The organism is Pleomorphovibrio marinus, from assembly GCF_003347495.1.
Classification (GTDB): Bacteria; Bacteroidota; Bacteroidia; order Cytophagales; family Cyclobacteriaceae; genus Pleomorphovibrio; species Pleomorphovibrio marinus.
Map to the genome: position 1 here is coordinate 1 of NZ_QCXY01000008.1, position 57671 is coordinate 57671.

Genomic DNA, 57671 nt, shown 5'->3' on the forward strand with positions numbered 1-57671 from the left:
AATCAAATGCTTTCTATACACGCCGTTCTCGTCGGAGATCTGGAGGATGTACTGCCCGTTGGGCAGGTGGCCTGTGGGCACGCTTATTTTTGGGCCTTGGGCTTTTAGGGAAAGTACCGATTCGAAGGCCTGGCTGATGATCTGTATTTCCACCTCTGGGCCCGGCTCCCCGTCCTTGGCGGCCAGGTTGGTGACGGTGACCTCCTCGTCCGCGGGGTTAGGGCTGAGGGTATAGCTGCTCAGGGGGCAGTTGGGGCCGCTGATAAAGCAGAAGGTGAAGGGCGTGCTGCCGCAGGGGTTGGTGGCCGTGCCGTTAAAGGAAAAGGGGAATGGGGTCATGGGCTGCACCTCAAAGGTGATGCGGCTGGTGAAAGGATCCCATGACCAGCTTACCGGCCCGCCGCTAAGCTGCCAGTTCACGTCCGGTGGCACGGCATCCGGGATGCCCCCTATGGTGACCTCCGCCTGGTGAAATCCCGGGCATACCCCGTGGCAGGAGCCTGTGATATAGGGGTCGCCGTTTACGGTGGGGTTGGTAAAGGAGGGGGTGCCCACCCATACCGTTTTGGGTATTTCGACCTCCCCGCAGTCGGTTTCGACATGGAAGGTAATGGTGCCGAAGCCCCTGTTGTGTACACTGGCCGGGCTGAGGTTCGCCGTGGTGCCTGAGCCGGAGGAGGAACTGAACAGGTTGGCTGGGGTTGCGGTCCAAGAGACGCTGGCCCCTTGGGGAGGGTCTTGCAGGGTAAATGACGTGGTGGAACAGAGGTAGTCGGGGCCGGAGATGGTCAAGGTTTCGATGACGGCGCATACTGCAGAAAAAGCATTAGCCCTTCCAAATCCAAATTCATTACTTCGTCCATTTACATAATTGAATCCACCAACTTGGTCAGCTGCATTGGTAATAATATCAAATACCTGAAGATATGTAAGATCAGGGTTGATTGAGAGTACAAGAGCAGCAATCCCTGCAATTTGTGGGGCGGCAGCAGAAGTTCCACCGAACCTTCCTGTATATGCCAGAAAATTTGGGCCTGCATTTGGCAACTCCTCTCCCCAGGGTGGTGGATTAAAAGTTTGCGTTTGTGGTACCCCGGGTACAGTAAATTGAGGCCAGGGATTATCACCGGTATTTCCGGGAATATCAATCGTCCATATTTCAAACGTCTCACCTACTATTCCACCTGGTGTACCCGGGGGGTATGCACCTGGAGGATAAGCCCTATGAGAGGGGGCAACAATATCAATAATCTGATTATTAGGGCTTTGAGGGTTACTTGTAGGACTATAATCTGCTTGAAGATCATCTCGATCAGATGCCCCAACCGTAAAAACCCCTGGTATATTGACATTTGCAGGAAAAGCAATAACCCCGTCAAAATTTTCAGTATGTCTGGCAGTATTACCCGCTGAAAAAACAAATACAGAGCCACGACCATTTCTACCTTGATTTACAGCTTGTTGGATAGCATTTACGATACAAGGGATGAGATTTGGGCTTGGGGCTTCATTTGGATTTTGGGGTAAATATCCCCAACTGTTGGAAATAATATCTGCCCCATTATCAGCGGCAGATGTTATAGCATCGGCCACCAAGTTTGGCATGATTCCTTCTCCAAAACTATCAAAAATTCTTATAGGCATAATTATTGACTCAGGGGCGATGCCAGTTATTCCTTCATTGTTGTTTCTTGTGGCACCAATTATCCCTGCGCAACTATTACCATGATTTAAGTTGTTTGCAGGAGAAGGATCATCGGCATCACCATCTGCATAATTACTATCCAGTAACCGTAATTGTCTCGCATTTGGCAAATCCGGATGGTTAGGGGTAAGTCCATCATCTAAAACAGCTATAATTATATCTGCACTTCCCTGGGTAATTTCCCAAGCTTCCGGGGCATCAATATCTGCATCTGGGGTACCTACACTTCCTTGGACAGGGTTAAAAACCTGACCGGTATTATGTAAATAAAACTGATTTTGGAAATAGGTGTCATTGGGAATTGCCTGAAATTGTTTCGGACTTACTACAAAATTCGGATGAGAAAAGGTGGTAAGCCCACTTTCCTGTATTATGTTTGCCATCCTTAAGGCATCAGTGCCTCTTGGCACCCTGTATAGATCATAAATGAGTGTTGATTTGATAAATATCAAGCCTAAGTCATTAATAAGGGAATCTAGTTTATCTGTATTAGCCTCTTCTCTTTTTTGGAGGACAATTTCATCACCTATTCCCATTTCGAGCCCCGAAGGCTCCTTGTAAACGGGCTGTAATACATAAACTCCGGGAATAGCATTTATTTGGTCAAGAAGTTGCTGTCTGGCCTGAGAGCTGGGAAGAGTAATGAAAAAATTTCTCTCATCAAACCGGTCAATTACAACCTGATTCTCATTGACCCCTAAAGCATCCAAAATGCTAGAAGTATCAATTGCTTTATCAAAACTCACCAAAAATTTACTTTCAGATTTTTCTAAGCTAATCTTTTCGTCAAAAGCATAATAAAACTCAACTTCACTTTGGATGAACCCCATAAATATAATTGTGATTGGAAAAAAAATTATTCCCAGTAAAATTATTATTTTTTTTATGATAGGTCCGTTTTATGTTAATTAATCGATTTTTTCTGCAAATAATATTAATATTTGATATTGGTATTTAAAACCCGGAGCGAAAATTGAACCATGACAAAGAGGGTAAATCATTTCTTCTTCATTAGCATGGCGATATCTAAACCTCACTTTGAAATCAGGGTTACCTTTAGTAGCCTGCAGATCAAAAACATATTGCCACTGCCAATTATCAAAAATGCCTGGCGGAAATTCCACAACATTTTCAGGAAAATTATAGGTTAACAAGGTATCGGCAGGAGTGGCAATTAAAAGACCTTCACCAATTTCATAAGGTTCTCTTGTCAGGCAGGGGTCAAAACCGAAAATATACCCAGTGGTTGTATAAACAATTTGATCATTATCCGTCTCCCCCATTTCCTGACAAGCCCCAATAAATGTCATTTTACCGATGAGTAGCATCAAACAGCTAAGCCTACACAACCTTGAACTTACCTTTTCCATCATTTTTATCCATTTTATTTGAGGGTTCATAATTGGAATCCATTAACTCCTACCTTAATCCCCATACGTAATAAAGAAAGATAATGCTACAATAAATAAAAAAAATTTAATTAAACAAATTTTAGTTTGAATTTGTTTTATGAACTGAAAAATGTCAAAAAATAAGGCAATTAATATATCACAAGTCTCAAATACCTCCCAAGTGCTTTTGCAATTAGAAACTTCTTTATATTCTATCACTAAAGTATAAGTATCCTTAAAAATAGAAAATTTCCCATCCGATGATCGATTTGAATTTTGAAAAAAAAATATTAGTTAATATAACTTTAAATAACAAATACAATTTTTTTCATGTGTTTATATTTTCTTTTCAGCGGCCATATAGCTTGCCCCGAACTCGATTCGGGGGAATCTCGCAACCATAATCATCCCGGTGTGTGACGTGCTCGTCATGCTCGATTTCATATGTTTATAATTGTCTTTTCAGCGGTCATATGGAATGCCCTAGATAATCATCCCCCTGTGTGAGAATTCTTTCTCATGGGCATTTCATATGATTATAAATTGTTTTTTAAAGGCCATATAGCCTGCCCCAGACTCGCTTCGGGGGAATCTCGCATCTCCCCGTATCGGGGCATCCCAGTGTGTGACGTGCTCGTCATGCCCTGACTGCCGTCAGGACAGGCTCGATTTCATAAGCATTCATTTTTGGAAATATTGATTAAATTATAGGGAGGTGCGGTCGCATATGCATCCTGACATATATAATATTTTTAACTGGAATTTCACTTATTTGAAAATATAATTTGTCCCCTGTTTGCCAATCATTTGTATCCGGCAGTTCAAGACTCATTATTACATTGAAATATGTTTTATCGGCAAATGCTACCGAACCTACTTCAATTTCTTTGCCTTTTAGGTCAAAAACTTCAATCAAATATCCCTCATTAGTACATCCATGTCCGATTATAACCCCTGATAGACAATTGCTGCTTTCAGGAGAAGCACTTTCTGCACAACTCCAACCCAAAATCAACGGCGACAATAATAATATCAACAAATTTTTCATGATCACTGAAGTTTAATTCCGCAAGAATAAGTGAGCCAAATACTGCTTCTCCGGGTTTTATTGAAGAGAATTGAACCAATTCGATCCTCTCCCCCTCCAGTTTTAGGAGGGGGACGCAAGGGGGTGGTCAAGACAGGGTGGAGTTACAGATTAGTTTTCCGAAGTCAAGGGTTTTTTTCCAAGTAGCCCGCCAGAAACTGGGGTGGGGATGTCCAAATATTCTCATACCATGGATGGGGTTCCGTTGAGTTTAATCCCTCGGGTTTGAGGGATTGGTGTTTTTCCACTAACCTATGTTTCGGACAAAATCAAAAACTTGGATTTGTAGAAGGTTTACCATTTCCGCTAGTGGCTGGCTGTCAGAAAATAGGCCTGCCCTGAATTAGTCAGGGTCGTGCGGCTGGTTTGTGGTAGAGGCAGGATTTTTCTGATCCCGATTATCGGGAACAAAAAGAACGTAAAGTAAATGGAGAAAATAGTTTTTAATAGTCTCATGTAAGGTTAATGTTGCAAAAAAAACACTGCTTACCTGAGGTATGTAATTGAGAAAAAAAGAAAACTCTGATTAGCCCTGGTTTTGGAAGCGTTTTCAAGATCAGTGTGCCGGTAAAACCCATACAATCCTTTAACCTACTTTATTTTATCTAGGAAGTTTGCGAAGTTGAGTTGAACCCATCCCGAGGTTCCTGGGGCGTGGTGAGTTTCCAGGCCCCGGGTTTTCACTCCAATAGCTCGGGGTTAATGGGGTTTGTCCACTATCGTGGTCTTTGTGACCTCCCAAAGGGTTATGTACTCCACCCCATTATAGATTAGTTCAGTCCCTAAGTGACTGGATTTATTTAACAGACAATCAATCTACCATCATCCGTAAATTCTTCTACAAGCTTGGTGGCCTGAACAATATCACATAAAAATTTCTTTTCTCTTTCCGTCATAGATCAGGACTTTGGAACGATCGATGTTGGCTTTTAAATATGGGTTTTTGAGCGAGGAACCGGTCAATAAATCCACTTTCCTTCCAAAAAAAAGTTCAAGTTTATCCCATAAATCAATTAGCGTCTCCCCACGGGTCAATGGGTCGGTCGCATCGACCTCTACATAAAAATCAATATCACTGTTGGTTTCGTCAAAGCCTTGTATAGTAGATGAACCAAAGGCATAAAGAAACTTGACCTGGTGATTTTTGCACAAGCTCATAAATTCCTCCGACCTTGGTTTAATCTCTTCTTTAACCCTCATAGTAACAAATATAGTAAAATACGAACTTATTCCACCCACGACAACTCCCATCAAAAGGGATAGCCTATCCCAATATTAAATACATGCTGTCCCCTTTCCCCCAAGGGCCGGTTAAAGGAAAGGTTGTCCAGGATAAACCGCTCCCCCTCCGGCCTGGCGGGATCATAGGCCTTTATCCCCATGTCCAATCTTAGGACCAAAAAGTCAAAATCCATCCTTAGGCCCACGCCTGTTCCGACTGCTAATTCTTTGTAGAACCGATCCACCCTAAAGTCTGTTCCTTCCCGGGTAGGATCTTCCTCAAAGGTCCAACTATTGCCCGCATCAATAAAGAAGGCCCCGTCAAAATACCCGAACAACTTGCGCCTATATTCAAACATGGCCTCAAAAAGGATTTCCCCAGGTTGCTCAAAGCGATAGTCAAAGGTGCCGTCTTCCCTCCTCTCAGGGGTAAAGGATCCCGGTCCTAATCGTCTGGGCTGCCAAGCCCGGATACTTGTACTTCCCCCTGCAAAAAAGTATTTTTCGTAAGGCAGAATGCCGTCACTCACCCCATATGGTTTTGCTAATCCCAAGTTTAACCTGTAGGCAAAGGTACTTCTGTTGTCGATTGGCAGGTATCTCCTAAAATCCGTCTGGAATTTCAAAAATTGAAAATATTGAAGAGACCGGTCCTCGACCAGTTCCCTGTTCACAAAATTAAGAGAAGTGCCCCCGCTTTCGAAAAAGATCCTGAGCATGGAGGCCTGGGAGCGGTTATAAAGCCCGTATTGGTTGAAATTTACGATAACCTGCCCAGAAATACTGCTGACATAGGAGGGAAGGAAGGAATTGATCAAGTTATTTCCTTGGTTCTGCAATTCCACCAGGCGCTCCTCAAAAAGGGGATTAAGGGCAGACCGGATAAGGTTTGCATCCAATAAGCTGACAGAAAATTGTTGCCTAAGGTCCCGGGTGGCCCAGTTATAGGCAAAAATGGTATTGAGGGCATCCCTTACATATTCAGGCCTATTTACATAGCTATACCCTAGGAGTACCCTTGTCCTGGGATTATATCGGCCAAACCGCTCCAAAGTTCCAAAATCGAAAGGCACCAGAAACTGAGGGAAAATTACGGATCCTGAGGCACTGAGCTCCCTACTTCTATAGACACCCCCTTCTGTGGTAGCAGAGGCTACCCCCTCCAATCCTGCCCTGAAATTAAACTCAAAGATTTCTAATCCCCTAAATAAGTTCCTATTCCTCAAGGAATGGCTAAAGAATGGCCCGGGTAGCTGTTCGGTTACACTTGCTCCTAGCTGGTTTGTAATTTGGTATTTTTGATTAGGTCGGGTATAAATTCTTGTAGTCAGGGAGTTCCCCAAGGTATCAAAGGATATATTGACAAACCTGAACATGTCCAGGTTAGCTAATTGTCTTTGGGTCTCTATTACATCACTACGGTTGTATTTCCCTCCCTTTCTTAAAAAAATCCTGGAGTTAATCACTTTTTCAGAATACCTGTCCCTATAGAGCTCATAGCGTATGCCTTCATACTCCTTGGAAATGTTTTCGTCGGAAATCACATCTGTAGGACTAGCTATCGAGAACAAAACGGAATCAATACTATACACCGTGTGCTTTTCCGCAGGTCTTGGCACTCGGATTATCTGTTCTATGGTTACTTTTTTTTCTAAGGAATCCTTGTACACATTGTACTCCAAAAAAGACTTTGAAAAGGTATAATACCCATTGTCCTTCAGCAAATCCTCTACCCTTTGCCGTTCTCTGCTTAGGTCACTTTGTATGTATCGGTTGCCAACTTTGATGTGGGATCTTCTCCTGTTTTCAGAAAGCAACTCCAGTAAATCCTTGTCCTGGGTTCTGGTGAATGTACTATCTATTACGTATGGGGAGTTTTCCTTTATCCTGTACCTGATGAATGCCCTCCTTTTTTTCTTGTCTACGTCGGTTTCCACTTTGGCATCAAAAAAACCATGATTAACCAAATAGGCCAGGATTTGCCGTTTTGATTCTTCTGTCTTTGAACTGTCAAATAAAACCAAGGGATTCCCGGTACGCATAAACCAATTGCCGTATTCAAGTTTACGTTCTAACCTGGAAATTTGCGAGACTACTTTGCCTAGCCTCCTATTAAGCTTTCCGCTTTCACCACGTGTTTCTATTTGATTTTCTATGGTTTGCTTTTCACTTTCCCAGCTTTCCATCCTCTCCGCCAGCCGGGTACTGTCGTAGGAAATTTCCCCTATCTTGTATAGGATTACCCCTGGGGAGATATTCAGCAAGGGGATACGGGTATTGGGTTTTTGTTGGATATTGCTTCTTATGACTTCGGCATCACTTTCTTGAATGCCCTGGGTGTCTACATCATATACCAGATATTGCCCCTCCCTGAGACTTCTGGTCATGGAGCAACTTCCAAGAAAGAGGATGAAAATGATAAAGTTTATATATTTGATGCGAATCACTACTACATTCCCTGCTAAATGGTAAGCAAAAATACGGTTAAGTTTATTAAATCCTTGCACCGGAAAAAATTCCGCAAGCAAGAACAAAGTTTTTTTGTGGAAGGGGCTAAAAATGTAACGGAATTGTTGCGGGCTAATTTCACAGTTACCAAGCTTCTTTGTACAGAAAAATTTAAAAATCAGCATCATGAGCTTATGGATAGTATTGAGGGGGAAGCCATTTTAGTGGGTCAGCATGAACTAAGTCAAATAGGAACCTTTCAAACCAACGACGCCGCATTGGCCGTAGCCACAATACCGAAAGCAGAAGATTTTGAAATTGGGAAAGGGGATTTGGTGTTGGCATTGGACGATGTGAGAGACCCGGGAAACCTAGGAACTATCATCCGCATAGCAGATTGGTACGGCATTGAAAAGTTGATTTTATCCCCAGAAACAGCCGACTTCTACAACCCAAAAGTATTAAACGCCAGTATGGGGTCATTTTGCAGAGTTCGCTTTATGTATAAGGCTCTGGATACGGTGTTGGGCGAAATAAAAATACCGGTTTTTGGGGCTTTTGTAGATGGGGACAACCTGCATAAACATGATTTGGGTAGGGAAGGGGTCATCCTTGTGGGAAATGAATCAAGAGGCATTTCTGCGGACTTAGCACCTTATATCCATCATAAGATCAGCATCCCCCAGTTCGGGGCTGCCGAATCCCTCAATGTGGCTATTGCCACGGCTGTGATATGTGACAACTTTATGCGTAAAAAAAATCAAAAATCTTTTGATCAATGAAGAAACTTAAATCCACCTTGGCAAAGGCAGGGTTCAACACCTTTTTTTTCTTGTTGTTGTTTAGTCTATTGTTGGCCTATTTATTTCCAGCATGGGGAGATGAAAGAAGCTTTTTGCCCTTAGAGGATATCACCTATTATGGGGTCGCCTTGATCTTCTTCTTTTATGGGGTAAAAATAAGTCCTAAAAGCCTGCTGGATGGCCTGGTGAATTGGAGGCTGCACCTTTTGGTGCAAAGTAGTACCTTCCTATTGTTTCCCTTGTTGATTCTGCTGGTTCACATGGTTTTTGGCAAAGAGGGAGATTATTTTTGGACAGGGACTTTCTATTTGGCAGCCTTGCCTTCCACGGTTTCTTCTTCGGTAGTCATGGTATCTATCGCAAAAGGGAACTTACCCGCTGCTATTTTTAACGCCAGTTTTTCCAGTATACTTGGCATATTTGTTACCCCGTTATGGATGGGGCTATTTCTGAGCACTGCATCAGCGGATTTTGAGTTGATGGAAACCTTTGTCAAACTGATCAAGCAAATCCTCGTTCCGGTAATCCTTGGTTTGTTTTTTCATAAATACTGGGGCGAATGGACCAGTAGGTATTCGGCTTGGCTTAAGCGGTTCGACCAGACCATCATCTTATTGATTGTCTTCACTGCATTTGCCAGTTCTTTTGGAAGCGGGATGTTTGAAGGGCAAGCATTAGGACAGTATTTAATGCTTGGCCTTTGGATGAGCCTGCTTTTCTTTTTGATGCTTGGGATAATGCATGTGTTTGGAAAGAAGCTGGGATTAGACCGTGCAGATCGCGTTACTGTTCTCTTTTGCGGATCAAAAAAATCCTTGGTTCAGGGTGCTGTAATGGGCAAGATTCTTTTTCCGAACCCGACGGTGTTTGGAGTGGTCCTTCTTCCCTTGATGATCTATCACACCCTTCAGCTGATCTATGGAAGTGCACTAGCCGAAAAGATGGGGGAAAACACCAAGGATCATTAGGGGGATTTCAGTTGTCGATAATACAATTTGGCCATTTAACCCCTCTGCCTACTTCCTCAAAACTCCTTCCTGATAAAGAGCCCATAATTTCCGGCATATTCAAAAAGGGACCCTGATTGACCAAGGGTGGCGCCCAATCCAAATTGCGTTTTTCCTGGACTTTGAAACCCCTACTCATTACTCCGCCAAACTCAAAGGGCAATGAATACTAAATGGATTCCTCTTAGCCATTTAGTGGCCTTGAACTCAGGTTTCTTCACCTCCCTAGGGAGTTAACATTCCAGTCTATTCCAAACTTATCCTTTAAACCCCCATGCCAATCGCCCCAAAATTGCTTTTCAAACGGCATTTGAACGGTGCCATCTTCGCTAAGGGAGTTGAAAACATGGCTGGCATGTTCTGTATCTTCTAAAAGTAGGCTAAGAGACACGTTGGTACCTGAGGGTTGGGTCTTACGATCCGGGAATACGTCACAGGCAAAGAATCGTGCCTCAGCAAATTCAAATTGAGCATGTAAGATTTTGGAATGGTAACTGTCGGATACTTGATTTCCCAGAACCTTGTAGCGCTGTTCTATGTTGATAGTACCATTAAATATATGCGAATAGAAAGTTAAAGCTTCTTCACAATTTCCGTCAAACCGCAAATAGGGAACAAGATGTATAAGTGAGGTTTTCATAACGAATAGGTTTATTTTGAGTATAAAAATACTTGGTTGGTATGTAAGTTACTATAATTTTCGTCAAATGGATACCTTATTATTGTAAATTAAGGCTAAAATCAGAGATATGCAGCAACTAGATGTGGAGGAGTTTCTTACTAGAAGAAAGGAGTTTCCTTTGTTGGACACGCGTTCTCCCGCTGAGTATTTTCAGGGGCATATTCCTTGTGCCATCTCTTTTCCCCTTTTCACTGACACAGAAAGAGCCAATGTGGGGATTGCATACAAAAGTTTCGGAAAAAGGGAGGCCTTAAAGGTGGGTTTGGAGGCAGTCGGTCCCAAGATGGCTGACTTTATCCGGAGGGCGGAAACATTGGATTCGCAATCCTTGCTTATTCATTGTTGGAGAGGGGGGATGAGGTCTTCCAGTATGGGCTGGCTATTGGAAACCGCCGGTTTTCAGGTCATGTCCTTGAAGGAAGGCTATAAAGGCTATAGGGCCTTTCTTCTACATACCTTTTCCCGCCCCATCAACTTTAGGGTATTGACAGGTGCTACCGGGTCTGGTAAGACTCTTGTATTACAAGCCTTGAAGGACTTGGGCGCACAAGTAATAGACCTAGAGGCACTGGCCTGCCACAATGGATCCAGTTTTGGCAACCCGCTGAGCAAAGGACAGCCCAGTACGGAACAGTTTCAAAACGACCTCTTGGAGGTGATCCTCAATATGGATGCGAACAAAGTAGTTTGGGTGGAGGATGAATCCTTTATGATTGGGAGAGTACATTTACCGGAGGCCTTCTATTTACAAAAGCAGGAGGCTGATCATATCCAATTATCAGTTCCCCTTACTTTTAGAATTGAAAATTTAGTAAAAACATATGGCGAGCTTCCTGCCGAGCAATTAATTACAGCCACAGAAAGAATCCGGAAAAAATTAGGGGGTAAGAATACTGATTCTGCTATTGCTGCCATAGAAAACGGGGATTTGGGAGTGGCGGCCAGCCTTATCTTGTATTATTATGATAAAGCTTATGCAGTATCTACTGATAGAAAAAAGGGAAAGGTCATAAAAACCATCCCTTTAGAAGGGCCTGGGGTGTTGGAGGTTGCCAAATACTTACATTCAATGTATCAATGAGGAATAATGAACGACTCAATCAAACTTACACAATATAGCCATGGAGCTGGCTGCGGATGCAAAATAGCCCCTTCTGTGCTGAAAGAGATTCTTGGCAATCCTGATATAGGTACACCTGAATTCCCTCACCTTTTAGTAGGTAATGAGCAAAGTGATGATGCGGCAGTAGTGAATTTGGACGGGGAAACGGCAATTGTAAGCACGACCGACTTTTTTATGCCCATAGTGGACGACCCTTATACCTTCGGAGCAATAGCGGCCACGAACGCATTAAGCGATATTTATGCCATGGGGGCCCAACCTATCATGGCCATTGCGATTTTGGGATGGCCCATATCCACCATTCCACCGCAAATTGCAGGGGAGGTATTAAATGGAGGAAGGCAGGTATGTCATAAGGCTGGCATTCCACTGGCCGGTGGACATTCTATCGACTCCCCGGAACCCATTTTTGGATTGGCCGTGACCGGAAAAGCCCCAATCCATCAAATTCGAAGAAATAACGGTGCCAGGAAAGGGGACCTTATCTACCTGAGTAAACCCATTGGCGTGGGAACAGTAACTACCGCAGAAAAGAAAGGGTTGGCAAGAAAAAATGACCTGGAAATAGCAAAGGCAAGTATGCTGCGACTTAATGATATTGGCCTTATCGCAGCTGCTTGGGAGGAGGTACATGCGATCACCGATGTCACTGGCTTTGGCCTGGGTGGACATTTACTGGAAATGGCGGATGGAAGCGGATTGTCTGCCCAGATTGAAATGGAAAAAGTGCCCATATTTGACTTTGTTTCACATTACCTGAATTTGGAATGCTATCCTGGGGGCACACTTAGGAATTGGAAAAGCTATGGAGACAGAATAATTCTTAGCCATGAGAATCAGCAATATATTTTAGCCGATCCCCAGACCAGCGGGGGATTGCTTTTTGCTGTGGATCCCAGCAAGGCGGAGGAGTTTGAGGGTAAAATGACCCAGCACTCCTATGCGCTAAGGCCATTTGGGGTCTTCAGGTCAAAGAAACCTAATGGGATCATAGTGATTGACTAAGTAAACATGGGGTGCCTTTCGAAAGGCTTTTCCCTATCGAAGAGATAGCGGTAGGTGTGGTGCGTTTTGTATATTTTGGCATTTAGCTGTTCGCACACCCGCATCATCTTTGGGTTGAAGTCCCCAATCCAGTTCATTTCTATAGTTTTATAGGGTAGATTTTCCTTATCGATCATATCCCTGTAAGAAATGATCATGGCACTTTCTACTCCCTTTCCTTGCAATTCAGGTACAACCCCAAATACCAATCCCAGCATTTTGTCAGGTGGATTAAAGGTTTTATGCCAAAGGAATCTCAGTTTTCCAATAAGGTCTAACGACCCGTTGACGTGCTTAAAAAGTTGGTTGATTTCAGGTATGTTTATAAAGAATGAGACGGGTTCCCCTTTGTGAAAACCAAAATACACCAATCTAGGATCAATAATTGGTTTCATTTTGGTTAACATCAATTTGGCCTCCCTCTCGGAGATGGACTTGCCCATATGCCTGGCCCAGGCTTTGTTATAGACTTTCATGAAATATTCAGGGAATTTTCCCCAAAGTTCCTTGCCTTTTAAGTAGCGAAATTGAAAGTCAGGATCAGCTAGGATTTCCTTAGCCCTGCCTTCCATCTTTGCTTCTATGGTTACCCCATACACAGATCGCATGTAAGTATATTGCTTAAAATACACTTGAAACCCATATCGCTCAAATAGATCCTGATAATAGGAGAAGTTCCAGGGCATGTTGTAATTGGGCGGCGAAAAGCCATCTACCAATAGCCCCCACCATTTGTCCCTTTCTCCAAAATTCACGGGGCCATCCATGGCTTCCATGCCTTGTTTCTCCAACCATGCCTTGGCAGTGTCAAACAATAAAAAGGCGGCTTTTTCATCATGGATACATTCAAAAAACCCTAACCCACCTGTAGGTTGTTTTTCCTTCCACTTGGGATTGATAAAAGCCGCAACCCTGCCTATGGTATGTTTATCATCGTCCTTCAATAACCATCTTTTGGCCTTCCCGCCTTGCTTGAAAAGCTTATTGGTGTTGGGGTCAAATAGGCCTTCAATATCATTGTCCAAAGGTTGGATCCAATCTTTTTCCTGCTTGTATAGCCGGACGGCCATTCTTAAAAACTCCTTTTTCTCTTCAGCGGAGTTTACTTCAATCAATTGCATAGCGATAGGGAATTTATGCCAATGGAATCTTTCTCCAGAGGTTTGCTACGCAAACAAAAGAAATTTATGTGAAAAAAGGTAATGGAGGGATGTTTAAGGTTGGCAGTTTTCGCTCCTTTCTTAGCCTTAATAAGGCTAATTATACATGTAAGCTCCCTAATTGAACTTTTAATTGGCCATTTCTATCTCGTCCTAAAAAGGAGGATGGAAAATGACCAAGTTCAAAGCGCCTTGGCTTATATCCCTTTATTGAGATTCCTTACATTCACCATATAAATCAAAGGCTGTGGCATCAGTTACCTTAACTTCCACAAAGTCTCCGATCCTGCAGAAATGTTTTTTGGCATCTATAAGCACCTCATTGTCTACTTCTACCGAGTCAAATTCTGTACGTCCCACAAAGTGCCCACTTTCTTTTTTATCGATAAGCACCTTATAGGTGTTGCCGATTTTTTTCTGGTTATGCTCCAAGGAGATGTTTTCTTGTATTTCCATGATCCTGTCAGCCCTTTCCTGTTTTTCCTTTTCAGAAATGGTGTCCTCCATGCCGAAAGCATGTGTACCATCTTCATGGGAATAGGTGAAGACTCCTAACCTTTCAAACCGCATTCTCTCTACAAAGGAGAGCATTTCTTCAAATTCTTTTTCTCCCTCACCGGGGTGGCCTGTAATCAAGGTGGTTCGGATGGCTATTTCGGGGATACGGTCCCGAATGGAATGGATCAATGTCTCTTGTTTTTCTCGGGTTGTTCCTCTTCTCATGGTTTTCAATACCTTTGAAGAGCCATGTTGCAGAGGGATATCCAAGTAGTTACAGATGTTGGGATGTGAGGCCATCACATCAATTACATCCATGGGAAACCCCGTGGGATAGGCATAGTGAAGGCGTACCCACTCTATTCCATCCACCTCTGCCAATGCCTGCATTAAATCCGCTAACTTTCTTTTTTGATAAAGGTCCAATCCATAATAGGTGCTGTCCTGGGCAATTAGAAGCAGTTCCTTGGTTCCCTGCGAAGCTTTATGCCTGGCCTCTTTTACCAGTTCCTCAATGGGTCGGGAGATATGGCCTCCCCGCATCAAGGGGATGGCGCAAAAAGAGCATGGCCTGTCGCATCCTTCCGAAATTTTCATATAAGCATAGTGGGAGGAATGGCTAAGTAGGCGTTCTCCCACCAGTTCGTGTTTGTAGTCCGCCTTAAACTTTTTGAGCAGTGCGGGGAGATCGCGTGTGCCAAAGAAGGCATCCACCTGGGGGATCTCTGCTTCTAAGTCATCTTTATACCTTTGGGATAGGCATCCAGTTACATAAACCTTATCCACCAAGCCCCGATCTTTCGCATCTGCATAGGTCAGGATGGTGTCTATGGACTCTTGCTTGGCATTTTCAATAAACCCACAGGTATTAATAATCACGATGTTATTATCCTTCTCATTTGACTCGTGGGAGGCATCTATACCATTTCCTTTTAATTGGCTAAGCAACACCTCTGAATCCACTAGGTTTTTGGAACATCCCATGGTGATGATGTTGACTTTGTCTTTCTTTAAAGTTCTCGTTTTCAAGGCGTATTAATTTCCCGCAAAAGTACGAAAAATAAAAGGATTGAGTAGAGGGGAAAGGTTAATGTTAATGAAACATTAAGTAAATCAGCGTTTTCGCATTCTAAAGTAAAGATAGCTTAATAGGAAAAATAAGGTTTGCGATCGGATTAGGATTACCTTTGAAGCAGTAATACAGCAAATTTTTTTACTCCTTGCATCCATTTTTCAAGCCGCGCCGATGGGAATCGGCGCTTTTTCGTTATTTATTCTTAAGGATACTTGCTATTTACCAAAAAATACCCCGATTAGGGTATTTTTTACTAGCACTCACCTTTCTAAATTGCCATCCAATTCAATTGTGTATAAATGATCTTGTCAGTATTTCACATATGTTTGCTTTTGGGACTATTGTTTTCGGCCTTCTATTTTTTTTCTTACTCCCATTCTTCTACCCATGCTAAAACGCACTGGGTAGTCTTTATGGTGATTTTGTTCACCTTTATTTTTGAAGTAGTTTGGAATTTTTCCGTGGCTCATGGAGTAGAATCCATCTTACTTTATAATAGCTTGTTTGTGTATGGAAAGGTGATTTTGATCCTTTTTCTCTTTTATAATTTGCCATTTTCCTGTGGCTTGGAGAGAAAGGTTTTGTTGGCTATTTTCCTTCTTCTATTTTTCGGGTTGATCAATAGTTTCTTTTTTCAACCCTTGTCCCTGAAAATTCAGACCTATTCTTATCTTTTTGGAAATTTGCTCGTACTCTTTTTTTCCGTGTTCTTTTTCAAGGATATTTTGAGGCAGAGTAAGTTTAAACATGTCAATTTACTTTCTTTACCTTTTTTCTGGATTGCCACTTTTGCCCTTTTTTCCACGGGGGAAAGTATTATTTACACTGCTTTTTCAAGCTTGTTTTTCCCCATGCAAATGACAAAACTAGGCTTTGTTCAATTGTTTGTTCATTTCTTTTCTGGGCTAATGTACCTGGTTTTCGGGTTGGCTTTTTATGCTCCTATTTTCTTCCGAAAGGGATATGTATGATTATTCCTTAAGTATGGAGGTAATCCTAAAAGTTGTATTTTTAATTTTCTCCAATAAATGTAAATTTACGCTCTCATTTTAAAAAAGCGATTTATGCCCTATTTATTCACCTCAGAATCTGTTTCAGAGGGACACCCGGATAAAATTTCAGATCAAATTTCAGATGCTATCATAGATCATTTTTTGGCCTTTGACCCTAACTCTAAAGTTGCCTGCGAAACCATGGTAACCACCGGGCAGGTCATACTGGCTGGGGAGGTGAATTCCAACACCTATTTGGATGTGCAAAAGATAGCCAGGGAGGTGATCAACCGCATTGGCTACACCAAAGGAGCATATATGTTTGATGGGAATTCTTGCGGGGTGCTATCCGCTATCCATGAGCAATCTGCGGACATCAATCAGGGGGTGGATAGGGGAAATCCCGAAGAACAGGGAGCCGGAGACCAAGGAATGATGTTTGGTTATGCCACTAAGGAAACGGAAAACTATCTTCCCTTGGCATTGGACCTTTCGCATAGGTTGTTAAAAGAACTTGCAAATATAAGGAGAGAAAATTCCGACATTACCTATTTAAGACCTGATGCCAAAGCACAGGTCACCATCCAATACGGAGATGACAATCAACCGGAAAAGATTCATACCATCGTGCTTTCCACCCAACATGATGATTTTGCTGATGAGCAAAGCATGCTGGAATGCATAAAGGAGGATGTGATCGCTATTCTTATCCCAAGAGTAAAGGCTCAATTGCCTCCTTCCATTCAGAGCATGTTTACCGAGGATATCATTTTTCATATCAATCCTACAGGCAAATTTGTGATTGGGGGCCCCCACGGGGACACCGGGCTTACTGGCAGAAAAATCATCGTTGACACCTATGGAGGAAAGGGTGCACATGGGGGTGGGGCTTTTTCTGGCAAGGACCCCTCAAAGGTGGACCGCTCGGCGGCCTATGCTACCCGGCATATCGCTAAGAATATGGTTGCTGCTGGAATAGCAGATGAAGTTTTGGTACAGGTTTCTTACGCTATCGGGGTTTCTCATCCCATGGGCTTATATGTAAACACCTATGGAACAGCAAAAGTGGGGTTATCAGACGGTGAAATAGCCAAACGAATAGAGAAGGTTTTTGACATGAGGCCATATGCAATAGAACAGCGACTTAAACTTAGGTACCCCATCTATGAGGAAACTGCTGCTTACGGGCATATGGGGAGGAATAATGAGGTGGTCACCAAAACCTTCTACTCCCCGGATAACGCCTCCATTACCTTAGAGGTGGAGCTTTTCACTTGGGAAAAACTGGACTATGTGGATAAACTGAAAAAAGTTTTTGAGATAGAATAAAAAAAGTGCCCCATTCCCTTGGGGCACTTTTTTTATAATTTTTTCTAGTTTAATAACCTCTCTTTCTATTTCAGGATTTCTGCCAAATAGGATATTATTAGGAAAAAAAGGCTTCTCCTGAGTGCAACCCCCAACCCTCCCCTCCTAAAACAAGATGGGCAGGATGGATTAACATTTAGAAGCCCAGTCCTTTTTATTTACCTGTTTTTTCCTCTTTAGTCACCCCGAACTTGTTTCAGGGAAACCTTGAGTGGTTGATAAATGGACTAAAAAATGATAACTATTTACCTACTCTCCCCCACATTTCAGCGATCAATTCATCATAAAACTCTGAAACCGTCATGCCCACGGCCCTCACTTGCTGGGATATCAGGCTGGTTTCCGTTTGGCCAGGGACAGTATTGATCTCGATAAAATAAAATTCCCCAGTGTTTTTTTCCAGGAAGTAATCCATTCTTACTGCCCCTTTACAGTTGAGTTTGGCATACACTGCCTCTGCGATTTGTTTTACTTTTGCCACTTCCCTTTCATCCATCCTCCCAGGGGTAATTTCCTCAGAAACCCCTGGTGAATATTTGGCCTCAAAATCAAAGAATTCTTTAGAACTGATGATTTCCGTGGCAGGAAGGACCCTTATCTCCTCGCCTACCTTATACATCCCAATGGAAAATTCCCTGCCATCCACAAACTCTTCCACCAAAACCTGATTATCTTCTTCAAAGGCCTTTACCAAGGCATCATCCATTTCCTCGGCCTGTTTTACCTTGCTCATGCCTATACTGCTGCCACCGGTATTGGGTTTTACAAAACAGGGAAGGGTAAGCTGACGCATCACTTCACCGGCTAGTCTGGTGCTATATCCCATCAATTGCATGGACTTGGCTACCTTAAGTTCGGGGATGTCTTGCAGGATGGCTTTGGTGTAGGCCTTGTTCATAGTGATGGCGGAGGTAAGGACATCACAGGTGGTGTAGGGAATCCCTATCATTTCCAAGTACCCTGCTAGTTTGCCATCCTCTCCGGGCGAGCCGTGGATAATATTGAAAACACCGTCAAAAGTCACTTTTCCCTCAGGAAGATCCAGGGAAAAATCATTCAAGTTAACCGGGAGTTTTTTGCCTTCCTTGGTTTCAAAGTACCAATCCCCAGGGTAGATAAAAATTTTATAGATGTTGTATTTTTCCTTATCCAGGTTTTTTTCCACAATGGCTGCACTCTTTAGGGAAACCACGTGCTCCCCTGTGAAGCCTCCTGTAATTAGGGCAATGTTCTTCTTCATCAGATGTCTATTTCTTGCGAATTACCATTTTTTTGGGAATAATGAAAAAGGAGTGGGTTGTTTTATAGGGAATTTAGGATAGTTAACGTCGGTTTGTTTCATCCATTTATCCAAATAGCTATCTTTGGCCGATTAAAACAGGAATCCATGACAAAGCAAATCACTACCATTCTGATCACTATCCTGGTTCTTTTCCCCGGGATTTGCCCGGTTTATGCCCAAGTAGACATTACGTTGGAGGACATTTTTCAAAAGGGAGTCTTTTCCAAGGATGGTGTGTATGGGATCAACTGGATGAAAGATGGCAGGTATTATTCTACCTTGGAAAAAGAGGGGGGTGCCAAGGTGGTAAGGGTCAACCTTGAAACCGGAGAAAGGGAAGAAGTAGTGGTGGATGGCAATGAAATCGGTCTTCAGTTCTCTGGCTATTCCTTTAATGAAGATGAATCCAAGCTGCTTTTATCCAGTGAAGTGGAGTCCATCTATAGAAGGTCTACCAAGGGGGTTTATCATGTTTTTGACAGAGAAACCCAAGAGCTTCAGCCGCTGTACGAGAATGAAAAGGTTTCTTATGCCACCTTGTCCCCGGATAACACCAAGGTGGCATTTGTGAAGGATAACAACCTTTATTATAAAGATCTAAAGTCTGGAGAGTTGCATCAGGTCACCTTAGATGGAAAGGAAAACCACATAATTAATGGTGCAGCAGATTGGGTATATGAGGAAGAATTCAGCATGGCACAGGCCTTTAAATGGTCTCCTGATGGAAAAAAAATTGCTTTTTTGAGGTTTGACGAGAGTGAGGTTCCAGCATACAACATGCAGCTCTGGGGGGAGCTGTATCCCCAAGATTATATTTTTAAATACCCTAAAGCTGGAGAAAAGAATGCGGTGGTTGGTGTGCATATTCATCATTTGGATGGGGAAACTGTAATAATGGATAGTGGGGAGGAAGAGGACGTCTACCTGCCTAGAATTTTCTGGGCAGGAAATTCCGATACCTTGGCTTTTATACGCCTAAATCGTTTGCAAAACCAAATGGATTTGTACCATGCGGATTCCAGAACAGGAAACTCCCAGCTTTTGCTATCCGAAAGTTCTTCTACTTATGTGGATCTAAATTACAATGATAATCTACTTTACTTGGACAACGGAAAGGGAATAATTTCTACTTCCGAAAAGGATGGGTTTAAGCATATTTACCATCATGACCTATCTGGCAACCTTATTCGGCAAATCACCTCTGGGGACTGGGAAGTCACTGAGCTCATAGGCATTGATCAGGATGCCGGCAAAATTTATTTTCATTCTACAGAGGTTTCCCCTTTGCAAACCCACCTGTTTGTGGTGGATATGAAGGGAGAAAACAAAAAACAGCTCACCAAGGAAAGTGGAACTCATCAAACGGATATGAGTCCAGATTTCAAGTATTACATTGGAACCTTTTCCAACACGGAGACTCCGGATCTCATCAGGCTTTTTGACACGGATGGACTTGAGCTTACCGTTTTGGAGAACAATTCCAGGCTAAAGGAAAGGTTAGAAAACTTCAACCTTGGCTCCAAGGAATTCTTTGAAATGGAGGCCGCAGATGGAAGTAAAATGAATGGGTATTTGATAAAGCCACATGATTTTGATCCAGCGAAGAAATATCCCGTATTGATGTACGTATATGGTGGTCCTGGTTCACAGAATGTAAAAGATTCTTGGACAAGTATCAGGGATTTTTGGCACTTTCATCTGGCGGGCGAAGGCTATTTAGTGGCATGTGTGGACAACAGAGGCACAGGGGCTAAAGGTAGGGAGTTCAAACATGCGACTTATGCCAATTTGGGAAAATTGGAGGTGGAAGACCAAATAGATGCAGCCAAATACATGGGGACATTACCCTATGTGGATCCGGAAAGAATTGGGATTTGGGGTTGGTCTTATGGAGGATACATGTCCTCACTTTCCCTTATGCTGGGGAATGAGGTATTCAAAACTGCCATAGCAGTGGCCCCTGTCACCACATGGAGGTATTATGACACCATCTATACCGAAAGGTACCTGCAGACACCCCAGCTCAACCCTTCAGGATATGACGATAATAGCCCACTCACTCATGTCGGAAAATTAGAAGGGAGTTTTCTGCTGATTCACGGCACTGGGGACGACAACGTGCATTTTCAAAATGCCGTTGATCTGACCAATGCACTTATTGGTGCTAATAAGCAATTTGAAACCTTTTATTACCCCAACAGAGCCCATAGCATTTCAGGAGGCAACACTTCTTTTCATCTTTATAGAAAAATGACGGACTTCATCAAAAAGAGTCTGTGAAATTGAGCAATATGCCAGATTCTCCCGAATCCCTATACCTATTGGAACACTGGAATTAGCAAAAAGACAGTCAGGTTTTGTTATTTAAATCACCTATTACCACCTAAGATAAGGTCATTCCTCAAGGCCTTCTGGGCTGCCAAAAGATTTGAGAAATGCAAGCTCCTCCCTGCTTACCTTAAATACCGTACCATGCCGGGTTCCATCCGGGAAATGAATTTGACTCGAAATGTCCTCCCAGGTTTTTAAATCATTGGAGGCCACAGCGCCCATATTATTTTCTATGTATTTGTCAAAGTACACGATCCAGCGGTCGGCTACTTTTGCAACTGTGGGGCCTTCTGCCCAGTAATCCCCAGTGATAGGCTCTCCCGCTTCCCCATACCCCTCGGTGAGTGACTCACTTCTGGCTATACGGATGTTCTTTTTTGGGGGTTCTCTTGTTTCGTCTTTTACAAAAAGTAGATATTCACCCTCTTCTTTGATGAGGGTGCCGTCAATGACATTGAAACCGGGTTCATAAAACAATTTAGTCTCGGAAAAGGACTTAAAATCCTTGGAGGTAACATAATATTGTCGGTGATTATAGGCATCCTCTTCCTCAGATTGGGTTTCAGGATATAGTCCGGAGATGGTGCTAGCCCAAAATATCAGGTAAATATCCTCCTTGTCATCATAAAAAACCTCAGGTGCCCAGGTATTTCGGGCGTTTTCCTCATGTTCCATCACAGGGATATATTGCTGTTCGGACCAGTGAATGAGGTCTGGAGAGCTTGCATACCCAATCCCCTTTTCATTCCAACTTACAGTCCATACCATATGAAACTTTCCATCCCTACCTCGGATGACACAGGGATCCCTCATTAGCTTATCCTCTCCTACCTCAGGAGTGAGAAAAGATTTCCCTTCCCCAATTGCTTCCCAATACAGGCCATCCATGGAGTAAGCCAGGTGCAGTCCGTCTTCCCCATTACCCATAAAATAGGAAAACATATAAATGGGGTCTTCTTCTGGAAGATCACAGGACGAGAAAACAAGTAGGAATAACAGATAGCGTAATTTTTCCATTTCCGGTTCAAAGCTAAATCAAGAATAGTTTTTAATGGGATACAAAGTTGGTCAAGGATTTGGGAAATACCCAATCACCCCAAGGGCTAATTTAATTAATTGGTAAAAATATTGGTTCACCATAAAATAATTTTGTAAAAAGACCAAATACTTAACTGGTAGGATAGGAATGATGAGGGGCTAAAAATTTATTTGGAATTATTTTTATTGTTAAACATACTATTAATTATTTTAAATACAGGACAGTACAGGATAGACATAAGTTGTAATAAGCATTATTTTATCAAATAAATTTCTCTTTGACAATAAATAGAGAAATAAAATAATGTAATCTCACAATTTAACAGCAAACCCAATTCGTATGAAAAATTATTTATGGGAAAAAATTAAAAACGGTGTGATGCTATCCATTCTGTTTAGTATGGTAGCCTATTATCCCGTGTTTGCCCAAGACACCAGGCAGATAAGTGGGATAGTAAAATCCCAGGAAGACATGGAGCCCATTCCCGGGGTCTCCATCCTGGTGAAGGGTACCCAGAGAGGGACAGTATCAGATATTGATGGGAATTATGCCCTGCAAGTGACGGATGGAGAGATAATTCAGGTCAGCTTCATTGGATATGAATCCATGGAGATGGAAGTTACCAGTAGCAGAACGGACTTTGATCTGGTGATGCAACCCTCTTTTTCAGATTTAGGGGAAGTAGTGGTAGTTGGGTATGGAAGCCAACGAAAATCGGATTTGACAGGATCAGTGGGCTCTGTAAGTGCAAAAGCCCTTCAGGAAAGGCCAGCGGCATCCCTCAACCAGGCCCTTTCTGGGAGGATCCAAGGGGTCAACGTGTCGGTAAACTCTGGAAGACCGGGGGGCAGGGCTAATATCAGGATCAGGGGTAACACATCTGTAAGTATCGCAAATGATCCTCTTTATGTTATTGATGGAGTCATCGTACACTCCACCGGCTTGGCAAATGGGAGTACTCCCATCGATTATATTAACCCGAATGACATCGAGTCAGTGGAAGTGTTGAAAGATGCTTCTGCCACGGCTATATATGGGGCTAGGGGTGCCAACGGTGTAATTCTGGTTACTACTAAAAGAGGATCCAAGAAAGGCGGGATGGTCACCTATGACACGGACTTCAGTATAGGGGTTTTGCCGAGAAAAATACCCCTTCTCAATTCAGAGGAATTTTTGAGGGTGGAGGAAATTGCCTATTCCAATGCCCAAAAATACGACCCAGTGGGCTGGCAAAACGGGATTTACCGGGACCCAAGGCTGAAACGAACCGATCCCCGGCTTTTCGATGCCAATGGTAATCCATTGCATGATACCGATTGGCAGGATGAGTCCTTTCGTCAAGCCATCACTCATAACCATCAATTGGCATTTACCGGAGGAAATGAAAGAGACAATTATGGGGTTTATATAGGGCACCGTGATGAGCAAGGCCTTATGCGCGGTTCCTGGCTGAAGAGGAATTCCGCTCGTTTCGTTTTTGACAGTCAAATCAAGGATTGGTTGAAGGTAGGTGGCTCATTGAGCTATAACGATCAAAGAGAAAGCCAGGTTGACCCCTTGGGGGCAGGAGGTATTATTGCGATGCGTCAAGTATTGGAGGCCTTACCTATCATTCCCGTAAGGTATGGGGATGGGAGTTGGGCAGGCAACGAGGATTATCCGGGCATGGAAGGTGGGAATAACCCCCTGCACGTGGTGGAGGACAGAGTGTATGAGCTGAGTACCCAAACGGTTTTGGGAAATGTGTATGCCAACTTCTTCCTTGCGCCAGGCTTGGAATTCAGATCCATTTTTGCCACTAATATCATCAACCAAAGAATCGATTATTATGGTGGGCGGGAATTGAATTTTATCGCTAGGAATCAAAGGGGAGACGCATCAGTCACCAATGACCGCCACAACTCCTGGCAGTTTGAGAATTACCTTACCTACAATAAAGATATAGATGACAAGCAGTCCATCAATGCCCTTCTGGGTATTTCGTGGCAGCATGTGGACAGATTTCAGTCTACAGCCAGGTCCCAGGATTTTGCAGATGATTACTTCAAGTTCAACAACCTTGGGGCTGGTGCCAATGTGTTTCAAACTTTGAGCGGAGCTACGGCCTACGGATTGAATTCCTACTTTGGCAGGTTCAATTATAACCTAATGGAAAAATACCTCGTCACTTTTACAGGAAGGATTGATGGTTCTTCCAAATTCGGTGAGGCTAATCGTTATGCTGTTTTTCCTTCTGCCGCTGCCGCATGGAGGATATCGGAGGAGGACTTTCTGAAGGATAGTCGTACCATTTCCAATCTAAAATTGCGGAGTAGCTATGGGGTTACCGGTAACTCGGAAATTCCAGCATTCCAAGCTTTGGCGGGAATGGGTAACTATACGGTAATTTTCAATGACCAAAGAGCCATTGGTTTAGGGGTAAATCGACTTGCGAATCCGGATTTGAGATGGGAGAGGACCTTCCAGACAGACATAGGGTTAGAACTGGGGATGTTTGACAACAGACTTACCCTAGAGGTGGATCTTTACCAGAAATTGACCAGAGATATGTTGCTTAATGCCCCAGTGCCTTCCAGTAGTGGCTACACTCAAGTAACCCAAAATATAGGAAGCATGGAAAACAGAGGAGTCGAGATTGCAGTAAACTCCGTAAATGTGGTAAGGAATAACTTCAAATGGGACACCCATTTTAACATATCCCTAAACAGAAACAGGGTCTTGGAGCTTACCGGTGGGGCGGATATTTTCTCCGGACGCACCATTATCCGGGAAGGTGAGCCAGTGGGTTCCTTTTTCGGCTTTGTTCACCAAGGTACCTGGAATACCGATGAAGCAGACATCGCTGCCCAATACGGCAAGCTTCCCGGCGACATAAAATACCAGGATGTAAATGAAGATGGAGCTATTAACGACAATGATCGTGTCATTATTGGGCAAGGTATTCCAAGAGGGTTTGGCACCTTGATGAACACCTTCACCTACAAAAACTTCGAATTCCTGGTAGACCTCCAGTTTATGTACGGGAATAATGTCATGTGGGCAAGCAAGCACTCGGCGGAAGACAGGCAGGGTATTGCCAATAGTTTCAGGACAGTGCTAAATGCCTGGACCCCTGAAAACCAGGACACCAATATTGCCGAATTAAGACCGCTAACTGCAGGGTACAATACCTTCAATGATTCGGACAGAGCTCAGGATGGCTCCTTTTTAAGAGGAAGGAACCTGCTATTTGCATATACTTTTACACCAAGTATCCTTGAGCGACTACACCTCAGCCGGCTCAGGGCTTATGTTTCTGTACAAAACTTCTTCTTGACTACACGTTTTCAGGGATATGATCCTGAAGTTTCCACCTCTGGTGCTCCATTCGATCAGGGAGTGGATCTTTATGCTTATCCAAAACCTAGGGTTTTTATGCTCGGTCTAAATATCGCACTTTAACCCAACCATCTACAATCATGAAAACTACAATAAATATATTCGCGAAAGCTCTCATTTTCCTGTTTTTCATTGGAATTTGGTCCTGCAATGATTTCTTGGATGAAACGGACAAATCCAATTTCACTTTAGAAAACTATTTTACCAGACCCGAGCATGCCACCTCAGTGGTCAACTCCATTTACGAAAGCCTTCGGCCCATCACGCAGAGTGGGTTTAATGGTGGCCCATGGATGATGTTAGAATTTGCTACTGGATTGGCGGATACAGAGCTTGGACAGGCCCAGAACAGTTTATTCGTAAGGAGCTTGATCAACAATTCCGACAATGCCTATGGGCAAACCTACTGGACAACTCATTACAGGGGGATAGCCAATGCCAACCTTGCCATTGCAAAAATTCCTGAAATAGAAATGGACAACAGTACCCAAAACAGGCTTTTGGGAGAGGCAAGGTTTTTAAGGGCTTACTTCTATTATACTTTAGTGAGGATTTTTGGGGAAATTCCCTTGATTACCACACCTATTGATTTAAGTTCCCCTGAAATGTACCCAGACCCTGCCCCCATTGCTGAGATCTACGCGCAAATCGTGGAGGACCTTACCACCGCAGAGACATTAGGGTTGCCTTTTAAAGAAACTACAGGAAGGGTTTCCATGGGTGCAGTGAAGTCGATGTTGGCAAGTGTGTACATGACCATGGCAGGACACCCCCTTCAGGCGGGTTCTCAGTATTTTCAACTTGCGGCAGAAAAGTCCCAAGAGGTCATTCAGGCTGGGGAGTTTGGTTTGTTCAATTCTTATGGAAGCCTTCATACCGTGGAGGATAAGAATCAGGGGGAGCACATTTTCATGGCTCAATTTGCAGCCTTCATTATGCCCAGCTCCTGGCAAGTATCCATTGTTCCTTATAACAGAGGTGTAAGTGCTTACAATGATGAAACAGGTGGTATTTTTGCCAATGCCGATTTCGTCCGATCCTTTGAAGAAGGAGATAAACGAGCCGCAGAAAAGGAATTTTTCTACACGGAGTATTCCATGAGATCTGACCGAACTACAATCATGCAACTTGGTGATTATTATATTTATAAGCTTTTCGACGAGGAGGCCCAGCTGGAAACTACCAGCAGTGGGCTGAACTGGATGATCTATCGGTATGCGGAAGTCTTGCTCACCTATGCAGAGGCTGCTAACGAAGCCTTTGGGCCAACCGCTGAAGCTTACGAAGCCGTAAACCAAGTAAGAAGAAGGGCTGAGCTTCCAGACTTGGAAGGGCTAAGCCAAGAGCAGCTTCGAGAAGCCATTTGGAAAGAAAGATGGGTGGAACTATGCTATGAAAACAAAACTTGGTACGATATGGTCAGGTTAAGAAAAGCCTATAATGTCCTGGAAAACAGGTTTGAGGATTATGTAGGTCATCAGTTTTCGTATGGACCCACAGTGACAGAACGAGAGCTCTTGTTTCCCATTCCTACGGCGGAGGTCAGAAACAATTCAAAATTGACCCAAAACCCTGGGTATTAATTTTTATCCCAGTTGGGATACCTTTTAGGGGAGGAGATTTTACTCTTCTCCCCTTATTTTCCTCTGTCGGATTTATAATTAAAACCACTTATATTCTGGCTATAATTCTACCAGGAGTTTCAAAACCTTATTCTCAATCCAAATGAAATCATTAACTTAATGGTTTGAAAAAAACACCTATAACCCCAACCCAAATGAAATTTCCTTTCTTAAGCCATTCCCGGCACCTTAGTATGCCATTCATTTTGACCTTCCTATTTGCCCTAGGGATTTCCTATTGTCAAGCTCAGCATGGAGAAAAGTGGCTGGAATTCAAGGGTGAAGACGGGCCAGGCAAGGGAAAGAAAATTGTATTGATCAGCGGAGATGACGAATACAGGTCGGAGGAAGGCTTACCGATGCTGGGCAAGATTCTGGCTAAACACCATGGATTTGATTGTACGGTTTTATTTCCGATTGACCCCTCTACAAATGAGGTTGTACCAAATTACCAAAAAAATATTCCGGGACTTTCCCACTTAGAAACTGCTGATCTGGTAATTATGCTCATCAGGTTTAGGGAGTTGCCCGATGAACAGATGAAACACATTGACGACTATGTGCAGGCGGGCAAACCCATCATAGGGCTAAGAACTTCTACCCATGCGTTTAATTTTGGCAAGGAAAGTAAGAGTTCCTATTCGCATTATCATTGGCAATCCAACAAGCCAGGCTGGGAAAAGGGTTTCGGAAGACGTATCCTTGGGGAGACCTGGGTAGCACATCATGGGAACCACGGAGTAGAAGGTACTCGAGCACTTCTGGACGGCCTGGCCTATGAAGACAAACATCCTATACTTAAGGGTATAAAAGACATATGGGTACCCTCGGATGTATATACCATCAAGGAAATAGGGGATGACGCCACCGTGTTGGTGCATGGCATACCTACGGAAGGGATGCAAGCAGACACGCCTTTGGTATGGGAAAAGGCCCTGATGCCCATAGCTTGGCACAAAACATATACTTCTGATAATGGCAACCAGGGGAAAGTATTCGCTAGTACCATGGGATCCTCTGTAGATCTAGAAAGTGAGGATTTAAGGAAGTTGGTGGTCAATGCTGCCTACTGGTGCTTGGACATGGAAGATGAAATTACCGAATCCACCAAAGTAGATATAGTGGGTGATTTTCAGCCTACTATGTTTGGTTTCGATAACTTCAGAAAGGGCATGAAAGTTTCTGACTTTAAATAAACGAAAATAACCATGAATAAAATTGGATTTAATGTGCTGGCCTGGTCAGCAGAAGTATCAGATAATTTAAAACCAATCATAGAAAGGCTGAAAAAAACAGGTTATGACGGGGTAGAATTTTTTGTGGGAGCACCTGATGAAAGGGCTTACCGGGAAATCGGCCAATTTACTAATGGGCTGGGATTGGAAACCACCACGGTATTTGTGCTGGGACCTGATGAAAATCCTATAGATCCGGATGCAAAAGTAAGGGAAAAGGCACTAGAAAAAATCAAATGGACCATTGATCGTTCTCATGACCTCGGAGCCAAAGTTATTTGCGGCCCCTTTCATTCTGCTTTTAGCACTTTTGCCCAGAGGGCACCGGAAGAAGCTGAGTACGATAGAAGTGCCGAGGTGTTGCATAAAGCAGGGGAATATGCCGAGAAGGCTGATATTTTGCTTACCCCAGAGGCACTCAACCGTTTCGAATGTTACCTCTGCAACACAGTGGACCAATTGGTAAAGTTGGTCAAAAAAGTGGATCACCCTAATGTGAAGGCTATGTTTGACACCCACCATGCTAATATAGAGGAAAAAAAATTGGGGGATGCTTTAAGGAAAATAGCACCCTATCTGGGGCATGTGCACATCAGTGAAAATGACCGGGGCACCCCCGGTTCAGGACATGTGCCATTCGATGATGTTTTTTCCACCCTAGCTGAAATAAAGTTTAAGGGGTGGCTTACTATTGAAGGTTTTACCCGAAATGATCCCGCCTTTGCCAATTCCATAGGTGTGTGGAGGGAGTTTTCTCAGCCCTGGGAAATGGCAGAGAATGGTCTTTCATTTATCCGGGAAATGGGTGCAAAGCATGGATTATAAATCAGGATTGCTTATTTAAAATAAATTTTTGTTCAACAAATTAAAAACTTAGCATATGTCGTCTCTTCCCTTTCGGTTTGGTGCCGAGGTCTATACCTGGTTCATGAGTGGTAATGGAGAAACTTACAAGGGCCAACTCGGCCACATGATTGAGGTCATCTCCAAGGCTGGATTTACTGGTATTCAACCCATATTTACTTGGATGGGCCCCCTATCGGACCCAAAACTTTTGGCTGACAAATTAAAGGAACAACAAATAGACCTGGCAGCAGTGGCATTGGCGCTTGACTGGAATAATGCCAAAGAAACCGAGGATGAACGGGCGATTGCCGACAACGCAATCGCTATGCTTGAACAATTTCCAGGTTCAGTCTTGTGCACCGTGCAGATTCCTACAGGTAGGCATGACTTGGAGAAAAGAAGGGGAAATTTGATTGGAATCGTAAATGAAGTTTCCAAGAGAGCCCATGATAAAGGTGTGATCAGCAGTTTTCACCCCAATTCCCCACATTCCTCCATCACGCGTACAGAGGAGGACTATAAGGTTATTTTGGGTGGCTTGGACCAGGGTGTTACTGGTTGGTGCCCGGATGTGGGACATATCATTAATGGTGAAATGGATCCTTTGGAAAAAATGAAGGAGTTTGCACACCTTATAAACCATGTACACTACAAGGATTGGGATGGAAATCCGGAATTTGCCCTAATGGGGAAAGGAAAAGTGGACTTCGCTTCCATTACTCAGTGGTTGAAGGACAGGGCTTTTGATGGCTGGATCATCTGCGAAGACGAAGGTCAGGAAGCCTTGGAGGATCCGGATTTTGTTACCCTTCATGACGGAAAATGGGTTCATGAAGAATTGATTCCATCTCTAAAATAAGTTAAACCTATGCCGATTATCCAAAGTAACGGAATCAATGTTTTCTATGAGGAAAGGGGGCAAGGAGCTCCCTTGTTACTGATCATGGGAATTACTGCCCCTTCGAGTGTTTGGGAAAAACATGTCGAGGAATGGGAAAAGCACTTTCGGTGTATTCTCATAGACAACAGGGGGGTAGGTAAAAGTGACAAACCTGCCGGGTCCTACACAACGGCTATGATGGCGGACGATTGTGCAGGGGTTTTGAATCACCTAGGCCTGGAAAACACCCATGTAGTAGGGGTGTCCATGGGGAGCACCATTGCCCAGCAGTTGGCTTTACGGCACCCTTCCTTAGTAGGAAAAATGGTACTCATGTGCCCTTGGGCAAGGTGTGATGCCAAGGCCAAATCTATTTTTTTGCATATGAAGGACTGCAAGGCTAGGCTGAGACCCGAGGAATTTGCCACCTATGTACAACTGCTGATTTGGTCTAAGAATACTTGGGATGACGAGGAAGCTTACCAACAATTAATGGAGGATCGAAAGAATGCGGCAAATGACCCTTCCCCACAACCATTAATTGGGCTAGAAGGCCAAGCTGATGCATGTATTAACCACAGCGTTCTGGAGGAATTAAGCATACTTGATCATCAAGTATTGGTGGTAGGTGGAGAAGTGGATGAATTTACACCTATCTGGATGACCAAGGAGGTGGCTGCTGCCATTCCCAAAGCACAACTACATATTTATCAAGGGAGCGGCCATGCTTTTCATTGGGAAAACCTTGAGAATTTCAATTATCTAGTAAAGAATTGGCTTTTAAATGTTTAGTGAGTAAATAAGTTTTTATATTCGGTAAAAAAGTAATTTTTTTTAAGGTGGCATTTTTTTTGAGGAATTAACAAATTGTTACTATTTTGTTATATTTATATTAACAACCCAACTTTATTCTCATAACAAGACCATTTAGAAAAATGACAGTTCGAGTTTCACCAAAAAAGATTTTTATCTTCCTTGTCGTAATAATTTCGGTTTTATTACTCCTTAATTTAATTGCCATCTTTTTCAGTTCATTTTTTGGAAGTAATCTGGTCAGCGACAAGCTTGTTCAATTTTTCAATTTTGATCAGGAAAATAACTTCCCTTCATTCTTTTCAGCAGTAGCTATGCTAATTGCTGCATTTTGCTTGTTTGCCATTTACCTTATAAACCGTGACAAGGGAATGGAGTACAGGTTTATTTCTCCTTGGTTGATGTTGGCCCTTGTGTTTGTGTTTCTCGGCTTTGATGAAGCCGTTCAAATTCATGAATCATTCGAAACGTTGACTAAAGAAATATTCCCTTTTGCCCAGGCCTTTAATAGAGCATGGATTATTCCATATGCTGCGGCTTTCCTAATCGGATTGGTGATTTTTGTTCCTTTTTTCCTCAAACTTCCCCAATCAACCAGAAAATATTTTATAATTTCCGGTGTGATATTTATATCCGGGGCAGTAGGTCTTGAAATTGTTGGAGGATTGTATGCAAAAGAGCACGGAACCAATAATCTTGGTTACGGGATGCTTTATACCATTGAGGAGACCATGGAAATGTTAGGAGTCGCCATTTTTATCTTTGGACTTGTTAAACATATTTGTATCATTGAAGATAAAGTAAAACTGAAATTTAAGGAGGACAAAGAAGCTGCCAAGAGTGATGTGGAAGCTGAGGAAGTGTACTACAGTAGTGGCTTTTAATGATTTTAGGCAATATTTTTTTTATTTCTGACTAATAAAAACGACTTTTCGGAAAAATCTATATGGAAACGATTTTCATTTATATCTTTCTTTCTCTTTCGGGCATATTTGTTGACCCTCCAGTAAAGTTTCAAAAACAGCTCATTGCAATGGAGTCCACCGAATCCGTAAATGTCTTTGATGTGGACGGTGATGGTCAACTGGACATCGTTTCGGGTAATTTCTGGTTTAAAGGTCCGGAGTTCAAGGAGAGACATCTTGTGGGCCAAATCAAAAGAGTGGGGGAGTATTACGATGATTTCTCTACCATTCCCATGGACGTAAACGGAGACGGTAAAATGGACTTCATCACCGGTGGCTGGTTCGGGGGGAAATTACTTTGGAAGGAAAACCCAGGTGATAATGGAGAGTGGGCCATTCATGAAATTGAAGATACAGGGAATATTGAAACTAGCAGGGCTTGGGATGTGGACGGAGATGGTTTTATGGAGATTGTGCCCAATACACCCGGAAAGCCATTGGCCTATTATAAGTTGCAGAGGGATGCAATGGGAAATGGTTTAGGGGAGTTTACGCGAGTGCAGGTTGCGGATACCCACGGTCATGGGTTGGGTTTCGGAGATATAAATGGGGACGGCAGAGGGGATTTTATTTTACCCAATGGCTGGCTAGAGGCACCCGAGGATTTGCAGAAAGGGGAGTGGGTGCTTCATCAGGATTTCGATTTGGGCAGTGCGAGTGTGCCTATACTAGTGGTAGATGTAAATGGAGATGGACTCCATGACCTAATCGTAGGGCAGGCCCACGGTTATGGACTGGATTGGTATGAGCAAGTAAAGGAAGGAGAGCAGAGAAAATTCGTAAAACATAAAATAGACCCCTTTCAATCTCAGTATCATTGCCTGGAATGGGTGGATATAGACAATGATGGAGAGATGGAATTGGTGACGGGAAAGAGGTACAGGGCCCATAACGGGAACGACCCAGGTGCCGATGACCATTTGGGGCTTTATTATTTTAAGTGGAATGGGAATTCTTTCACGAAGAACATCATCAGTTATGGCCCCTTGGGAATAGGAAAGGGTGCAGGGATATTTTTTGCTGTGGAAGACTTGAACGGCTCAGGTTTTAAGGATGTAGTAGTGGCCGGAAAGGATGGTTTAGCCGTATTCTATAATGAAGGAAATTAAATCTTAATGCAAGCGTAAAACTGACTTTACAGGGGCTTTAAAATTAAGCCTTACTTTGCAATACAATTCACTTAACATCGGTTTTATGGTCTCTTTCATGAAATCGAGGATGACGAGCACGTCACACACCGGGATGCCCCGATAACTATCGGGGAGATGCTAGATTCCCCCGAAACGGTTCCCCGAAACGGTTCCCCGAATCGAGTTCGGGGCAGGCAGGGGCAGGCTATGTGACCATTAAGAAACAATTGTAAACACATGAAATGCCCATGTTAGAGAATTCTCACACAGGGGGATGATTAATCTGGGCATTCCATCTGACCGCTGAAAAAATATTATAAACAGATGAAAAGAAGTAGTATTTTAGTATTCTTGTTTTTGGCATTTCAGCCAGTATTTTCCCAACAAACCGCCACTGGATTTGTGTTTGAGGACTCCAATGAAAATGGGAAAAAGGAAAGAAGAGAAAGAGGAATACCTGGTGTAACGGTAAGTAATGGGGTTCAGGTGGTTGTTACTGACGAAAAGGGGAAATATTCTTTGCCCGTGGGGGATGACAATATCCTATTTGTGGTAAAACCGAGTGGATATGCCCTTCCCCTGGATGAAAACAACCTTCCACAATTCTTTTATATCCACAAGCCGGAAGGTTCACCCTCCCTAAACTTTGAAGCTGTGGCCCCTACCGGGAAGCTACCCAAATCTGTAGATTTTGCTCTGTATAAAGCAGAAGAAAAAGAAGATTTCACAGCCTACATTTTCGGGGATTCCCAACCTTATACCGAGGAAGAGCTCGGGTATTTCGCAAAAAGTGTCGTGGAAAAGGCGAAAGGGGAAGAAGGGGTAATCTTCGGGATCACCTTAGGGGACTTGGTCGGGGATGATCTTACCTTGCATCCATCCTATGCCCAAACTGTCAGAGATATGGGACTGCCATGGTTTAACGTAATGGGAAACCATGACATGAATTACGATGCCAAGGTAGATGAGCATTCCGATGAGTCTTTCGAGGCTACTTTTGGCCCTGCAAATTATGCATTTAATTATGGGAAAGCCCATTTTATTGTTTTGGATGATATATTATATCCAGACCCCAGGGATGGGCAAGGCTATTGGGGAGGATATCGCAAAGATCAACTCGACTTTGTGGAGAATTATTTAAAGCTAGTAGATAAAAACTCCTTGATCTTGGTTGCCCAACATATTCCACTCTATCATATAGATGAAGGATCATTTAGGGATGCTGACAGACAAAGGCTTTTTGATGTTTTGAAGGATTTTGAAAACGTTTTGGCGTTTTCCGCCCATACCCATTATCAGCGGCACCATTTATATGGGCAAGAGGATGGGTGGAAGGGTAAAAACCCCTTTCATGAATTTAATGCAGGCACCACCAATGGGGATTGGTATTCGGGCAAGCTGGATGATGATGGTTTGCCAGTTTCTACTATGAGAGACGGAACTCCTAAAGGGTACACCCTACTGGCTGTGGATGGAACCAATTACGAATTGAGCTATAGGGTACTTGGCCAACCCAAGGATCATCAAATGCATATTTTCCACCCAAAAGTGGTGGCAAATAACCGTGGAACGCAGGCAGGGATTTTTGTGAATTTTTATATGGGCCATCAGGATGACAAAGTAGAATACCGGGTGGGAAATGGAGAATGGAAGGAAATGACATGGGTGGAGGCTCCAGACCCTCAATTTTCAGCAGAGGTAATGGAATGGGATACCGCAGAAAATCTCATGCCTGGCCGAAGGCCTTCCAATCCCGTGAATTCAGCCCACCTTTGGAGGGGAAGCATTCCCACAAACCTTGGGGAAGGCCTGCATAGCATCGAAGTTAGGGCCACAGACATGTTTGGTCGGACTTACCAAAGCAGCAGTGAATACAGATTGTCCGCACCGTTGGGTCAAAAATAATTTGTGCCTACCTCAATTCTATTAAGTCCTGGCGGTTATTTCTGACCTTTGCCGGGACTTTTTTTATTTTAGCATTTGAACCAACAGGATAACGCTATGAGAACATTTACATTGGGGCGTTCCCAGGAAGAGGCCATTTCCCTTTTTCCCGACCGCAGCATCCGGGAGGTACAATTGGGAGACCAGAAAATATGCGTGGCAAGGGATGGGGAATCATTTTTTGCCTTTGAAAGACTATGCCCCCATAGACTGGCAAATCTAAAAGAAGGCCAACTTAATTCCTTTCAAGAAGTCATTTGCCCCCTTCATCATTATCGGTTTGAGCTAAATTCGGGTAGGGTTGCCTCTGGAGATTGCAGGGACTTGAAAGTTTATAAAGCCGAACTTGATGAATCTGGGTTGAAAATCAGTATTTAGGATCGATAGTGGGAGGTTTTTAGCGATATAATTTTTTGTTTTTCTAGTAAAGGCAGTAAATATATTGTTTCTTGGTTTTTATTGTAGGGATGAATATGTACATTTAAAATATCCAATTTCTACAAGGAAATGAAAATCAAGGAAATCCGCTTATGGGTTTTTATCTTTGGCCTGCTCTCTTTGATAGCAGTGTACCTTTTTTTTCAGTCAAAATCCAACAGGGAACAATTGGAGAACCAGTCTCTAAAGGCTATTTCCCTATCCAAAAAAAGTTTTTTGGAAGCTTTTCAAAATTACCATGATCAACTGGAAGGCTACTTTATTAGAAATTTTGTGCGTTTGGTGGAAGGTGAGGACTCCCCTGCAGGCCAATTTGTAGAAATCCTGGATAGCGAAGAAAGGTTTGATGTGCTTGAATTGTCCCAGGTCTCAAAAGAAGAATTAAAGCAGTTCCATCATGGGCCCAAGTTGGTTGATATAAAGCATGGGAAGCAAATCTTCATAGAAATCGATGGGTTAAGGGTGGATTTTTCTCCATATAGGGGGGATGGACTTACCCCCCGGCTTTCAAGTTTGCTGTTAGCTTTATCCGAATCCAACTTATCGAGGGAATATGGGTTTTTGAGTGAAAACCAAACTGAGATTTTCGAGTCCAAGCATTTGATTCCTTTGGAGGATTTAATGGAACACAATCAGCAGAGCCAGTTTTTTGATGAAATATACATTTTGGACAGTCTCGGAAGTGTGGTATTTCCTGCATCCTATGCAGGCTTGAAGTTATTGGAAACAGACGATTTAGAAAATGGCCTACAGGTAAATCCCGACCTGTCCTACACCAATAAGGGGGACCAACATCTTCAGATGCAGATTGGTACTGTGGATTATGAGGGTTTTCTAACCCCTATGCGGCTGGCAGGCACTCCACTGTTCCTTTTAGGGGTTAAGGAGAGCAGTCAGTTTCAGCGTGTCGCATATAGAATTGACTTTAACCTCCTTAGCCTCCTGTTGATTGCATTGTCATTGGTTTTTGTTGCGATCCCGCTTATCAGTATTTTTACCTTGAGTGAAGGGGATGTCCTTACCAAAAAAAGAGTAGTGGGGCTGGGGTTCTCTTTGATTGTTTTTATGTTGGTATTAGGCTTTACTATTGCCTTTTTTCAAAACCAAAAAACGGGCAGGCATCCATTTTTGAAAGTGAATGAACAAGATGGCGATATAAAAAAAATTGAGAAGGCTTTTGTAGATGAAGTGGTCGATCTGCTTCAAAAGTTGGAACGGGAGGATGTAGAGGTATTTCTTATGGACAGGGAGTTTCCGGAAAACCTTTATGAATATTTGTCTTTTTCTACTGAAAGAGGGAGTGTGGGGGATGTTAGAACCTTTATTTTCCCGGATAGACATCAAAAACCTTTGAAAATCGACTTCGGATCTAGGTCAGTTGTTGCCATACCTAACAGGGATTATGTGAAAGCGGTGGCTAAGGACACCACTCATAAAGCCTTTATCAGTGCCCAGTTTTCCAAGGCTAGCGGTAAACTGGAAGGAGTGATAAGTAGCAGCAATAACGCAAAGGGCAAAGCCATAACCTTCGCCATTGATAGATTGGCTCCTGAACAAAGCATAAAACACAGGTATTTTATTTTTAAACCCGAAGGAAAAGTTCTGTTAAAAAGTGACAAAGTGAATATCCCGGTTTCCAACCTTCAAGATGCACTGGGTGATTCCAGGTGGAAAGAAATAAAAAGCTTGGTGGAGAACAACCCATTTCCTAGGTCAGAGGATTATTGGGAAGTGCCGGTACATGTTAATGGGTACGGGTATGTTGCCATTTTGAAGAAGTTGGATATCTCCGGGTTTGACTCACCTATTTGGGGGCTATACCTGGTGGATCAGCATCTGCAAAACACCCTACATGCATTTACAGCCTTAGAAGCACTGTTCATTATCTTTTCCTATTTTCTGATGCTATTTATGTTGACACTGTTCAATAGGCTAGCTACTCCCAAAAACACCTATTTAAGGGCAAAACCCTTTGATTATGCATGGTATAGGCCCCGTATAAGGCATAGAAATGCCTTTTTATTTTCTAACTATTTGTTGTTTTTCTTGATTTTGCTGTTTGCTTCGGCCTATCTGTTTCTTTCCCTTAATTTCTTCATGTCCTTGTTATGGGCACTAATTTTTGGGTACCATGCCAGTATTTGTAATTATATCTTGATTCATGGAGTTGGAGCAGGAAGGGTAGAATCCAAGGAGTTTAATTTTTTAGGGCCGGCGATTACGCTTTTGCTGATTTTTATGTCCCTTCAGCTATTTTTTCTTTTGGGATCTGACAAACCCTTGACAATTACTTTTTCCCTACTCCTTCTAATTTTGCTGTTGGGGATCATGATCCTATGTGGGTATTGGGTTTTCAGTGGCAGGTTGCCTGATTTATTGCCTGATTTTAGTAAGTCAACTTCTTTGACCAAAAGAATTCATTTTAGGTTGAACAAAGTATGGAACTTTGTAACCCAACTGCCAGTGGAGAAGCGAATTTTTGCACTCAATTTTTTATTATGGATTTTCATCCTTGGGTTTATTCCAGGGTACATTCTACACAGGCACGTCTTTCATCAAGAAAACTATATCTGGGAAGAGGCCATGGGGCTATCTGATTCAGATTCCAGAGCTGAAGAGGAAGTCAGTGATTTTTATCAAGAATTGATCAACATTCATGAAAAGGTGAGGCGAAATTATTTTACCAAAATCACCCACAGGGATGAGCAGATCCATGATTTTGTCTCTGCAAATGTAGGAGCTATTAAGCGGTCATTTTTTGAGGGGAGAATTCCATTGGATATTTCTTCCAAAGCTCCTTCCAGGAGTTTTTTGGGGTTGGTCGTAGATAAGTTCGGGAGAATCCCCCTTTTAGTGGCTTTGGTATTGATTACCTTGCTCATTGTATTCCACCTTTTATTAAAACTCAGTAATAGGGTCTTTTTAATAGATTATCTTTTCTCATTCGATAGAAACTTGCAGCCTGAATCAAGAAGACACCTAGGCCAATATTTTGTCGTTTGCTTGGACAGCAAGTTGGGTAAAGAGTGGTTTTTGGATCAATTCAAGCTTTCCCTTCAGGACGTTTTGTTGGTGGACCTTTCCTTGGACCAATTCGATAGGGTAAATGAAGAGGACAAAAGAAAGAGTGTTTTAATCCTAAATTTCCACTGGGTTAAAGACAGGAAAACCCTTAAAAGGGCAATAGAATTTTTGAAGGAGTATTTGAATGCTACTGATAGGCAAATATTCATCCATTCGGGAAAACCCATTTTGGATGTACTAAACCAAATGGATATGGAAGGTAGGGTCTGGTTGTCAGAATTAACGAAAACCTTTTTGTTTTTTACCGTTCCTTTACATTTTAGGACTACTGGCATGCCACAGTCAGATATTTTCGATTATTTTAGGAATACATATTCCCAACCAAGATTATTGAAAGGGAAAGAATCAGTGGCTTTAATGCAATTGAATACAGAAATCAGTTATGGGCACAAGGAAAATACACTTGCATTATTGACAAAAGCAGAGTTGGAAAATGAAGATGGTACTGTATTCATAAGCAGGGAAAAATACGAAAAGGCTATATTAACCATCCAAAGATATAATAAGACTTATTTTTTTAATATATGGGATGCTTTAAACTTTAAAGAAAGAAAAATGGTATACTATTATGCTGCGGAGGGATTCATAAACTACACCAACAGGGAGACACTTTCCCAATTGCTTCAGAAGGGAGTTATGGTGCTCTCTGCCACACGGGAAAAGTTGGTCTTGTTTACCGAGAGCTTCAGGAACTTTGTACTGCTCAATGTGACGCAGGAAGATTTGAAAAGGTTTAACCGGGAAGAAAGTGAGAAAGGGAATGCCAAAACCATTAAAGGAGCAATTATAAGTTTTGTATTTATAGCCTTTGCCCTGCTGAGCTACTTTGACCCGGGGTTGATCGATCAATCCATTGCCTACGTAAGTGGGGCTGTAGGGGTTTTAGGCACCATTTACAGTGTGTTCCAGAGACTTCCGGATAAATTTTGGAGAAAAAATGAATCGTAACTAGGTGTAGCTTGTTACTTAAATAGTATAGGATCCAGAAATTGTAAAATTATGTTAAAAAAAATTGGATCAATTCAGAATTTTATTGGTGAATGAAATAAATATTGACTAGAGTTTCTTAAAAAAACAAAAATTGATTGCGTGGTTTCATAGGATTATATACATTTGAAAGCTTGGGATTTTCCTTAAACCACAAAATTTCACAATATGGGATAAAACTCTACGTTATCTTAAACGACAATTTATATGAGTAAAAGGGTAGGACCTAAAGACAGTGAACTTATCTCACAGTACAGGAACGGAAGTGAAATCGCTTTCGAGAAGTTGGTAGATAAGTACAAAACCAGAGTTTATACGACTATTTTTATGATAGTCAAAGATCAGGGTGTAGCAGAGGATTTATTACAAGATGTCTTTGTAAAGGTAGTACAGACGCTTAACTCAGATAGGTATAACGAAGAAGGGAAGTTCCAGCCATGGTTGATGCGTATAGCGCATAATCTGGCTATTGACCACTTCAGAAAGATGAAGAGGTACCCTTCGATCTTAATGGAAGATGGATCCAATGTGTTCAATACCCTCACTTTTGCTGAGGAGAACGTGGAGGACTTGAAAGTAAGGGATGAGACTCACGCTTTGGTAAGGCAGTTGGTTGACGAGTTGCCGGAAAACCAAAAGCAGGTGTTGATAATGCGGCATTACATGGATTTAAGTTTCCAAGAAATCGCAGAACAAACAGGAGTCAGCATCAATACGGCTTTGGGACGAATGCGTTATGCCTTAATTAATTTAAGGAAGAAACTTAAACAAATTAATATCGCCTATGACCGAATCTTTTACCCCAAATGACTTGGTAAAATACATTTACCAGGAAATGGCAGCCTTTGAAGTGGAGCGATTTGAAAAAGCATTGCATACAAATCCCGTTTTGATGCAAGACTATATGGAATTGCTCAGCACTATGGATCTTTTGGATAATCTTTTTATAGAGCCACAAGAAGAATTGGTAAGTGAAATTAAAAGCAACTGTCAATCCACCACTGGACTTGAAAAAGTCTAAAAAAACCGCCTGAAAAGCATTAAACCTGTTGAACCTATATGGCCTCAACAGGTTTTTTTGTTTAAGCTACTTCTGGCGATTTGGAACTTTATAACCTAATCCACTATTTTTACCCATGCTAAAAAAAGAAAGGTTTAAGGCTTTTGTAGAGCATTTTGGCAAGAAAATGCCTGTGCCTGAAACAGAATTGCAGTACGAAACCCCCTTTCAACTCTTAATTGCTGTGGTTCTTAGTGCCCAATGTACGGATAAAAGGATAAATATGGTCACCCCAGCCATATTCCGCGACTTCCCCACCCCTGGGCATCTGGCAAGCAGTAACTTTGAGGAGTTATTCCCCTATATAAAATCGGTTTCATACCCAAATAACAAAACCAAACATTTGCTAGGCATGGGCAAAATGCTGGTGGAAAGCTTTGAAGGGGAGGTGCCCTCTACAGTGGAGGATCTAATGAAACTTCCGGGAGTAGGAAGGAAAACAGCCAATGTGATTACCAGTGTGGTTTGGAAACAGCCCAACATGGCCGTGGATACGCATGTTTTTAGGGTTTCTAAGCGTATAGGATTGGTACCGCTGAATTCCAAAACTCCTTTGGAGGTAGAAATGCACCTGGTGAGGCATTTACCTGCTGAGCATATCCACAGAGCCCATCATTGGTTGATACTGCATGGAAGGTATACCTGCCTGGCCCGCAAACCAAAATGTGAAAGTTGTGATATCACGCACTTTTGTAGATATTTTGAAAAACAACAACTTCATAAAACCAAAGGGATAATTCCTGAAGGAAAATCCTAATATGTGTGGGTTACATTTGATTATTAATCAGCAGGAGAGCCAGTCATCCAAGCCTATCCAACAAATGATGGAGGCATCCACACATAGAGGGCCGGATCAATCAGGCTGGTGCAACCCCTACCATGGAACCTACATGGCCGGAAACCGATTGAAGACTTTAGACCTTGGGGAAGCTGCCAATCAGCCTGTTGCCACCCCCGATGGAAAGGGGACACTCGTTTGGAATGGAGCTCTTTATAATTACCAAGACCTGAGGAATGAGCTTTTGAACTTGGGCTATGTCTTCCAGAGCCAATCAGATTCTGAGGTGTTGCTTTTTTGGTTGCATCACCATGGGTTGGCGGGAATTAGACGGCTCAGGGGGATGTTTTCACTTGCTTATTCGGACTTGAGAAACAAACAAGTGATAGTAGCAAGAGATCCTTTTGGAATGAAGCCATTGTATTATTCCAAGGCTGGAGAGTCCTGGGTTTTTTCATCAGAAAGCAGGCCTATTTTGGCATCGGGTTTCGTCAAACCCACCTTTGATTCCCACCAATACCATCCCTATTTTTACCTTAGGCATAGCCTTCCGGATCGCTCATTTTACCATTCTATAAGACAGGTGCTGCCGGGCACTGCCCTGGTCATTGATAATCATGGCAGAAAAGTCAATGCCATAAACCTAAATTCCTCCGAGCCTAGCATTGGCCAACCCTCCACGCAAAATGTAAAGGATTTGTTGCTAGATGCAGTGCTGACTCATTTTCACGCAGATGTGCCCGTTGGTATGATTTTAAGTGGGGGTATGGACAGTAGCCTATTGTATCATTTATGGTTCAAGCAAACCGGCACCCCCTTGTTCACTTTTACTGCAGGGTTCGAGAAAAAATATAAGAAGGCATACCCTGATGCCAGTTATTCCAGGGCTTTGGCTTCCAAGTATCATGGGGAACATCAGGAGGTTTTGATCCGCCCCGAAGAGGTTTTAGCAAACTGGGAAAACTATATTGCTGACCTGGATCAGCCTGTCGGCGACAGTGCTGGGTTTTTGACCTGGATGATTGCCAAAGAGGCGAAAAAGAAAGTCAAGATCTTGATTAGTGGTGCTGGAGCGGATGAACTTTTCGGTGGATATAATAGGCATAAGGCCTACATACGCTTTTTAAGTCATCCCTCATTTTGGCATAGGATTGCAAAGCTGCCGTTAAGGTTTCCTCCTGCTTTGAGATTGTTAGAAAAATTGAGGTCTTCTATATCCCAAGACCCATTCTTGACCTATCTCAATTTTGCATCCCTGGCACCACTACCTGAGGCACTGAAACAGCAGGTTTGGACTTATTTTCCAAAAAACTTAGCTCCCTACAAAAGTGCATTGGAGTGGGACAGAACCGTTTACCTGGTTAACGACATCCTGAAAATCCATGACAATGCCAATATGGCTCATGGGATTGAAGGTAGGGCTCCTTATATTGATTGGCCTCTAATCAGGCTCAGCTCCAATCTCCCAGAGGAAATGCATAGGGAAATATCAAGTAAAAAATGGTTGCGAGAAATCTTGCAGGAAGAGGGGCTAAGCAAAATAACGAAAAGAAAGAAGTTGGGCTTTGGTCTGCCTTTGAAGGAATGGATTAGGGATCATCAGGGCTTTAGGGATTATTTGTTTCGGACTCTTGTGGATTTTGGGAAAAGTGAAGGAGGGGCTTTGCCTTCGGAGATGCGGAATATGTCCTTGAATCCTTCGTTATTTGCTAACACTGCATTTCTCCAACTCTGGAACTTGTTTGTCTTGGCGTCTTGGAAAAAACACCATAAATTATGAGGTTAATCTACATCCATCAATACTTTCTTACTCCAGAGGAGGGTGGTGCTGTCAGGTCATTCCATTTGGCCATGGGTATGGCAAAAGCCGGTATTCGGGTAGATGTGATAAGCTCTCACAATAGAGAAGATTATGACATTCAGGACATGCATGGTTTTAGGGTGCATTATCTCCCTGTCCCTTACAAAAATGAGTTTGGGTTTTTAAAAAGACTTTGGTCTTTTTGGAATTTTGTGCGTGCAGCAAAAAAGCTAATCCTAAAATTACCACGGCCAGATCTTTTCTTTGTGACCTCTACCCCTCTTAGCACCGGGTTGATAGGGTTGTGGGCTAAGAAGAGATTTGCCATCCCATTTGTTTTTGAGGTAAGGGACTTGTGGCCAGAGGCTCCTGTAAGGTTGGGAATAGTAAAAAACCCATTGTTGAAAAAGTCTTTTTATGGTCTTGAAAAGAGAATCTATCGAAGCGCATCCAAGATTGTGGCCTTGTCCCCAGCCATTAAAAAGCACATTGCTAAGGTAGTACCGGATAAAGAAGTAAGTTTGATCACCAATTTCGCAGACACTGATTTTTTCTTTCCGGAATACCAGCCGAAGGTGATCGATGCCCATGATAGGAGATCTAGTCTTAAAGTTGCCTATGTTGGGGCTATTGGGTTTGTGAATGGACTGGATCAACTCTTGAACCTTGCAAGCGTAGCTCTTAAAGAGAACTTAGATTGGGAATTTGTAATTATGGGAAAGGGTGCTGCATTGGAGGGGTTAAAGGCAAAAGCAGAGATGGAAAACCTAAATAACGTTTCTTTTAGGGAATTTGGGGATAAGGAAATGGTAAGGGAAGTATTGGCAAGTGCAGATCTTGTTTATTTATCCTTTCGGCAGGAGCCCATATTGGGTTCCGGAAGTCCTAATAAGTTTTTTGATGCATTGGCAATGGGTAAACCGGTGATTCTTAATTTTACCGGATGGGTAAAAGAACTGGTTTTGCAACACCATATCGGTTTTTATCATTTCCCGGGAAAAGAGACTGTTTTGTTGCAAGAGCTAAAAGCCTTCAAGGAAAGGCCTGAGCAGTGGAGTAAAATGAAAACCAAATCAAGAAAATTGGCGGTCGAACAATTTTCTAAAAACCTTGCCATAAAAAAGCTCATTGGTCTGCTTAAACCCCTACAGCGACAAGGAAAAGCTAGCGGGGCCTATAACCGGACTGCCTGAAAATTTCCCTTGCACTCGGTTGGGACATGAGTTCAGGAAGGCTCATCGCATTTTGTTCCCTGTAGTCATCCACAATGTTCCACCCTATCCATCTTCCTAGCCTCCCTGGTGCGTCCGGGCTGATTTCGTCAGTAAATGGGGCCTCTCCGGTATATTTCCGTATTTCAAATGGGTTGGTTTCAAATAATAACTCATTTTCGATAAAGTGTGCCCAGATCATTTCCTCATTGGCATAGGAAGCAGTAATTTCACTGCTGCTATACCCTATGATATATTCATCTGGCGTACATGGCATCATGGTTTTCGTGAAATGATAGGACTTTCCATAAAAAATCATTTCTGCAAGAAGGCTGTTGTCTTTCAAATCCGTCTGGTTGTATTTTGAGGATAGTGCGGTTATTAATGTTGGCACTAGATGGTTTTCCTCGTACCTTTTGGCAATATATACAGGGATCTCTGGTGGCTGAAAACGGTGGTCTGGGGGAAGGAAGTAATCCAGGCCAATCACAATGATGTCTTCGGTAATAAAAAGATCTGAGCTAAAGCCACTTACGTAGGTATAGACTTTTGGAGGTACAAAATCAGGGTAGTGAAAATGGATTGCCTGGAATGCTAATTGTAAGTCCTGCTCTATTTTTGTAATCTCATCAAAATGGTTTTTCACCTCTTCGTAGAGTTCTTGCATCCCCTCGTTTTGGTGAATAGTAACTATTTCTCCAGCCAACTCCTCTTTGCTTTCGAAATCACCCATCATGAGGTATTGATCGGCAAATTCGGGATAGGTTTCCAATAGCTCTACCACCCTTTCTAAGTCCAAATTCTCAAAAAAAGGTATTTCTAACCTCTCTATGGAAACAGAAATCTCGGAATCCAAATATTCTGCAGGGATCCTACAATCTTTATCTGCTTTTTTGCATCCCTGAAAAGCCATTACAGCAATTAAAACCGAAAACAGGTGCTTATTCATCTTGCAAACTTACAAACTTTAAAGGCTATAGTTTAGTATTTTACGGGGTTTAAAATAGGGGTAGTGTTATAAATTGAACTATTTTTCTTGGGGCAAGAGATAATCATTCTTTAAATTTTATTTTGCAATTTAATGTCGCTACATTGATTTTATTTACATATATAGGTTGTTCGAAATTGATTAAATCCCATTTGTTACCTACAAAGAAACTATATACCGACTATAAGGTTTAGTTCATGATTTGAAAATTTAACTAACTATAGATTTCTTATGAAAAAGTATTTTATTACCTCACGAATATTGTTGGGGTTGATTCCGATGTTGGCCGTTTTGCTATTTCCGGCCTGTTCCGATGACGAACCAACGCCCGCTCCCCAGCCACAAACCATAGTGGATGTTGCCCAGAGTGCAGATCAATTTTCCATTTTGGTGGAAGCAGTGGTAAGGGCAGGATTAGTGGATGAACTTAGTGGTTCAGGCCCCTTTACAGTTTTTGCTCCTACGAACCAGGCTTTCAATGCGGCAGGTATAACCGATGTAAGTGCCGTTCCTGTAGAGGATCTTAGAAACATTTTACTGTACCATGTATTGTCAGGTAGGGTTTTGGCCAGTCAAGTCACTACGGGTGAAGTTCCTACTCTCTTGGAGGGAGCAAACTTGAGCGTAGTGGTAGCTGGGGGCAATGTTACTATCAATGAAAGTGCCAGTGTGGTCACTGCAGACATTGAAGCTAGCAATGGTGTGATTCATGCCATAGACAATGTACTTATGCCTCCCTCAGGGGGAGAAGAGAGTAACTCTATCGCCGACATTGTGATTGCCAATGAGGATTTCTCCATTTTACTTCAGGCTGTTTTAGAGGCAGGATTGGACGAAGCTCTACTGGAAGAAGGCCCATATACCGTATTTGCTCCCACAAACGCTGCTTTTGAAAGATTTTTGGCAGATGCTGGTATGAGTGCCGAGGAATTGCTTGCTAGTGACGACCTATCCACGATTTTATTATACCATGTATTGGGAGCAGAAGTACCTGCATCGGCTGTTGAAGCTGGAGCAGTAAGCACTTTGGCCGAGGTACCATTTTTTGTCAGTGTAGATCCTGATGGAGGAATATGGATTAACGGTAACGCCCAAATTGAGGATACGGACATAATGGCTGATAATGGGATTATCCATGTGATTGACTACGTTATTACCCCTCCAACCCAGTCGATAGCTGAAATTGCCGTTGAATTTTCTCAATCTGCCGAGCCTCAGTTTACCCAACTTGTGGGTGCATTACAAAGGGCTAATTTGGTAGATGCTGTAGGTGGAGGCTTTGAAGATAACCTTACCGTTTTTGCTCCAACTGATGCTGCATTTGAGGCCTTGTACGAGGTTTTGGAAGTAGATGGGTATGAGGATATAGATCTGGAATTGCTAACCGCTGTGCTCACCTACCACGTAGTGCCTGCAAGGTCGTTTTCCCAGGATTTGAGAGAAGGTTTGACATTACCTACACTTGAGGGTACTGAACTTACCGTTAACCTCAGCGATCTTGAAATCAACGATTCGGGCCTAGTTCCGGATTTACTTAATGTTCATGCCACCAATGGTGTTATCCATGTGATTGACCAGGTATTGTTGCCAGAATAAATAGTAAGATTAGTATTGAGTATGTTTAAAAGGCGGGTCAAAGATCCGCCTTTTTTTGGGTAAAGGGTTTATTCTCAGATTGGCTACCTTTTAAATAAGCGAATTAATCCGTAAGTGCTGATGGCCAAAAGTAGTAAAATGGCTATCCATTCCCATTCTTGTTTACCCTCACTGAAAGCCTGAAAAATGCCGGCTGCTAAAGTACCGGTAAAAAAAGCGATACTGGTTCGGGGAAGCATTCCCAAAAGACCCCACCAAACCACCTTTTTTATGGGGATATTCATTAAGGAAAACAGGATGTTGGACAAGGCAAAAGGAATTACGGGACTAAGTCGGATAAGGAAAATTAGGTGGGCAGGTTTTTCGGAATTGGTCTCTACCAGTTTTTTTGCCTTTGGGAATGGCTGAAGCAAAGGGTTTAATTGGTCCCTGGTGAAGACACTTCCTGTATAATAACCCAGTATGGTGCCCAGGGTATATGCAATAATGAGAAGTACAAAATATTCCCAGCCCCAAATAAGTCCGGTCAAAACGGAAACGAAGGTAGTGGGCAAAAGCGCAAGGCCCATAGCGGAAGCGCTTGCTATCACAAACAATAATGGTCGCCACCCTTGATTGGTTTCCAGCTCCCATGGCTTGATATCCAGTCCCAAAAGATAATTCAGGGTCAGCAATGCACCTATACTTGGCAAAGTAAGGGCATAGGCGACAGGGATAAAAACCCCAGGATGGCGTTGAAAAAGGAGGTGGAGTTGTTTGAAAATAGACGGGATTTTAATCATATTTGGACAAAGCTATAAAAGTTTTTGGGGGAATTGTCGGATCAAAGGACCTATAAGAAGGAACTTGTATATGCATTTCCCGAAATTTGCTGTTTATTGCAGCTTTGAAAACAACAAATACGTTTCACCTCTATGAAATTTGGCACAAAAGCTATCCATGCAGGCATTAAGCCGGACCCCTCCACTGGGGCTATTATGACACCCATCTTTCAAACCAGCACTTACGTTCAAAGATCCCCCGGAGACCATCAGGGGTATGAATATTCCCGGACACAAAACCCTACCAGAGCCGCACTTCAGGAGAATATTGCTGCCCTTGAAAACGGGAAGTTTGGACTTTGCTTTTCATCTGGAATGGCAGCAATAGACGCCATTGTCAAATTGCTGAATCCCGGCGACGAAGTTATAAGTACGAGTGATCTTTATGGAGGCACCTACAGGATATTCACAAAGGTGTTCCAAAGATTCGGCATAAAATTTCATTTTGTCCCTATGGATGAATTGGACCTTATTGCCGCCAAGGTGAATGATAAGACTAAAATGATTTGGGTAGAAACCCCTACCAACCCCATGATGCAAATTGTGGATATCAGGAAAGTTGCAGGATTGGCAAAGGAAAAGGGACTCCTTTTAGCCGTGGACAACACTTTTGCCACTCCCTTTTTGCAAAACCCCCTGGATTTAGGAGCGGATATCGTGATGCACTCTGTCACCAAGTACTTGGCAGGTCATTCGGATGTGGTGATGGGTGCTATCGTGGTAAACGATGCCAAGCTTGCTGAGGATTTGGCTTTTTTACAAAATTCTTGTGGAGGGGTTCCTGGCCCACAAGATTGCTTTTTGGTGCTAAGGGGCATCAAAACCCTGCATTTGCGGATGGAAAGGCACAGCCAGAATGGTAAAACCATTGCTGCTTTTCTGAAAAACCACCCGAAAGTAGAGAAAGTATTTTGGCCAGGTTTTGAAGATCACCCAAACCACAGAATTGCAGCGTCACAAATGAGGGACTTTGGAGGCATGATTTCCTTTACCCTAAAGGGAGATAAGCTTGCTGATGCCATCAAACTTATGGAAAACCTGAAATTGTTTTCCCTGGCCGAATCCCTGGGAGGGGTGGAGTCACTATGTGGACATCCCGCCACCATGACCCATGCCAGTATCCCCAAAAGCGAAAGGGAAAAAGTGGGACTTACCGATTCGCTTATCAGGCTAAGTGTGGGAATTGAAGACGCCGAGGATTTGAAAAATGACATGGCTACGGCGATGAATGCCATCTAGTTGCCCATCCTTTCGATCAAGGATTCCCAGTCTTTTTTTATTTTGAGGGTAAAGGCTTTTTGGTTTTTCCTTATTCCTTTCAATAATTTTAGATAAGGTTCGGCTATTTCTTCCTTATCCCGAAGGAAATGGCTGAGGTGCTGAAGCAACAGGTGACTTTTGTACCAATAATAGAGGTCTTTGGTAAGCTGGTCCATTTCTTGGAGTATATTTGGGGTGAAAACAGGGTTCAGGTTCATGGAAACCCTTATTTTCTCTACTTCTATAATAGCCTGCAAACCTTCATATATCTCCTTGATCCTCGTAGCATCGAGGTGTTGCTTTGCAGCATGATCCACCCCTTCCAATTCATCGTTAATAATCTGATGACTTGCTGTATTCACTTGTAAAGGGGTCAAGGATTGCGACCTTTTGGCCACTTGTAAAAAAAACTCCTCCCATACGCTCAAGGGAGTGGAAATGATCAGATCAAAAAGTTTGGCATAAACCCTCTTTTTATCCGAGAGGATAAAACGGCTATACTCCAGATATTTTCCATTCACCGAAGCTACATTGCTGATAAAGGCTTCTTCAATGATCTTGATATGGTGCGCTTTCTTCAGGTTTTTAAGCAGATCTTCAAATGGAGAGAAGATTTTGCTGACCAACCTTTTTTCCTCAAAATGTATCTTTGCCAAAAGGTTTAAATAGAGGCCACAGGCAAAAAGCCTGCTTTCCAAGGGGATGACCTTTTTTGATTTAATTTTCTTGGCAAGCTCCAGAAATAGGGCTTTAGCTACATCCATTTGAAGTTCAAAATGGTGAAGCAAGGTCTTTTGCTCAGTTTCCATGGCTATTGAATTTTAACCCGGGTAGCGCCATAACCAAAATTACTTTTGTGGGCGTCTTGAAAATATTCGATATGCTTCAATCCACTCAGGCGCTTGTGGATTTCCCTTCGCAATACTCCGTTTCCAATTCCATGGATAAACGTAATTTCATCACTGCCGGAAACAATGGCAAGATTAATGTTTTTTTCGAAGGCCTCAAGTTGAAGCCTTAATTTTTCTGAATTGCTCAGCTGCTGGTGATTTGGTTCAATTTTCTCAATGTGCAAGTCCACTTCAGCTGGGGGGCGGCTAGAGGTACCCGAGCTTACTACATGGGGTTCTTCCTCGTTGAGGGACTGGTTCAGTGCCTTTATATCCAAGGGCTTGGTATGTTCGTTAAGTTGGAAGACATAAGCCTCTTTTTCCATAAGCGGTGCTTTCTTTTTGCTTTTGAAAAAGGCGGAGGCCTTAAATTTAACCTTTCTTTCGAATGGTGCTAAAGTTATCTCCATTCGCTGGTTGAGTGGGATAAACTGAAAATGAAGAGTTGGCCACGACTCAAAATCTTTAATGGACCTCTCATCGATTCTTTGATGTTGCTTGGATTTTAAGACCCCCGCAGACAAAGTTTTTGAATTAGCACCATGGGTTTCAGCTACATAAAATAAAATATCCTTTTCCTGGTTGTTGATCAAATGCACGCCATGATGCTGGTCATTATAGGGAAGGTATGCCAAAAACACCCCAAATTGGGCCTGATCTTTACTATCGCGCCTGACTTTCGGCTCCCATACCTCCTCCTTTACTTCTTTTGTGCCAAAGTGATCCCGTTCTGCTTGGTGGATGAGCACCACTTCTGACTTGAGGGCAGGTATTCTGAACCCTTCCTCAATTTCAATTTCCACTTGACCACCGGGTGACAGTTTGGTGATTACCCCTTCCTCAGTACCCCTGAGAAGTCTTACCCTGTCTCCAATATTCATAATTTTAGGAAGTTATTTGTAGTATCAAATTAGTCATTATTCCGGTTATCTATAAGTACCACTGAAATCGAGCATGAGGAGAACCCCTCCTAGGTATTGCGAGATTCTCCCGAAACGAGTCCCCCGAAGCAAGTTCGGGCAGACAGGGGCAGGCTGGGACAAGATATGGCCACTATCCATATATTAAACCAGCAGTTCTTTGTTGAGCAGTACTTGGATAATAGTTTCCATTATTTAGTGAGGCACAATATATGCCAACTTTTTATTTCAGAAAGGCCTTGATGGTGTCCACCACCGCCTGCGGCTGCTCCGCATGAAGCCAATGACCGGCATTTTTGATATGAATTACATGGTTTTCCGGGAAATACTTGTCAATATCCTCCCGGTCCTTATCCTGGATATAGTCCGAATTTGCGCCACCCATAAATAGAGTCACCCCTTCGAAGGTATTCTTACTTGTAATGGCCTCTCCCACGTTTTCAATTTTTTCGGTGATCACAGGAAGGTTTATTTTCCAGGCAAAGCTACCATTGTTTCTGGTGAGGCTTTTAAGGAGAAACTGCCGGATGCCTGCTTCGGGAATATGGGCTTTCATCGCCTCCTCGGCTTCGTTTCTTGTTTTTATTTTTTCCAAATCCACGGCATTTAACCCCTCCAGAATAGTTTGGTGATGAATGGGATATTCTCTGGGAGCCATGTCCGCGATGATCAATCTGTCCACCTTTTCCGGGTAACTGAGGGCAAAATTCATGGCAGTCTTCCCACCCATGGAGTGCCCCATAAGATGCGCTTTTTCCAGCCCCTGCTCCGTCATCCACTCCTTAAGGTCTTCTACCATCACCTGGTAATCCCATTCTTCTGCATGTCCAGAATCACCATGGTTACGCTGGTCAACAAGAAAAAGGGTGAATTCTTTTTCCAAACTTTTGGCAATGCTCATCCAGTTATCAGCAGAGCCAAAAAGCCCGTGCAGTATGATGAGTGGAGGGCCTTCGCCCGATTTTCTAAAGTTGAGTTGCATGTGTTTGTAATTGGTTTTTAACGGCACTTTCGAAAACTATCGAAAGGAATCTCGACATGATAATCCCTCGGTGTATTACTGTATGCATGTTCGACTTCATCAAGTTTAAAGTAGGTGGATTGGATAAAAGCTAAGGTCCCTTTAGGACTCAAGTTGTCTTCTGTACATTTGGATGGTGTTTTCCAGGCCATAGTAAAGGGCGTCGCAAATGAGAGCATGCCCAATGGAAACTTCATCCATAAAAGGGATTTTTTCCTTGAGAAATTTCAAATTATGCAAATCAAGGTCATGGCCGGCGTTTATTCCCAAGCCTAGTTCTTTAGCCAGATTGGCCACTGTGACGTAGGGGGCAACGGCCTTTTCTTTGTCTTGGTGAAAGTGGCTTGCATAGGGCTCTGTATAAAGTTCCACTCTGTCCGTTCCTGTTGTTTTTGCGGGTTCGAAGTATTTTGGGTCGGGATTGATAAAAATAGAGGTTCTTACACCGGTTTCCTGCAACTCTGCAATGATGTCCTTAAGCATTCCTTGGAAAGTAATGGTGTCCCAACCGGTATTGGAGGTAAGAGCCTCTGGTGGGTCCGGCACCAAAGTAGCTTGATGAGGTTTGGCCAACCGGACTATTTCCATGTATCTCTTATCTGGGTAACCCTCTATGTTAAATTCCGTAGTTACTGTGTCCTTGAGTGCCATCACATCATCATAACGGATATGCCTTTCGTCCGGTCTTGGGTGGATAGTGATTCCCTGGGCACCGAATCTTTCGGCATCCTTGGCTACTTGGATAAGGTCGGGGTTATTGCCTCCCCTTGCGTTTCTTAGGGTGGCCACTTTATTAATATTTACGCTGAGTTTCGTCATATTGTAAATTATCCGTTAATTTTGTGAGCTTCGCAGACTCAAATATACGCCAAGCCTGCGACAAAAATAGGGCAATTCTTAGAGATTCGCCCGATCAAGTATGAATTGAAAACATGAATGGTGGTTGTCACGTTCCACCTTTATCCGCTTTAATGATGAGTTTAAAACAAAACATTGAATCCGAAATCAAGGAGGCCATGCGCTCAAAAGACCGCGACAGGCTTCGCGCCCTAAGGGCCATCAAGTCACTGATACTTCTGGAAGAAACCAAAGGGTCAGAAAAGGGAATTTCCGAAGAGGAGGAACTGAAGCTTTTGACTAAGGCTGCCAAACAAAGAAGGGAGTCTGCAGAAATCTTTCAGCAGCAAAACCGGAATGATCTGGCCGAACTGGAACTGGGGGAGCTTAGCGTTATCGAGGAGTTTTTGCCCAAGCAACTGAGTGAAGAGGAACTAGAAAAGGAGCTGAAGATAATCCTGCAGGAAGTAGGAGCTTCCGGCCCTCAGGATATGGGGAAGGCAATGGGTGCGGCCACTAAAAAGCTGGCCGGCAGGGCAGATGGCAAAGCTATTTCTCAAAAAGTCAAAGAGCTGCTCGCCTAATTATTGAGTTCCGTAGATATTCTGATATTGGTCCTGCTCTGCATTGGGGGCTATAGCGGCTTTAGACAGGGGCTCTTTATTGGGCTGCTTTCCATACTCGCTTTTTTTATCGGAATAGTAGTGGCCTTCAGGTTTATGCATTGGGGTGCCGAAATGCTTTCGGAAAGGGTGCAGAGTCTTAGTTTTATGCTGCCTTTTGTTTCCTTTGTGATTATTTTTCTTGTGGTCACGGTATCTATCCGGATTCTGGCATATATCCTGAAAAGGGTACTTTATTTAACCCTTCTTGGAGCTTTCGATAGTTTTGCGGGAGCCTTGCTGGGAATGGTGAAATGGGCCATCATGATAAGTCTCTTGTTTTGGGTAGCACATGCCTTTGAGTTTCATTTACCAGAACAAATGACAAAGGGGTCTGTGTTGTTCCCAATAATTTTACCAGTGGCTCCCACATTGGTCAGTCTCCTGGATAATTATACGCCCATAATTGAAACCACCATAGCCACTATTAGGGATATGGTTAACTCCAGTTCAGGTGATACTACTAATTGATAATTTTGATTCTTTCTCCCATATGCTGGCCGATTATCTTCGAAGGACCGGTGTGGCTCTGGAGGTAGTAAGGAACAATGTGGACCTGGAAGACCTCAAGGACAAGAGATATTCTGGACTGGTACTTTCTCCGGGTCCAGGTAGGCCAGAGGATGCAGGGAACTTGTTGTCCATTTTGGACTATTTTCATGATAAGCTGCCTGTTCTAGGGGTTTGTTTGGGGCACCAGGCAATTGGCCACTACTTTGGAGCCCAATTAAGGGAAGGAAATAAACCCATGCATGGCAAGGTGCGTTTCGTCACTCAGGTAAGCCTTCCCAAGGTGTTTCAGCATATCCCTAACCGGTTTCAGGTGACCAGGTATCATTCCCTGGTGCTAGATAAGTTGCCCGACTGCCTAAAACTTACCCTGGAAGGCCCTGAGGGGGAGGTAATGGGGATTAAACATCTTACCTTACCCATCATGGGCATTCAATTTCACCCGGAGGCTCACCTTACCGAATACGGAGAGCAAATGATTGCACACTGGGTGTCTACTTTTACGGAAACCTTTGAAAAGGCAATTCTATTGGATTAAGGCTTTTTTAAGAAAAATACCTGTCTTTGAACATTGGGTGGTTGTGTCCCGTTTTATTTTTTAGTACATTTTGATAACTTTAGGAGATATATGCAAGCCTACGAATTTATTAATAATCTGATCCCTCCCTTAAAATTCACTGATAAGGTGAAAATGGCATTGGTATGGATGGAGGAAATCCGGACAGATGTATTGCCAGTGGTGCATGAGGGGAAATTTTTGGGGCTGATTACCGATGATATGATTTATGAAATCAACAATCCCGAGCTAAGCATAGAAGAAGTGGAGCTTTTGGCCCAAAACTGCTTTGTCTATTTGGACAGGCACATCTATGAGGTGTTGCGTGTTTCTTCCGAAAACCAGACCTCCATGGTGGCAGTAATAGACAGGGATATGGTTTACCATGGGGTGGTTACCATTGAAGATGCCATTTCCGCCTTTACCAATTCGATTTCCATTCAATCTCAGGGAGGAGTACTGATACTTTCGATGTTTATGACCGACTATAGCCTGTATGACATTGCAAGGATAGTAGAGTCTGAAAACGCGAAAATTTTGAGCAGTTTCATTTCCAGTGACCCCTTGGACGACAGCAAGATTAAAGTTACACTCAAAATAGACCAGGTAGAACTTCGCCATATTAAGGCCACTCTGGAACGATTTGGATATAAAGTAATTGACCATTATCAGGAAGACGCAGGTATCTCCAGTGATCAGGACCGTTTGGGCAACCTGCTGCGATTTTTGGATATTTAACTACCCTCATGAAGGTAATACTCCACGGCCTAGGTTTTGCCCCCGAATTTAAACCTTATATAGAGAAGTTGATCCACTTACTCCGAGACCATGAATTTCAATTGTACATCACACCAAGATTCAGGAAATCTGTAAGCTCTTGGAATCTTCCCACCAAGGGGTTCGAAGTTCTGGAAACCAGGGAGGAAATTAGCCAAATGGATATATTTGTCTCCATAGGTGGGGATGGGACCTTATTGGATGCGGTTTGTATGGTAGGGGAGTATGAAATCCCCATTATGGGAATAAACACGGGTAGGCTAGGATTCTTGTCCACCATTGCCAAGGATGATTTAAAGATGGCGGTAAAGGTACTTGCAGAAAAGGCATATGACCTTGAATCCCGTGCCTTAGTGAGGCTGGAAGCCGGGGCAGATATATTTGGGGGGCTTAATTTCGGTCTTAATGAATTCACCATCCATAAGCGGGATACCTCTTCCATGATCACAGTGCACACTTATTTGGACGGAGAGTATCTGAATAGCTATTGGGCAGATGGCCTAATCGTCTCTACCCCTACAGGCAGCACGGGTTATTCCCTTAGCTGCGGGGGGCCGCTCATCAGTCCTGCTGCCAAAAATTTCGTGATTACTCCCGTGAGCCCGCACAACCTTAACGTAAGACCTATGGTGGTTTCCGACGAAAGCGAAATCACCTTTAAAATTGAAGGAAGAAGCGAAAAATTCTTGGTATCTTTGGATTCCAGATCCACAGCTATTGACGCATCTATTGGGTTGAAAATCAGAAAAGAATCGTTTGTTGCCAAACTAGTGAAATGTCACGATTACAGTTTCTTTGACACCCTAAGACAGAAACTAAATTGGGGATTTGACATGAGAAACTAGTTTTAACAAAATTTAACCCGTCAAATAATAGACCTGGTTTTTTATTCGTTTGGTTAGTTATAAATTGCATCAACTTGAGGTATAAGCTACGTAATACATTTACCTGTTTGGGTTGCTTGTTGGTCTGGTTCTTTCATACCGGCCAGGCAAGCGCGCAGCAGTACGAAGTGGGATTTGGCCTGGGGGGCGCCACTTACACCGGCGACATTATCCGGAGAATTGACCCCACCCAGATAGGACTTCAAGGGACGTTGTTTGGCAGACGAAATTTTGACAATGCGTGGACCCTCAGGGCAGGCATATCTGTGGCAAGGCTAAATGCAGCGGATAGTGTACGGCCCATTGACCCTGTGGCACTTTCCAGGAATGCCTATTTTAATGGGACAATGCTGGAGGCATCGGCAGTGATGGAGTTCCATTTTATTGATTATCTTGCCTACCAATCCAGGCACCGATATTCCCCCTATGGATTCTTCGGACTTGGATATGGGATGTTTTTTGGGAATGGGATGGCTTTTCAGGCTGATCCTTCTGACCAAAGATACAGGGCAGGGACCCCGGTGATACCCTTTGGTATGGGGATAAAATACAAATTAAAAGACCGACTTTTCCTTTCTCTTGAAGCAGGAATAAGGGCGACCTTCACAGACAATCTGGATAAAATTAACAATGAGGAAATCTATTATCCCAGGTTTGTAGACAACCCCGACACCGGAGAACCAATGGTAAACCCCAACGCCTTTAATTTTGGCAACATAGCGGACAGGGATTGGTATTATTTTTTGGGAATCAGCCTCAGTTATTCCTTTCACCAAGTAAAATGCTTTAACTAGCTTTAACGATTAATAATTAGCCGTTAAGGTAGAATTTACAAAAAGAATGATCATTTTTGTACCTCGAAAAATGATTGGCTAGGATTGTGCGTTAGAATGAAGGATAAACTGGACCATAGTAAAATTCCCCAACATATAGCTATAATCATGGATGGAAATGGCCGTTGGGCTCAAAAAAAAGGAGCCATGCGGATATTTGGTCACAAGAATGCCATGACTGCAGTAAGGGAATCCATAGAGGCAGCTGCAGAGCTAGGTGTGAAATACATCACTCTTTATGCATTCTCGACGGAAAATTGGTCCAGGCCCCAAGATGAAATTGAAGCATTAATGGAACTGCTAGTGCAGGCCATTAAAGATGAGGTACCCACCATGATGAAGAACAACATCCGGCTAAATAGCATTGGGGACGTCCAAAGCCTCCCTTCTAAGTGCCAGCAGCACTTGGAATGGAGCAAAAATGAGACCAAGAGCAATACCGGACTCACCGTAGTTTTGGCCCTTAGCTACAGCGGACGATGGGAAATCACGGAAGCGGTTAAAGAAATTGTCAAAAAAGTAGATCAAGGGACACTGAAAAGTGAAGAAATTACCCCGGGTTTGATTGGGGAATATTTGAATACGTCAAATATTCCAGACCCGGAATTATTGATAAGAACTAGTGGGGAGCTGCGGATAAGCAATTTCATGCTTTGGCAGCTGGCCTACACCGAGCTGTATTTTACAG

The 57671-nt window shown here is 42.9% G+C and carries 48 protein-coding genes (1 of these 48 running past the window's edge); 32 read left to right on the top strand and 16 right to left on the bottom strand.

What is annotated here, in order from left to right; genetic code table 11:
• From DB520_RS17980 to tamL, 5 genes are all read right to left on the bottom strand, one after another.
• Nucleotides 1-2535: S8 family serine peptidase (locus tag DB520_RS17980; protein WP_114751169.1), on the bottom strand; the 2535-nt coding region annotated here is incomplete at its 3' end.
• Between the two features lie 78 nt (nucleotides 2536-2613).
• On the bottom strand, nucleotides 2614-3078 hold the full coding sequence (locus tag DB520_RS17985) for a hypothetical protein (RefSeq protein ID WP_114751170.1): 465 nt from the start codon (nucleotides 3076-3078) through the stop codon (nucleotides 2614-2616).
• A 718-nt stretch (nucleotides 3079-3796) separates the two neighbouring features.
• On the bottom strand, nucleotides 3797-4144 hold the full coding sequence (locus DB520_RS17990; RefSeq protein WP_114751171.1) for a hypothetical protein: 348 nt from the start codon (nucleotides 4142-4144) through the stop codon (nucleotides 3797-3799).
• Nucleotides 4145-5047: 903 nt separating this feature from the next.
• Entirely contained in the window at nucleotides 5048-5383 is a 336-nt protein-coding gene (locus tag DB520_RS17995) for a nucleotidyltransferase family protein (RefSeq protein ID WP_114751370.1), read from the bottom strand.
• A gap of 50 nt (nucleotides 5384-5433) precedes the next feature.
• Nucleotides 5434-7932, bottom strand: coding sequence for a translocation and assembly module lipoprotein TamL (tamL, locus tag DB520_RS18000; RefSeq protein WP_449421223.1), 2499 nt, complete (start codon nucleotides 7930-7932; stop codon nucleotides 5434-5436).
• Here tamL and DB520_RS18005 point away from each other — a divergent pair.
• Entirely contained in the window at nucleotides 7870-8634 is a 765-nt protein-coding gene (locus DB520_RS18005; RefSeq protein WP_114751173.1) for a TrmH family RNA methyltransferase, read from the top strand. The two genes, tamL and DB520_RS18005, sit on opposite strands and share 63 nt — an antisense overlap.
• Nucleotides 8631-9623 carry a bile acid:sodium symporter family protein gene (locus DB520_RS18010; protein ID WP_114751174.1) on the top strand — a complete coding sequence of 331 codons (993 nt, stop codon included), beginning with the start codon at nucleotides 8631-8633 and terminating at the stop codon, nucleotides 9621-9623. Before DB520_RS18005 ends, DB520_RS18010 begins: the two co-directional genes overlap by 4 nt.
• 256 nt (nucleotides 9624-9879) lie before the next feature.
• Here DB520_RS18010 and DB520_RS18015 read toward each other — a convergent pair whose 3' ends face one another.
• Nucleotides 9880-10302, bottom strand: coding sequence for a VOC family protein (locus tag DB520_RS18015; RefSeq protein ID WP_114751175.1), 423 nt, complete (start codon nucleotides 10300-10302; stop codon nucleotides 9880-9882).
• A gap of 109 nt (nucleotides 10303-10411) precedes the next feature.
• On the opposite strand from DB520_RS18015, the gene mnmH reads away from it, so the two are divergent.
• Both mnmH and selD read left to right on the top strand, forming a co-directional pair.
• Nucleotides 10412-11425: a tRNA 2-selenouridine(34) synthase MnmH gene (mnmH, locus tag DB520_RS18020; RefSeq protein ID WP_114751176.1), complete on the top strand. Its 1014-nt coding sequence runs from the start codon at nucleotides 10412-10414 to the stop codon at nucleotides 11423-11425.
• A gap of 6 nt (nucleotides 11426-11431) precedes the next feature.
• A complete protein-coding gene (gene selD / locus DB520_RS18025; RefSeq protein ID WP_114751177.1) occupies nucleotides 11432-12472 on the top strand; it encodes a selenide, water dikinase SelD in 1041 nt (346 codons plus the stop codon).
• Here selD and DB520_RS18030 read toward each other — a convergent pair.
• Together DB520_RS18030 and rimO are read right to left on the bottom strand one after the other, a co-directional pair.
• Nucleotides 12469-13632: a hypothetical protein gene (locus DB520_RS18030; RefSeq protein WP_114751178.1), complete on the bottom strand. Its 1164-nt coding sequence runs from the start codon at nucleotides 13630-13632 to the stop codon at nucleotides 12469-12471. The genes selD and DB520_RS18030 overlap by 4 nt on opposite strands.
• Nucleotides 13633-13878: 246 nt before the next feature.
• Nucleotides 13879-15198, bottom strand: a complete 1320-nt coding sequence (gene rimO, locus DB520_RS18035) for a 30S ribosomal protein S12 methylthiotransferase RimO (protein WP_114751179.1) — start codon at nucleotides 15196-15198, stop codon at nucleotides 13879-13881.
• A 345-nt stretch (nucleotides 15199-15543) separates the two neighbouring features.
• Here rimO and DB520_RS18040 point away from each other — a divergent pair, with 345 nt between their 5' ends.
• Both DB520_RS18040 and metK read left to right on the top strand, forming a co-directional pair.
• Nucleotides 15544-16215 carry a hypothetical protein gene (locus DB520_RS18040; protein WP_114751180.1) on the top strand — a complete coding sequence of 224 codons (672 nt, stop codon included), beginning with the start codon at nucleotides 15544-15546 and terminating at the stop codon, nucleotides 16213-16215.
• 93 nt (nucleotides 16216-16308) lie between these two features.
• The gene (gene metK / locus DB520_RS18045) at nucleotides 16309-17565 is read left to right on the top strand and encodes a methionine adenosyltransferase (RefSeq protein WP_114751181.1); all 1257 of its coding nucleotides are present in this window, start codon (nucleotides 16309-16311) and stop codon (nucleotides 17563-17565) included.
• 280 nt (nucleotides 17566-17845) lie between these two features.
• Here metK and DB520_RS18050 read toward each other — a convergent pair whose 3' ends face one another.
• Nucleotides 17846-18844 carry a D-alanine--D-alanine ligase gene (locus tag DB520_RS18050; protein WP_114751182.1) on the bottom strand — a complete coding sequence of 333 codons (999 nt, stop codon included), beginning with the start codon at nucleotides 18842-18844 and terminating at the stop codon, nucleotides 17846-17848.
• 147 nt (nucleotides 18845-18991) lie between these two features.
• On the opposite strand from DB520_RS18050, the gene DB520_RS18055 reads away from it, so the two are divergent.
• A complete protein-coding gene (locus DB520_RS18055) occupies nucleotides 18992-21166 on the top strand; it encodes a S9 family peptidase (protein ID WP_114751371.1) in 2175 nt (724 codons plus the stop codon).
• Between the two features lie 114 nt (nucleotides 21167-21280).
• Here DB520_RS18055 and DB520_RS18060 read toward each other — a convergent pair whose 3' ends face one another.
• Complete coding sequence (locus DB520_RS18060) at nucleotides 21281-22234, bottom strand: glycoside hydrolase family 43 protein (RefSeq protein WP_114751183.1); 954 nt, start codon at nucleotides 22232-22234, stop codon at nucleotides 21281-21283.
• A 400-nt stretch (nucleotides 22235-22634) separates the two neighbouring features.
• Here DB520_RS18060 and DB520_RS18065 point away from each other — a divergent pair, with 400 nt between their 5' ends.
• From DB520_RS18065 to DB520_RS18140, 16 genes are all read left to right on the top strand, one after another.
• Nucleotides 22635-25697, top strand: coding sequence for a SusC/RagA family TonB-linked outer membrane protein (locus tag DB520_RS18065; protein ID WP_232835062.1), 3063 nt, complete (start codon nucleotides 22635-22637; stop codon nucleotides 25695-25697).
• A gap of 17 nt (nucleotides 25698-25714) precedes the next feature.
• The gene (locus tag DB520_RS18070) at nucleotides 25715-27217 is read left to right on the top strand and encodes a RagB/SusD family nutrient uptake outer membrane protein (protein WP_114751185.1); all 1503 of its coding nucleotides are present in this window, start codon (nucleotides 25715-25717) and stop codon (nucleotides 27215-27217) included.
• A 194-nt stretch (nucleotides 27218-27411) separates the two neighbouring features.
• Nucleotides 27412-28452: a ThuA domain-containing protein gene (locus tag DB520_RS18075; RefSeq protein WP_232835051.1), complete on the top strand. Its 1041-nt coding sequence runs from the start codon at nucleotides 27412-27414 to the stop codon at nucleotides 28450-28452.
• 12 nt (nucleotides 28453-28464) lie between these two features.
• Complete coding sequence (locus tag DB520_RS18080; RefSeq protein ID WP_114751187.1) at nucleotides 28465-29316, top strand: sugar phosphate isomerase/epimerase family protein; 852 nt, start codon at nucleotides 28465-28467, stop codon at nucleotides 29314-29316.
• A 55-nt stretch (nucleotides 29317-29371) separates the two neighbouring features.
• Nucleotides 29372-30196 (top strand): sugar phosphate isomerase/epimerase family protein, encoded by an 825-nt coding sequence (locus tag DB520_RS18085; RefSeq protein ID WP_114751188.1) that lies wholly within the window; start codon nucleotides 29372-29374, stop codon nucleotides 30194-30196.
• Between the two features lie 9 nt (nucleotides 30197-30205).
• Nucleotides 30206-31009 (top strand): alpha/beta fold hydrolase, encoded by an 804-nt coding sequence (locus DB520_RS18090; RefSeq protein ID WP_114751189.1) that lies wholly within the window; start codon nucleotides 30206-30208, stop codon nucleotides 31007-31009.
• Nucleotides 31010-31152: 143 nt separating this feature from the next.
• Nucleotides 31153-31914 (top strand): hypothetical protein, encoded by a 762-nt coding sequence (locus tag DB520_RS18095; protein ID WP_114751190.1) that lies wholly within the window; start codon nucleotides 31153-31155, stop codon nucleotides 31912-31914.
• Nucleotides 31915-31976: 62 nt separating this feature from the next.
• Nucleotides 31977-33104 carry an FG-GAP repeat domain-containing protein gene (locus DB520_RS18100; RefSeq protein ID WP_114751191.1) on the top strand — a complete coding sequence of 376 codons (1128 nt, stop codon included), beginning with the start codon at nucleotides 31977-31979 and terminating at the stop codon, nucleotides 33102-33104.
• A gap of 345 nt (nucleotides 33105-33449) precedes the next feature.
• On the top strand, nucleotides 33450-35030 hold the full coding sequence (locus DB520_RS18105) for a calcineurin-like phosphoesterase C-terminal domain-containing protein (RefSeq protein ID WP_114751192.1): 1581 nt from the start codon (nucleotides 33450-33452) through the stop codon (nucleotides 35028-35030).
• A gap of 96 nt (nucleotides 35031-35126) precedes the next feature.
• Nucleotides 35127-35447 carry a Rieske (2Fe-2S) protein gene (locus DB520_RS18110; protein ID WP_114751193.1) on the top strand — a complete coding sequence of 107 codons (321 nt, stop codon included), beginning with the start codon at nucleotides 35127-35129 and terminating at the stop codon, nucleotides 35445-35447.
• Between the two features lie 129 nt (nucleotides 35448-35576).
• The gene (locus DB520_RS18115; protein WP_114751194.1) at nucleotides 35577-39539 is read left to right on the top strand and encodes a hypothetical protein; all 3963 of its coding nucleotides are present in this window, start codon (nucleotides 35577-35579) and stop codon (nucleotides 39537-39539) included.
• A 246-nt stretch (nucleotides 39540-39785) separates the two neighbouring features.
• Entirely contained in the window at nucleotides 39786-40388 is a 603-nt protein-coding gene (locus DB520_RS18120; protein WP_114751195.1) for an RNA polymerase sigma factor, read from the top strand.
• The gene (locus DB520_RS18125; protein WP_114751196.1) at nucleotides 40363-40599 is read left to right on the top strand and encodes an anti-sigma factor; all 237 of its coding nucleotides are present in this window, start codon (nucleotides 40363-40365) and stop codon (nucleotides 40597-40599) included. Before DB520_RS18120 ends, DB520_RS18125 begins: the two co-directional genes overlap by 26 nt.
• A 115-nt stretch (nucleotides 40600-40714) precedes the next feature.
• On the top strand, nucleotides 40715-41395 hold the full coding sequence (gene nth, locus DB520_RS18130) for an endonuclease III (RefSeq protein ID WP_114751197.1): 681 nt from the start codon (nucleotides 40715-40717) through the stop codon (nucleotides 41393-41395).
• Nucleotide 41396: 1 nt separating this feature from the next.
• Entirely contained in the window at nucleotides 41397-43196 is a 1800-nt protein-coding gene (gene asnB / locus DB520_RS18135; protein ID WP_114751198.1) for an asparagine synthase (glutamine-hydrolyzing), read from the top strand.
• Complete coding sequence (locus DB520_RS18140; protein WP_114751199.1) at nucleotides 43193-44410, top strand: glycosyltransferase family 4 protein; 1218 nt, start codon at nucleotides 43193-43195, stop codon at nucleotides 44408-44410. The genes asnB and DB520_RS18140 overlap by 4 nt, the downstream gene beginning before the upstream one ends.
• Here the strand turns inward: DB520_RS18140 and gldB are convergent.
• On the bottom strand, nucleotides 44382-45377 hold the full coding sequence (gldB, locus tag DB520_RS18145; RefSeq protein ID WP_114751200.1) for a gliding motility lipoprotein GldB: 996 nt from the start codon (nucleotides 45375-45377) through the stop codon (nucleotides 44382-44384). The two genes, DB520_RS18140 and gldB, sit on opposite strands and share 29 nt — an antisense overlap.
• A 270-nt stretch (nucleotides 45378-45647) precedes the next feature.
• Here gldB and DB520_RS18150 point away from each other — a divergent pair, with 270 nt between their 5' ends.
• Nucleotides 45648-47012: a fasciclin domain-containing protein gene (locus tag DB520_RS18150; RefSeq protein WP_114751201.1), complete on the top strand. Its 1365-nt coding sequence runs from the start codon at nucleotides 45648-45650 to the stop codon at nucleotides 47010-47012.
• An 83-nt stretch (nucleotides 47013-47095) separates the two neighbouring features.
• On the opposite strand, the gene DB520_RS18155 is transcribed toward DB520_RS18150, so the two are convergent.
• A complete protein-coding gene (locus DB520_RS18155) occupies nucleotides 47096-47794 on the bottom strand; it encodes a TVP38/TMEM64 family protein (RefSeq protein ID WP_114751202.1) in 699 nt (232 codons plus the stop codon).
• Nucleotides 47795-47926: 132 nt separating this feature from the next.
• On the opposite strand from DB520_RS18155, the gene DB520_RS18160 reads away from it, so the two are divergent.
• Complete coding sequence (locus tag DB520_RS18160) at nucleotides 47927-49072, top strand: cystathionine gamma-synthase (protein WP_114751203.1); 1146 nt, start codon at nucleotides 47927-47929, stop codon at nucleotides 49070-49072.
• On the opposite strand, the gene DB520_RS18165 is transcribed toward DB520_RS18160, so the two are convergent.
• The 4 genes from DB520_RS18165 to DB520_RS18180 all read right to left on the bottom strand — a co-directional run bounded on the left by DB520_RS18165 (nucleotide 49069) and on the right by DB520_RS18180 (nucleotide 52743).
• Nucleotides 49069-49902: a hypothetical protein gene (locus DB520_RS18165; RefSeq protein WP_114751204.1), complete on the bottom strand. Its 834-nt coding sequence runs from the start codon at nucleotides 49900-49902 to the stop codon at nucleotides 49069-49071. The genes DB520_RS18160 and DB520_RS18165 overlap by 4 nt on opposite strands.
• A gap of 2 nt (nucleotides 49903-49904) precedes the next feature.
• Nucleotides 49905-50864 (bottom strand): Smr/MutS family protein, encoded by a 960-nt coding sequence (locus DB520_RS18170; protein WP_114751205.1) that lies wholly within the window; start codon nucleotides 50862-50864, stop codon nucleotides 49905-49907.
• A 262-nt stretch (nucleotides 50865-51126) separates the two neighbouring features.
• Complete coding sequence (locus DB520_RS18175) at nucleotides 51127-51885, bottom strand: alpha/beta fold hydrolase (RefSeq protein WP_114751206.1); 759 nt, start codon at nucleotides 51883-51885, stop codon at nucleotides 51127-51129.
• 141 nt (nucleotides 51886-52026) lie between these two features.
• Entirely contained in the window at nucleotides 52027-52743 is a 717-nt protein-coding gene (locus DB520_RS18180; protein WP_114751207.1) for a pyridoxine 5'-phosphate synthase, read from the bottom strand.
• Nucleotides 52744-52898: 155 nt separating this feature from the next.
• Between DB520_RS18180 and DB520_RS18185 the strand changes: the two genes are divergently transcribed.
• From DB520_RS18185 to DB520_RS18215, 7 genes are all read left to right on the top strand, one after another.
• Nucleotides 52899-53345, top strand: a complete 447-nt coding sequence (locus tag DB520_RS18185; protein ID WP_114751208.1) for a GatB/YqeY domain-containing protein — start codon at nucleotides 52899-52901, stop codon at nucleotides 53343-53345.
• Nucleotides 53346-53348: 3 nt separating this feature from the next.
• Nucleotides 53349-53894, top strand: coding sequence for a CvpA family protein (locus tag DB520_RS18190; protein WP_114751209.1), 546 nt, complete (start codon nucleotides 53349-53351; stop codon nucleotides 53892-53894).
• Complete coding sequence (locus DB520_RS18195; RefSeq protein ID WP_114751210.1) at nucleotides 53878-54471, top strand: anthranilate synthase component II; 594 nt, start codon at nucleotides 53878-53880, stop codon at nucleotides 54469-54471. The genes DB520_RS18190 and DB520_RS18195 overlap by 17 nt, the downstream gene beginning before the upstream one ends.
• A gap of 90 nt (nucleotides 54472-54561) precedes the next feature.
• The gene (locus tag DB520_RS18200; RefSeq protein WP_114751211.1) at nucleotides 54562-55227 is read left to right on the top strand and encodes a CBS domain-containing protein; all 666 of its coding nucleotides are present in this window, start codon (nucleotides 54562-54564) and stop codon (nucleotides 55225-55227) included.
• A gap of 8 nt (nucleotides 55228-55235) precedes the next feature.
• The gene (locus DB520_RS18205) at nucleotides 55236-56111 is read left to right on the top strand and encodes an NAD kinase (protein ID WP_114751212.1); all 876 of its coding nucleotides are present in this window, start codon (nucleotides 55236-55238) and stop codon (nucleotides 56109-56111) included.
• 74 nt (nucleotides 56112-56185) lie between these two features.
• Nucleotides 56186-56944: a type IX secretion system protein PorG gene (porG, locus tag DB520_RS18210; protein ID WP_114751213.1), complete on the top strand. Its 759-nt coding sequence runs from the start codon at nucleotides 56186-56188 to the stop codon at nucleotides 56942-56944.
• A gap of 96 nt (nucleotides 56945-57040) precedes the next feature.
• A protein-coding gene (locus DB520_RS18215) for an isoprenyl transferase (RefSeq protein ID WP_114751214.1) crosses the window boundary here: on the top strand, nucleotides 57041-57671 show its 5' portion. The gene runs 107 nt beyond the window's last position; 631 of the gene's 738 nt are visible here — the first part of the coding sequence; its start codon is at nucleotides 57041-57043; its stop codon lies beyond the right edge, outside the window.

Excerpts from the sequence above, each read along its gene's own strand:
- DB520_RS18015 (WP_114751175.1), bottom strand. The coding sequence starts at position 10,302 with ATGAAAACCTCACTTATACATCTTGTTCCCTATTTGCGGTTTGACGGA.
- DB520_RS18085 (WP_114751188.1), top strand. The coding sequence starts at position 29,372 with ATGTCGTCTCTTCCCTTTCGGTTTGGTGCCGAGGTCTATACCTGGTTC.
- DB520_RS18070 (WP_114751185.1), top strand. The coding sequence starts at position 25,715 with ATGAAAACTACAATAAATATATTCGCGAAAGCTCTCATTTTCCTGTTT.
- DB520_RS18165 (WP_114751204.1), bottom strand. The coding sequence starts at position 49,902 with ATGGAAACTGAGCAAAAGACCTTGCTTCACCATTTTGAACTTCAAATG.
- DB520_RS18200 (WP_114751211.1), top strand. The coding sequence starts at position 54,562 with ATGCAAGCCTACGAATTTATTAATAATCTGATCCCTCCCTTAAAATTC.
- DB520_RS18110 (WP_114751193.1), top strand. The coding sequence starts at position 35,127 with ATGAGAACATTTACATTGGGGCGTTCCCAGGAAGAGGCCATTTCCCTT.
- mnmH (WP_114751176.1), top strand. The coding sequence starts at position 10,412 with ATGCAGCAACTAGATGTGGAGGAGTTTCTTACTAGAAGAAAGGAGTTT.
- DB520_RS18180 (WP_114751207.1), bottom strand. The coding sequence starts at position 52,743 with ATGACGAAACTCAGCGTAAATATTAATAAAGTGGCCACCCTAAGAAAC.
- DB520_RS18030 (WP_114751178.1), bottom strand. The coding sequence starts at position 13,632 with ATGCAATTGATTGAAGTAAACTCCGCTGAAGAGAAAAAGGAGTTTTTA.
- DB520_RS18100 (WP_114751191.1), top strand. The coding sequence starts at position 31,977 with ATGGAAACGATTTTCATTTATATCTTTCTTTCTCTTTCGGGCATATTT.
- DB520_RS18010 (WP_114751174.1), top strand. The coding sequence starts at position 8,631 with ATGAAGAAACTTAAATCCACCTTGGCAAAGGCAGGGTTCAACACCTTT.
- DB520_RS18125 (WP_114751196.1), top strand. The coding sequence starts at position 40,363 with ATGACCGAATCTTTTACCCCAAATGACTTGGTAAAATACATTTACCAG.
- DB520_RS18075 (WP_232835051.1), top strand. The coding sequence starts at position 27,412 with ATGAAATTTCCTTTCTTAAGCCATTCCCGGCACCTTAGTATGCCATTC.
- selD (WP_114751177.1), top strand. The coding sequence starts at position 11,432 with ATGAACGACTCAATCAAACTTACACAATATAGCCATGGAGCTGGCTGC.
- DB520_RS18105 (WP_114751192.1), top strand. The coding sequence starts at position 33,450 with ATGAAAAGAAGTAGTATTTTAGTATTCTTGTTTTTGGCATTTCAGCCA.
- DB520_RS18005 (WP_114751173.1), top strand. The coding sequence starts at position 7,870 with ATGGTAAGCAAAAATACGGTTAAGTTTATTAAATCCTTGCACCGGAAA.
- DB520_RS18065 (WP_232835062.1), top strand. The coding sequence starts at position 22,635 with ATGCTATCCATTCTGTTTAGTATGGTAGCCTATTATCCCGTGTTTGCC.
- metK (WP_114751181.1), top strand. The coding sequence starts at position 16,309 with ATGCCCTATTTATTCACCTCAGAATCTGTTTCAGAGGGACACCCGGAT.
- DB520_RS18040 (WP_114751180.1), top strand. The coding sequence starts at position 15,544 with ATGATCTTGTCAGTATTTCACATATGTTTGCTTTTGGGACTATTGTTT.
- asnB (WP_114751198.1), top strand. The coding sequence starts at position 41,397 with ATGTGTGGGTTACATTTGATTATTAATCAGCAGGAGAGCCAGTCATCC.
- DB520_RS18055 (WP_114751371.1), top strand. The coding sequence starts at position 18,992 with ATGACAAAGCAAATCACTACCATTCTGATCACTATCCTGGTTCTTTTC.
- gldB (WP_114751200.1), bottom strand. The coding sequence starts at position 45,377 with ATGAATAAGCACCTGTTTTCGGTTTTAATTGCTGTAATGGCTTTTCAG.
- DB520_RS18185 (WP_114751208.1), top strand. The coding sequence starts at position 52,899 with ATGAGTTTAAAACAAAACATTGAATCCGAAATCAAGGAGGCCATGCGC.
- DB520_RS18095 (WP_114751190.1), top strand. The coding sequence starts at position 31,153 with ATGACAGTTCGAGTTTCACCAAAAAAGATTTTTATCTTCCTTGTCGTA.
- DB520_RS17995 (WP_114751370.1), bottom strand. The coding sequence starts at position 5,383 with ATGAGGGTTAAAGAAGAGATTAAACCAAGGTCGGAGGAATTTATGAGC.
- DB520_RS18120 (WP_114751195.1), top strand. The coding sequence starts at position 39,786 with ATGAGTAAAAGGGTAGGACCTAAAGACAGTGAACTTATCTCACAGTAC.
- DB520_RS17985 (WP_114751170.1), bottom strand. The coding sequence starts at position 3,078 with ATGATGGAAAAGGTAAGTTCAAGGTTGTGTAGGCTTAGCTGTTTGATG.
- DB520_RS18205 (WP_114751212.1), top strand. The coding sequence starts at position 55,236 with ATGAAGGTAATACTCCACGGCCTAGGTTTTGCCCCCGAATTTAAACCT.
- DB520_RS18155 (WP_114751202.1), bottom strand. The coding sequence starts at position 47,794 with ATGATTAAAATCCCGTCTATTTTCAAACAACTCCACCTCCTTTTTCAA.
- DB520_RS18115 (WP_114751194.1), top strand. The coding sequence starts at position 35,577 with ATGAAAATCAAGGAAATCCGCTTATGGGTTTTTATCTTTGGCCTGCTC.
- nth (WP_114751197.1), top strand. The coding sequence starts at position 40,715 with ATGCTAAAAAAAGAAAGGTTTAAGGCTTTTGTAGAGCATTTTGGCAAG.
- DB520_RS17990 (WP_114751171.1), bottom strand. The coding sequence starts at position 4,144 with ATGAAAAATTTGTTGATATTATTATTGTCGCCGTTGATTTTGGGTTGG.
- DB520_RS18140 (WP_114751199.1), top strand. The coding sequence starts at position 43,193 with ATGAGGTTAATCTACATCCATCAATACTTTCTTACTCCAGAGGAGGGT.
- DB520_RS18050 (WP_114751182.1), bottom strand. The coding sequence starts at position 18,844 with ATGAAGAAGAACATTGCCCTAATTACAGGAGGCTTCACAGGGGAGCAC.
- DB520_RS18060 (WP_114751183.1), bottom strand. The coding sequence starts at position 22,234 with ATGGAAAAATTACGCTATCTGTTATTCCTACTTGTTTTCTCGTCCTGT.
- DB520_RS18090 (WP_114751189.1), top strand. The coding sequence starts at position 30,206 with ATGCCGATTATCCAAAGTAACGGAATCAATGTTTTCTATGAGGAAAGG.
- DB520_RS18080 (WP_114751187.1), top strand. The coding sequence starts at position 28,465 with ATGAATAAAATTGGATTTAATGTGCTGGCCTGGTCAGCAGAAGTATCA.
- DB520_RS18160 (WP_114751203.1), top strand. The coding sequence starts at position 47,927 with ATGAAATTTGGCACAAAAGCTATCCATGCAGGCATTAAGCCGGACCCC.
- DB520_RS18175 (WP_114751206.1), bottom strand. The coding sequence starts at position 51,885 with ATGCAACTCAACTTTAGAAAATCGGGCGAAGGCCCTCCACTCATCATA.
- DB520_RS18170 (WP_114751205.1), bottom strand. The coding sequence starts at position 50,864 with ATGAATATTGGAGACAGGGTAAGACTTCTCAGGGGTACTGAGGAAGGG.
- DB520_RS18150 (WP_114751201.1), top strand. The coding sequence starts at position 45,648 with ATGAAAAAGTATTTTATTACCTCACGAATATTGTTGGGGTTGATTCCG.